This is a genomic window from Microbacterium aureliae (assembly GCF_054780155.1).
This window is the reverse complement of the sequence record NZ_BAAGWW010000002.1, coordinates 964,262-1,021,470: the sequence shown is the minus strand read 5'-3', so window position 1 is coordinate 1,021,470 and position 57,209 is coordinate 964,262. Positions and strand designations below refer to the sequence as shown.

General features: G+C 71.4%; 49 protein-coding genes and 1 riboswitch (2 of these 50 running past the window's edge). Of the genes, 27 read left to right on the top strand and 22 right to left on the bottom strand.

All coding sequences use genetic code 11. The features are described 5' to 3' along the window. The 3 genes from ACYVF4_RS10820 to ACYVF4_RS10810 all read left to right on the top strand — a co-directional run. Window positions 1–400: the 3' end of a mannitol-1-phosphate 5-dehydrogenase gene (locus ACYVF4_RS10820; protein WP_460722540.1), read on the top strand. 755 nt of this gene lie to the left of the window's left edge; only the last 400 of its 1,155 coding nucleotides appear in the window; its start codon lies off the left edge, out of view; the stop codon is at window positions 398–400. Window positions 401–637: 237 nt separating this feature from the next. Beyond that, window positions 638–1,417 carry an alpha/beta hydrolase gene (locus ACYVF4_RS10815; RefSeq protein ID WP_460722538.1) on the top strand — a complete coding sequence of 260 codons (780 nt, stop codon included), beginning with the start codon at window positions 638–640 and terminating at the stop codon, window positions 1,415–1,417. 317 nt (window positions 1,418–1,734) lie between these two features. After that, window positions 1,735–2,640, top strand: coding sequence for a hypothetical protein (locus ACYVF4_RS10810; protein ID WP_460722536.1), 906 nt, complete (start codon window positions 1,735–1,737; stop codon window positions 2,638–2,640). A gap of 85 nt (window positions 2,641–2,725) precedes the next feature. On the opposite strand, the gene ACYVF4_RS10805 is transcribed toward ACYVF4_RS10810, so the two are convergent. The 8 genes from ACYVF4_RS10805 to ACYVF4_RS10770 all read right to left on the bottom strand — a co-directional run bounded on the left by ACYVF4_RS10805 (window position 2,726) and on the right by ACYVF4_RS10770 (window position 12,274). Then, window positions 2,726–3,841: an adenosine deaminase gene (locus ACYVF4_RS10805; protein ID WP_460722534.1), complete on the bottom strand. Its 1,116-nt coding sequence runs from the start codon at window positions 3,839–3,841 to the stop codon at window positions 2,726–2,728. Between the two features lie 56 nt (window positions 3,842–3,897). Continuing rightward, window positions 3,898–5,190 (bottom strand): thymidine phosphorylase, encoded by a 1,293-nt coding sequence (locus tag ACYVF4_RS10800; protein ID WP_460722532.1) that lies wholly within the window; start codon window positions 5,188–5,190, stop codon window positions 3,898–3,900. Continuing rightward, window positions 5,187–5,588, bottom strand: a complete 402-nt coding sequence (locus ACYVF4_RS10795) for a cytidine deaminase (protein WP_460722530.1) — start codon at window positions 5,586–5,588, stop codon at window positions 5,187–5,189. The genes ACYVF4_RS10800 and ACYVF4_RS10795 overlap by 4 nt, the downstream gene beginning before the upstream one ends. A gap of 52 nt (window positions 5,589–5,640) precedes the next feature. Beyond that, window positions 5,641–6,921 carry an ABC transporter permease gene (locus ACYVF4_RS10790; protein ID WP_460722528.1) on the bottom strand — a complete coding sequence of 427 codons (1,281 nt, stop codon included), beginning with the start codon at window positions 6,919–6,921 and terminating at the stop codon, window positions 5,641–5,643. Further along, the gene (locus ACYVF4_RS10785; RefSeq protein ID WP_460722526.1) at window positions 6,918–8,243 is read right to left on the bottom strand and encodes an ABC transporter permease; all 1,326 of its coding nucleotides are present in this window, start codon (window positions 8,241–8,243) and stop codon (window positions 6,918–6,920) included. The genes ACYVF4_RS10790 and ACYVF4_RS10785 overlap by 4 nt, the downstream gene beginning before the upstream one ends. Next, the gene (locus ACYVF4_RS10780; protein WP_460722524.1) at window positions 8,240–9,751 is read right to left on the bottom strand and encodes an ABC transporter ATP-binding protein; all 1,512 of its coding nucleotides are present in this window, start codon (window positions 9,749–9,751) and stop codon (window positions 8,240–8,242) included. The genes ACYVF4_RS10785 and ACYVF4_RS10780 overlap by 4 nt, the downstream gene beginning before the upstream one ends. 89 nt (window positions 9,752–9,840) lie before the next feature. Continuing rightward, the gene (locus tag ACYVF4_RS10775) at window positions 9,841–10,989 is read right to left on the bottom strand and encodes a BMP family lipoprotein (protein ID WP_460722522.1); all 1,149 of its coding nucleotides are present in this window, start codon (window positions 10,987–10,989) and stop codon (window positions 9,841–9,843) included. Between the two features lie 169 nt (window positions 10,990–11,158). Next, a complete protein-coding gene (locus ACYVF4_RS10770; protein WP_460722520.1) occupies window positions 11,159–12,274 on the bottom strand; it encodes a mannose-1-phosphate guanylyltransferase in 1,116 nt (371 codons plus the stop codon). A gap of 192 nt (window positions 12,275–12,466) precedes the next feature. On the opposite strand from ACYVF4_RS10770, the gene sdhC reads away from it, so the two are divergent. Genes sdhC through ACYVF4_RS10740 form a run of 6 tightly spaced genes read left to right on the top strand, consistent with a single transcriptional unit; the run spans window position 12,467 to window position 18,093 of the window. Beyond that, window positions 12,467–12,901 (top strand): succinate dehydrogenase, cytochrome b556 subunit, encoded by a 435-nt coding sequence (sdhC, locus tag ACYVF4_RS10765; protein ID WP_460722518.1) that lies wholly within the window; start codon window positions 12,467–12,469, stop codon window positions 12,899–12,901. Beyond that, window positions 12,901–13,350, top strand: coding sequence for a succinate dehydrogenase hydrophobic membrane anchor subunit (locus ACYVF4_RS10760; protein WP_460722516.1), 450 nt, complete (start codon window positions 12,901–12,903; stop codon window positions 13,348–13,350). Before sdhC ends, ACYVF4_RS10760 begins: the two co-directional genes overlap by 1 nt. A 49-nt stretch (window positions 13,351–13,399) precedes the next feature. Beyond that, on the top strand, window positions 13,400–15,226 hold the full coding sequence (gene sdhA, locus ACYVF4_RS10755; protein WP_460722514.1) for a succinate dehydrogenase flavoprotein subunit: 1,827 nt from the start codon (window positions 13,400–13,402) through the stop codon (window positions 15,224–15,226). Further along, on the top strand, window positions 15,226–16,020 hold the full coding sequence (locus tag ACYVF4_RS10750; RefSeq protein WP_460722512.1) for a succinate dehydrogenase iron-sulfur subunit: 795 nt from the start codon (window positions 15,226–15,228) through the stop codon (window positions 16,018–16,020). Before sdhA ends, ACYVF4_RS10750 begins: the two co-directional genes overlap by 1 nt. A 40-nt stretch (window positions 16,021–16,060) precedes the next feature. Then, window positions 16,061–17,188: a YihY/virulence factor BrkB family protein gene (locus ACYVF4_RS10745; RefSeq protein WP_460722510.1), complete on the top strand. Its 1,128-nt coding sequence runs from the start codon at window positions 16,061–16,063 to the stop codon at window positions 17,186–17,188. 44 nt (window positions 17,189–17,232) lie between these two features. Then, window positions 17,233–18,093 carry an exodeoxyribonuclease III gene (locus ACYVF4_RS10740; RefSeq protein WP_460722508.1) on the top strand — a complete coding sequence of 287 codons (861 nt, stop codon included), beginning with the start codon at window positions 17,233–17,235 and terminating at the stop codon, window positions 18,091–18,093. On the opposite strand, the gene ppsA is transcribed toward ACYVF4_RS10740, so the two are convergent. Further along, entirely contained in the window at window positions 18,078–20,462 is a 2,385-nt protein-coding gene (gene ppsA, locus ACYVF4_RS10735; RefSeq protein WP_460722506.1) for a phosphoenolpyruvate synthase, read from the bottom strand. The genes ACYVF4_RS10740 and ppsA overlap by 16 nt on opposite strands. Before the next feature lie 19 nt (window positions 20,463–20,481). Beyond that, on the bottom strand, window positions 20,482–21,339 hold the full coding sequence (locus ACYVF4_RS10730) for a pyruvate, water dikinase regulatory protein (RefSeq protein WP_460722504.1): 858 nt from the start codon (window positions 21,337–21,339) through the stop codon (window positions 20,482–20,484). Between the two features lie 179 nt (window positions 21,340–21,518). Between ACYVF4_RS10730 and trpS the strand changes: the two genes are divergently transcribed. Together trpS and ACYVF4_RS10720 are read left to right on the top strand one after the other, a co-directional pair. Further along, window positions 21,519–22,523, top strand: a complete 1,005-nt coding sequence (gene trpS, locus ACYVF4_RS10725) for a tryptophan--tRNA ligase (RefSeq protein ID WP_460722502.1) — start codon at window positions 21,519–21,521, stop codon at window positions 22,521–22,523. Between the two features lie 261 nt (window positions 22,524–22,784). Further along, window positions 22,785–23,645, top strand: a complete 861-nt coding sequence (locus ACYVF4_RS10720) for an Fpg/Nei family DNA glycosylase (protein ID WP_460722500.1) — start codon at window positions 22,785–22,787, stop codon at window positions 23,643–23,645. 9 nt (window positions 23,646–23,654) lie between these two features. On the opposite strand, the gene glpK is transcribed toward ACYVF4_RS10720, so the two are convergent. Further along, on the bottom strand, window positions 23,655–25,196 hold the full coding sequence (glpK, locus tag ACYVF4_RS10715; RefSeq protein WP_460722498.1) for a glycerol kinase GlpK: 1,542 nt from the start codon (window positions 25,194–25,196) through the stop codon (window positions 23,655–23,657). Window positions 25,197–25,295: 99 nt separating this feature from the next. Further along, complete coding sequence (locus ACYVF4_RS10710; RefSeq protein WP_460722496.1) at window positions 25,296–27,014, bottom strand: glycerol-3-phosphate dehydrogenase/oxidase; 1,719 nt, start codon at window positions 27,012–27,014, stop codon at window positions 25,296–25,298. A 77-nt stretch (window positions 27,015–27,091) separates the two neighbouring features. Here ACYVF4_RS10710 and ACYVF4_RS10705 point away from each other — a divergent pair, with 77 nt between their 5' ends. From ACYVF4_RS10705 to ACYVF4_RS10675, 7 genes are all read left to right on the top strand, one after another. Beyond that, window positions 27,092–28,066, top strand: coding sequence for a sugar-binding transcriptional regulator (locus ACYVF4_RS10705; protein WP_460722494.1), 975 nt, complete (start codon window positions 27,092–27,094; stop codon window positions 28,064–28,066). 36 nt (window positions 28,067–28,102) lie between these two features. Then, window positions 28,103–28,266: riboswitch (FMN riboswitch) on the top strand. Window positions 28,267–28,324: 58 nt separating this feature from the next. Next, a complete protein-coding gene (ribD, locus tag ACYVF4_RS10700) occupies window positions 28,325–29,368 on the top strand; it encodes a bifunctional diaminohydroxyphosphoribosylaminopyrimidine deaminase/5-amino-6-(5-phosphoribosylamino)uracil reductase RibD (RefSeq protein WP_460722492.1) in 1,044 nt (347 codons plus the stop codon). After that, window positions 29,368–30,012: a riboflavin synthase gene (locus tag ACYVF4_RS10695; protein ID WP_460722490.1), complete on the top strand. Its 645-nt coding sequence runs from the start codon at window positions 29,368–29,370 to the stop codon at window positions 30,010–30,012. Before ribD ends, ACYVF4_RS10695 begins: the two co-directional genes overlap by 1 nt. Further along, the gene (gene ribA, locus ACYVF4_RS10690) at window positions 30,009–31,316 is read left to right on the top strand and encodes a GTP cyclohydrolase II (protein ID WP_460722488.1); all 1,308 of its coding nucleotides are present in this window, start codon (window positions 30,009–30,011) and stop codon (window positions 31,314–31,316) included. Before ACYVF4_RS10695 ends, ribA begins: the two co-directional genes overlap by 4 nt. Beyond that, on the top strand, window positions 31,313–31,789 hold the full coding sequence (gene ribH / locus ACYVF4_RS10685; protein WP_460722486.1) for a 6,7-dimethyl-8-ribityllumazine synthase: 477 nt from the start codon (window positions 31,313–31,315) through the stop codon (window positions 31,787–31,789). Before ribA ends, ribH begins: the two co-directional genes overlap by 4 nt. Before the next feature lie 27 nt (window positions 31,790–31,816). Continuing rightward, window positions 31,817–32,170, top strand: a complete 354-nt coding sequence (locus ACYVF4_RS10680) for a Fe-S protein (RefSeq protein WP_460722484.1) — start codon at window positions 31,817–31,819, stop codon at window positions 32,168–32,170. 23 nt (window positions 32,171–32,193) lie between these two features. Then, on the top strand, window positions 32,194–33,666 hold the full coding sequence (locus ACYVF4_RS10675) for an MFS transporter (protein ID WP_460722482.1): 1,473 nt from the start codon (window positions 32,194–32,196) through the stop codon (window positions 33,664–33,666). A gap of 78 nt (window positions 33,667–33,744) precedes the next feature. Here ACYVF4_RS10675 and ACYVF4_RS10670 read toward each other — a convergent pair whose 3' ends face one another. Genes ACYVF4_RS10670 through ACYVF4_RS10660 form a run of 3 tightly spaced genes read right to left on the bottom strand, consistent with a single transcriptional unit; the run spans window position 33,745 to window position 36,385 of the window. Beyond that, window positions 33,745–34,566 (bottom strand): ABC transporter permease, encoded by an 822-nt coding sequence (locus tag ACYVF4_RS10670; protein ID WP_460722480.1) that lies wholly within the window; start codon window positions 34,564–34,566, stop codon window positions 33,745–33,747. Next, on the bottom strand, window positions 34,563–35,432 hold the full coding sequence (locus tag ACYVF4_RS10665) for an ABC transporter permease (RefSeq protein ID WP_460722478.1): 870 nt from the start codon (window positions 35,430–35,432) through the stop codon (window positions 34,563–34,565). Before ACYVF4_RS10665 ends, ACYVF4_RS10670 begins: the two co-directional genes overlap by 4 nt. An 11-nt stretch (window positions 35,433–35,443) precedes the next feature. Next, window positions 35,444–36,385 (bottom strand): ABC transporter ATP-binding protein, encoded by a 942-nt coding sequence (locus ACYVF4_RS10660; RefSeq protein WP_460722476.1) that lies wholly within the window; start codon window positions 36,383–36,385, stop codon window positions 35,444–35,446. A 54-nt stretch (window positions 36,386–36,439) separates the two neighbouring features. Here ACYVF4_RS10660 and ACYVF4_RS10655 point away from each other — a divergent pair, with 54 nt between their 5' ends. Beyond that, window positions 36,440–38,497, top strand: a complete 2,058-nt coding sequence (locus ACYVF4_RS10655) for an ABC transporter ATP-binding protein (protein ID WP_460722474.1) — start codon at window positions 36,440–36,442, stop codon at window positions 38,495–38,497. A 14-nt stretch (window positions 38,498–38,511) separates the two neighbouring features. Here the strand turns inward: ACYVF4_RS10655 and ACYVF4_RS10650 are convergent, their stop codons facing one another. After that, on the bottom strand, window positions 38,512–40,392 hold the full coding sequence (locus ACYVF4_RS10650; RefSeq protein WP_460722472.1) for a phosphoenolpyruvate carboxykinase (GTP): 1,881 nt from the start codon (window positions 40,390–40,392) through the stop codon (window positions 38,512–38,514). Between the two features lie 121 nt (window positions 40,393–40,513). On the opposite strand from ACYVF4_RS10650, the gene ACYVF4_RS10645 reads away from it, so the two are divergent. Both ACYVF4_RS10645 and panC read left to right on the top strand, forming a co-directional pair. Then, entirely contained in the window at window positions 40,514–41,950 is a 1,437-nt protein-coding gene (locus ACYVF4_RS10645; protein WP_460722470.1) for a helix-turn-helix domain-containing protein, read from the top strand. Further along, entirely contained in the window at window positions 41,950–42,819 is an 870-nt protein-coding gene (gene panC, locus ACYVF4_RS10640; RefSeq protein ID WP_460722468.1) for a pantoate--beta-alanine ligase, read from the top strand. Before ACYVF4_RS10645 ends, panC begins: the two co-directional genes overlap by 1 nt. Before the next feature lie 16 nt (window positions 42,820–42,835). On the opposite strand, the gene coaA is transcribed toward panC, so the two are convergent. Continuing rightward, complete coding sequence (gene coaA, locus ACYVF4_RS10635) at window positions 42,836–43,786, bottom strand: type I pantothenate kinase (RefSeq protein WP_460722466.1); 951 nt, start codon at window positions 43,784–43,786, stop codon at window positions 42,836–42,838. A 104-nt stretch (window positions 43,787–43,890) separates the two neighbouring features. On the opposite strand from coaA, the gene coaBC reads away from it, so the two are divergent. Further along, window positions 43,891–45,111: a bifunctional phosphopantothenoylcysteine decarboxylase/phosphopantothenate--cysteine ligase CoaBC gene (gene coaBC, locus ACYVF4_RS10630; protein WP_460722464.1), complete on the top strand. Its 1,221-nt coding sequence runs from the start codon at window positions 43,891–43,893 to the stop codon at window positions 45,109–45,111. A 48-nt stretch (window positions 45,112–45,159) separates the two neighbouring features. Here the strand turns inward: coaBC and ACYVF4_RS10625 are convergent, their stop codons facing one another. The 5 genes from ACYVF4_RS10625 to ACYVF4_RS10605 all read right to left on the bottom strand — a co-directional run bounded on the left by ACYVF4_RS10625 (window position 45,160) and on the right by ACYVF4_RS10605 (window position 51,734). Beyond that, window positions 45,160–45,924, bottom strand: a complete 765-nt coding sequence (locus tag ACYVF4_RS10625; protein ID WP_460722462.1) for an SDR family NAD(P)-dependent oxidoreductase — start codon at window positions 45,922–45,924, stop codon at window positions 45,160–45,162. After that, on the bottom strand, window positions 45,921–46,754 hold the full coding sequence (gene panB, locus ACYVF4_RS10620; protein ID WP_460722460.1) for a 3-methyl-2-oxobutanoate hydroxymethyltransferase: 834 nt from the start codon (window positions 46,752–46,754) through the stop codon (window positions 45,921–45,923). Before panB ends, ACYVF4_RS10625 begins: the two co-directional genes overlap by 4 nt. Before the next feature lie 53 nt (window positions 46,755–46,807). Further along, a complete protein-coding gene (locus tag ACYVF4_RS10615; RefSeq protein ID WP_460722458.1) occupies window positions 46,808–48,295 on the bottom strand; it encodes an NAD-dependent succinate-semialdehyde dehydrogenase in 1,488 nt (495 codons plus the stop codon). A gap of 130 nt (window positions 48,296–48,425) precedes the next feature. Beyond that, the gene (locus ACYVF4_RS10610; RefSeq protein WP_460722456.1) at window positions 48,426–50,336 is read right to left on the bottom strand and encodes an FAD-dependent monooxygenase; all 1,911 of its coding nucleotides are present in this window, start codon (window positions 50,334–50,336) and stop codon (window positions 48,426–48,428) included. A gap of 9 nt (window positions 50,337–50,345) precedes the next feature. Then, entirely contained in the window at window positions 50,346–51,734 is a 1,389-nt protein-coding gene (locus ACYVF4_RS10605; RefSeq protein WP_460722454.1) for an MFS transporter, read from the bottom strand. 123 nt (window positions 51,735–51,857) lie between these two features. Between ACYVF4_RS10605 and ACYVF4_RS10600 the strand changes: the two genes are divergently transcribed. The 5 genes from ACYVF4_RS10600 to ACYVF4_RS10580 all read left to right on the top strand — a co-directional run. After that, window positions 51,858–53,399, top strand: a complete 1,542-nt coding sequence (locus ACYVF4_RS10600; RefSeq protein WP_460722452.1) for a fumarylacetoacetate hydrolase family protein — start codon at window positions 51,858–51,860, stop codon at window positions 53,397–53,399. Beyond that, on the top strand, window positions 53,396–54,097 hold the full coding sequence (locus ACYVF4_RS10595) for a GntR family transcriptional regulator (protein WP_460722450.1): 702 nt from the start codon (window positions 53,396–53,398) through the stop codon (window positions 54,095–54,097). Before ACYVF4_RS10600 ends, ACYVF4_RS10595 begins: the two co-directional genes overlap by 4 nt. Before the next feature lie 19 nt (window positions 54,098–54,116). Beyond that, on the top strand, window positions 54,117–55,655 hold the full coding sequence (gene hpaE, locus ACYVF4_RS10590; protein WP_460722448.1) for a 5-carboxymethyl-2-hydroxymuconate semialdehyde dehydrogenase: 1,539 nt from the start codon (window positions 54,117–54,119) through the stop codon (window positions 55,653–55,655). A 2-nt stretch (window positions 55,656–55,657) separates the two neighbouring features. Then, window positions 55,658–56,812 carry a 3,4-dihydroxyphenylacetate 2,3-dioxygenase gene (gene hpaD / locus ACYVF4_RS10585; protein WP_460722446.1) on the top strand — a complete coding sequence of 385 codons (1,155 nt, stop codon included), beginning with the start codon at window positions 55,658–55,660 and terminating at the stop codon, window positions 56,810–56,812. A 250-nt stretch (window positions 56,813–57,062) separates the two neighbouring features. Further along, window positions 57,063–57,209, top strand: partial view of a fumarylacetoacetate hydrolase family protein gene (locus ACYVF4_RS10580; protein WP_460722444.1) — the start only. It continues 639 nt past the right edge of the window; 147 of the gene's 786 nt are visible here — the first part of the coding sequence; it begins with the start codon at window positions 57,063–57,065; the stop codon falls past the right edge of the window.

Here is a 57,209-nt window from a genome sequence, read left to right as displayed (position 1 = left end):
GTCGGCACTGCTGGTGGCCAAGCACGGCCTGGACGCGGACGCCCAGGCCGAGTACCGCCGCACGATCCTCGGGCGCTTCCGCAACCCCGCGCTGCCGGACACCGTGTGGCGGGTCGGCAGGCAGCCGCTGCGCAAGCTGTCGCGGCACGAGCGGTTCGTCGGCCCCGCGGCCGAGGCCGCCGAGCGCGGGCTGCCGGTAGACGCCCTGGTGGACGCGATGGGTGCGGCCCTGCGCTTCGACGACCCCGAGGACGCCCAGTCCGTCGATCTGCAGCGGATGCTGCGGGAGGAGGACGCCGCGGCGATGACCACGGCCGTCACGGGGCTGGACCCGGACCACCTGCTCTTCCCCCGCGTCCTCGAAGTGGTGCGCGCGCGGCAAGCCGAGCTGAGGGCCTGAAGGGCGGTGTCCGCCGCCGGCGCCCGCGGCGGCGGCGTGCAGAAGTCCACGGATCCGGGCGTGCCAGGCGCCGGGCGGCCTGCCGGAGGCGTCAGGGCGACCGGATCTGTGGAGTCCTGAACCTCACTCGCGCCGCCGGGGCCGGGACCTCTGCCTCACTCGCGCCGCCGGGGCCGGGACCTCTGCCGGACTCGCGCCGCCGGCCCGGGACCGCCCGCCGCGGGCTACCCTCGAACCGTGCCCGAGACCTCGCCCCCGCGGCCCCGCCGCGGGCTGCCGCGCCGCGGTCGGCGGGCGCTGGCCTGGGCCGCCGGCATCCTCGGCGCCACCCTGCTCCTCGGGGTCATCGGCGTCGCGATCTGGAGCCAGGTCGGCGTCATGGCCGCCGAGCCCGCCGCGGTCGCCGCAGTGCGGGAGAACAGCGCGGTCTCGGTCACTGAGACGGATTCCGCGGTGCTGCTGGCACCGGCATCCGGGGAATCGGTCGTGGGACTCGTGTTCATCCCCGGCGCGAAGGTGGACCCGTGGGCGTATGCGGCGAAGCTGTTCGGCGTGGTCGAGCGCGGAGTGACCGTCGTCGTCACGCGGCCCTGGCTGAACCTCGCCTTCTTCGACCTGCGCCCGCTGTCGGCGTTCACCGCCGCCGCGCCAGGTGTGGAGACCTGGATCGTCGGCGGCCATTCCCTGGGCGGAGTGAAGGCGTGCCAGCACGCGGGCGATGCCGACGCGCTCGCGCTGTTCGCGTCGTACTGCGCGAACGACCTCGCGGATTCCGGACTCGCGGTGCTGAGCGTGGGCGGCAGCGAGGACCTGCTCACGACGCCGGACGACATCGCGGCCGCACGCGCGCTGCTTCCCGCGGACGCCGAGGTCGTCGAGATCGCGGGGGCGTCGCACTCGTCGTTCGGCGACTACGGGATCCAGCCCGGTGATGGACGGCCGTCGATCAGCGACCCCGCGATGACGGAGCGCCTGACCGACCTCGTCGGCGCGCTCGCGCAGGCCGTCGCCCGCTGAGCCGCAGGCCCGTTGGCAGGCTGAGCCGCACGGCCGTCGGCAGGCTGAGCCGCAGGCCGCCGGCAGGCTGAGCCGCAGGCCGCCGTGCCACCCCGGCCGCCACGCGACGCGACCCGGTGGCGGTCAGAACTCCACGGATCTGTGGGCTCAGGCGCCGTCGCGCGCCCCACGGCGACGCGCGCGCCGCGAACCCGTGGAGTTCTGAAGCCCCGCACCCGTCACGAACCTCTCCTCCCCAGGGCAGGTCACCGGCGGGGCGATCCACAGTCGCGGCCGCCGGGCCGCCGCCGCCGAGCGCGCGCGGCAGGCTGGCCCGGGTGACAACGCCTGCAGAACTGGCCGAGACGATCCTTTCCGCGACGTTCCGCACCCGCGCCTCGCTGCGGGCGGAGGGGATGACGGGCCGCGGACTCACCCTCGCGGTAGCGGCCGGCACGCTCCTGCGGCTGCGGAACGGCCGCTACGTCCCCGCGGATCTCGATGAGCGCCTCGTCGCGGCGGGTCGGCTGGGCGGCCGGCTCGACTGCGTGTCGCTGCTGCATGCGCTCGGGGTCTTCGTGCGGAAGAAGCCCGGACTGCATCTGCAGCTCGAGCCGGGGACCACGCGGCTCCCCTCCCGGCCGAAGAAGACCGTCCCGCACTGGCGGCGCACCGCGCGGGGCAGGGACAGCCTCGCGGCCGACATCGTCGGCGCACTGGCGCAGGCGTGCCGGTGCCAGGGTGTCCGGGACGCGGTCGCGACGCTCGACAGCGCCTGGCACCACGGTCTCGTCGACGAGGACGGGATCGCGGACGTCTTCGCCCTGCTCCCCCGCCGCTACCAGGTGCTGCGGGGACTGCTCGACCGGCGGAGCGAGTCAGGTTGCGAGACCCTCATGCGCCTGCTTCTGCGGGGGCTGGGCGGCGAGGTCCAGATCCAGGTCAGGATCGCGGGAGTCGGGCGGGTGGACATGGTCGTCGACGGCTGGCTCATCGTCGAGTGCGACAGCAAGGCGCATCACGAGGGATGGGATGCCCAGAAGAAGGACCGGCGGCGCGACCTGCGCGCCGCCGCACTGGGGTACACCACCGTGCGCCCGCTCGCCGAGGACATCCTCTTCCGCCGCGACGAGCTCGTTGCTCGGATGCGGGGAGTCCTGGCGCACGGGCCAGTAGCCGCTCGGGTTCAGAACTCCACGCGATCGAGCGGGCGGAGCCGGCGGCGGGCGGCCGCGGCCGCGTGACGCTCCGGATGCGTGGAGTTCTGCACCCGAGCCGGTCGCGGGCCAGCCGCGGACCTGCCCGCGACCGCGCCGCCAGCCCGCCGACCTAGCGGTCGAAGCCCTCGCCGATGAGCTCGATGAGCTCCTCGCGCTCCTCGACGGCGAGGAAGGCACCGGCAGCCGCGTTCAGCTGGAACACCTCGAGGTCGTCGAGGTCGTAGTCGAAGGCGTCGGCCAGCAGCGACAGCTCGCGGGTGAGGGACGTGCGGCTCATCGTGCGGTTGTCGACGTTCACCGTGACGGCGAAGCCCAGCTGGTACAGCAGGTCGAAGGGGTGGTCCTCGAGCGAGTCCCCCCACGCCGCGATCGCGCCGGTCTGCAGGTTCGACGACGGCGACAGCTCCAGCGGGATCTCGCGGTCGCGCACCCAGCGGGCGACATCCCCGAACTGCACGAACACGTCCTCGCCCTCGCGCGAGACGACCTCGAGGTCGGATGCGAGGCGCACGCCGTGCCCGAGCCGCAGGGCACGTCCGTCGATCAGCGCCGAGCGGATCGAGTCGAGCCCAGCGGCCTCGCCGGCGTGGACCGTGACCGGGAAGAACTCCGACGCCAGGTAGTCGAACGCCTCGCGGTGCCGCGAGGGCGGGAAGCCGTCCTCGGGACCGGCGATGTCGAAGCCGACGGCTCCGCGACGGCGCCAGCGCACGGCGAGCTCGGCGATCTCGCGCGAGCGGTCGGTGTGGCGCATGGCGGTGATGAGCTGCCCGACGCGGATGTCGCCGCCGGCGTCGGCGACGGTGTCCTCGCCCTCTTCGATGCCCTCCTGCACCGCCTCGACGACCTCGTCCAGCGTCAGCCCGCCGGCGAGGTGCTGCTCGGGCGCCCACCGGACCTCGCCGTAGACCACGCCGTCGGCGGCGAGGTCCTCGACGAACTCCCGCGCCACGCGCGTGAGGCCCGCGCGGGTCTGCATGACCGACGTCGTGAGGTCGAACGTCTTGAGGTACTCCACGAGCGAGCCCGAGTCGCTGCGGTCGGCGAACCAGTCCGCGAGGGCAGCCGCGTCGGTCTCGGGAACCTCGACCCCGGCGTCGTCGGCCAGTTCGAGGATGGTGGCCGGCCGCAGCGCGCCGTCGAGGTGGTCGTGCAGAGAGACCTTCGGCAGGCTCCGGATCGAGACTCCCTGAAGGACGGCGTCGCCGTGCTGATCGATGGCCATGGAGGTTCTCCTCGGGAAGTTCGGAAAAGGGTGGACGGACGACGAGGCGTGGCGGATCAGGCGGTGACGCGCTCGAGGACCAGCGGGACGGATGCCGGGGCCTCAGCCCCGACCCGCCACGCGCCCTCGAGCGCCTCGAGCGCGCGATCGAACCGCGTGTCATCCTCGCCGAGCAGGGTGAACAGCGGCTGACCGGCGGCCACCCGTTCGCCGGGCTTGACGTGGAGGTCGATGCCGGCGGCGTGGAGCACGGGGTCCTCCGCCCGCGCGCGGCCGGCGCCCAGGCGCCACGCGGCGATGCCGAACGGCAGGGCCTCGAGCGCGGTCACGTAGCCGGCCTCGGTCGCGGTGACGGTGTGGGTCTCGCGGGGCGCCGGCAGAGCGGCATCCGGATCACCGTCCTGCGCGCGGATCATGGCGCGCCAGACGTCCATGGCCCGCCCGTCGCGAAGGGCCTGCTCGACATCGGCGTCGGGCTGGCCGGCGAGGGCGAGCATCTCGCGCGCGAGCGCGACGGTGAGCTCGACGACGTCGGCCGGACCGCCGCCGGCGAGCACCTCGACGGATTCGCGCACCTCGTTGGCGTTGCCGATCGCGAGGCCCAGGGGCGTGTTCATGTCGGTCAGCAGCGCGGTCGTGGACACGCCCGAGTCGGTGCCGAGGGCGACCATCGTGCGGGCGAGCTCGCGTGCAGGGTCGACGTCCTTCATGAACGCGCCGGAACCGAACTTGACGTCGAGGACCAGGGCGTCGGTGCCCTCGGCGATCTTCTTGGACATGATGCTCGAGGCGATGAGCGGGATCGCCTCGACGGTGCCGGTGACGTCGCGCAGCGCGTAGAGCTTCTTGTCGGCGGGGGCGAGGCCTGATCCGGCGGCGCAGATGACGGCGCCGACGTCGCGCAGCTGGGCGAACATCTCGTCGTTGGACAGCGCGGCGCGCCAGCCCGGGATGGACTCCAGCTTGTCGAGGGTTCCGCCGGTGTGCCCGAGTCCGCGACCGGACAGCTGCGGCACCGCCACCCCGAACGCCGCGACGAGCGGCGCGAGCGGCAGCGTGATCTTGTCCCCGACCCCTCCCGTGGAGTGCTTGTCGACGGTGGGCTTGCCGAGCCCGGCGAAGCTCATGCGCTCGCCCGAGGCGATCATGGCGTCGGTGAGCACGCGGATCTCGTCGCGTTCCATGCCGTTGAGCAGCACCGCCATCGCGAACGCCGACATCTGCGCGTCGGCGACGTAGCCGCGGGTGTACGCGTCGACCATCCACCGCAGCGCGTCCTCGCCCACCGCGCCGCCGTCGCGCTTGGCGCGGATGACGTCGACGGCGTCGAACGGCTCGGGGGCGCTCATCGCGAGACCGCCTCGAGGTCGCGGGGGCCGAAGGCGTCGGGCAGCACCTCGTCGATCGTGCGGATGCCGGAGACGGTCTCGAGAAGCATCCCGGGCATCGCGAACTCGTAGAGCAGCTGTCGGCAGCGGCCGCACGGCATGATCGTCTCGCCGTTGCCGTTGACGCACACGAACGCCACGAGCTCGCCGCCGCCGGACATCTGCAGGTCCGACACCAGCCCGCATTCGGCGCAGAGCCCGACGCCGTACGAGGCGTTCTCGACGTTGCACCCGGTCACCACGCGCCCGTCCGACACGAGGGCGGCGGCGCCCACTTTGTACCGGGAGTACGGCGCGTACGCGCGGGTCATGGCCTCGGCCGCAGCCGCGCGCAGCTCGTCCCAGTCGATGTCGGTCACGGTCGGCCTTCCTCGGGTCGCGGATCAGGGGGGTGGGATGCGGACACGACCCTCATCCCTTGATGTAGGGCTTGCCGGCCGCGGCGGGACCGCGGATCTGGCCCGCGAAACCGGCGACGGCGACGATGGTGACCACGTACGGCAGCATCAGCATGAACTCGCTGGGGATCGGGGTGCGCAGCACGGTCAGCAGGTTCTGCAGGTTCGTCGCGAAGCCGAACAGCAGCGCCGCCAGGGTCGCGCGGATCGGGTCCCAGCGTCCGAAGATCACTGCGGCGAGGGCGATGAAGCCCAGGCCCGCCGTCATCTCCTTCGTGAACTGCCCCACCGAGACGAGCGTGAAGTACGCGCCGCCGACGCCGGCGATCGCGCCGGCGAGCGAGACGTTCCAGAACCGGCTGGTGTTGACCCGGATGCCGACGGTGTCGGCCGCCTGCGGATGCTCCCCCACCGCGCGAAGGCGCAGACCCCACCGCGACCGGTAGAGCCCCCACGCCACGACGGCGACGGTGATGTACATCAGGTACACGATGAAGGTCTGGTTGAACAGCACCGGGCCGATGATCGGGATGTCGCCGAGGAGCGGGATCTCGAGGCGCGTGAAGCGGATCGGGCGGTTGAGCTCCGACTCGTTGGGCACGAGCAGCGCGCCGTAGAGGAAGCCGGTCAGGCCGGTGACGAGCACGTTGAGCACGACGCCGACGATGACCTGGTCCACGAGGTACTTGATCGAGAACGCCGCCAAGACGAAGGCCACCAGCACGCCGCCGGACATCGCCGCCAGCAGGCCGATGAACGGGTTGCCGGTGATGCTGGACAGCAGCGCGGCACTGAACGCGCCGAAGAGGAACTGTCCTTCGATGGCGACGTTGACGACACCCACCCGCTCACCGATGACCCCGCCGAGGGCGCCGAATATGAGGGGCACCGACAGCGATACGGCGCCGAACAGCAGGCCGGTGACGGGCACCAGGCCGCCGGCGGCGGCCCACACCAGGAAGGCGAACACGGCGAGCACGCCGAAGACGATCGGCAGCCACAGCCGCGTCCGCGTGTAGGTCCACGCCTCCCACAGCGCCCACGCGGCGAGGGCGGCCAGCAGCGCGAGCACGATCCACGAGGTCGCCGCAGTGGGGACGCTCACGTTGGGCAGGGCGATCGTCGACGACGGATCACCCAGGCGGAAGGTGCTGACGCCGTCGCGCGGGACCAGCAGGAACAGCAGCGCCAGCAGCACCGTGACGAGTCCGAGGGTGACGGCGAGCTTGAAAGTGCGGACCTTGACCGTGGTCAGCGGCAGCGCGCCCTGGGGCGCGAGAGTTGCGGCGGTCATGCCGTCACCGCCTTCCGCGTGGACTTGGCTCTGGCCTTCGCGGCCTTCTCGGCGTCGGTCTTCGGCAGGAAGAAGATCGTTCGGATGAGGGGCGGCGCGGCGATGAACAGCACGATGAGCGACTGCACGACCAGGACGATGTCGACCGGGATGCCCTGCGAGGCCTGCATGGTGAACGATCCCGCCTTGAGGGCGCCGAACAGGATGCCGGCGGCGAAGACGCCCCATGCACGGCTGCGGCCGAGGAGGGCCACCGTGATGGCGTCGAACCCGATGCCCGCGTCGATCAGGCCGTCGAAGCCGGTGACCACCGCGCCCTGGATCTGGTTCATGCCGGCGAGGCCCGCGAGTCCCCCGGCGAACAGCATCGCGTAGATGTACATCCGCTGCACCGAGATGCCCGCGGCCCGCGCGGCGTGGGGGTTCTCACCCACGGCCCGCAGCCGGAAGCCCAGGCTCGAGCGCTCGACCAGCCACCACACGAAGACGGTGGCGGCGATGACGATCACGAAGCCCCAGTCCAGCAGCGGGAAACGCGGGCCGAGCAGTTCGGGGAACTGGGCGTTGGCGGGCGTCGGTGCAGAGATGGGCTGGTCCTCGGCGGAGCGCTGCAGCAGCCCGGGCGTGCGCACCATCCACGTGACGAAGTAGAACGCCACGTAGTTGAGCATGATCGTCAGGATGACCTCGTGCGCTCCGGTGCGGGCCTTCAGAACACCCACGATGCCGCCCCACAGCGCGCCGCCGGCGATGCCGGCGGCGAGGGTCAGCGGCAGCTGCAGGAACATCGGCAGGTCGAGGTTGAAGGTCAGGAGCGCCGCCACCGCCGCCCCGATGAGGATCTGCCCGCGGCCGCCGATGTTGAACAGCCCGACGCGGAAGGCCACGGCGACGCCGAGGCCCGCGGCAATCAGCGGCGCCGCGAACCCGAGGGTGTTGGTGAGCGGGCGGATCTGGGTGAGGAAGTCGTCGGCGCGCGCATTGAAGATCGCGCCGCGGAACATGGCCTCGTACCCGCCGTACACGGCGCTCCAGATCGCCCCGAGGGTGTCGGCCGGGCGAGCGAAGAAGTAGCCCGCCGCCGCCTGGACGTCCTCGTCGGTGATCGCCATCAGGATGCCGCCGACGATCATCGCCACCACGACGGCGAGGAGCGTGGTGACCCAGTTGCGGCGCAGCAGCTCGCGGATGAAGACGTTCTGCCGCGGCGGGGGCGGCACGTCCTGACCCTGACCGGTCAGCGGACTGGAGACGTGCGACAGCTGCTCGGGCGGAAGCCCCTTCAGGGGCTCTTCGCCCGCCCCGGGCGTCGGACCGCTCACGCTGCCTCCTCAGGCTTCTCGCCGGCCATCATGAGGCCGAGCACATCGCGGGGGGTGTCGCCGGGAACGATGCCGATGATCGTGCCCCGGTACATCACCGCGATCCGATCCGCGAGCGCGGCGACCTCGTCCAGCTCGGTCGAGACGACGATGACGGGGATGCCGGCATCCCGGGTCTCGACGATGCGCTTGTGGATGAACTCGATCGAGCCCACGTCGACGCCGCGCGTGGGCTGAGCGGCCAGCAGCATCTTGAGGTCGCGGCTCAGCTCGCGTGCGATCACGACCTTCTGCTGGTTGCCGCCCGAGAGGGTGCCCGCAGGGACGCCCGCGCCCTGCGTGCGGATGTCGTATTCGCGGATGCGCTCGCGGGCGAACTCGTCCAGCACGCCCCGGCGGATCGTGCCGGCACCGACGAAGGCCGAGTCCGAGGAGCGGTCGAGGATGAGATTCTCGGCGACGCTGAACCCGCCCACGAGGCCGTCCTCGGTGCGGTCCTCGGGGACGAACCCGACACCTTCGTCGAGGATCGCGCGGACGCTCCTGCCGACGAGCTCCACGCCGTTCAGCCGCACCGAGCCGGTCACGCGGTCGGCGAGGCCGACGATGGCCTCGACGAGCTCGGTCTGGCCGTTGCCCTGCACGCCCGCGACGGCGAGGACCTCGCCGGGGCGGACGTCGAAGCTCACGTCGTCGACGACGACGGCGCCGCCCGGGGCGATGACCCGAAGATCCCGGACCTCGAGTCCTCCGGATGCGACCTGCGCGGGATTCTTCTGGACGGTCAGCTCGACCGCGCGGCCGACCATGAGCGAGGCGAGCTCCGCGTTCGACGCGGTCGGAGAGGCCTCGCCGACGACCTTGCCGAGCCGGACGACGGTGATGCGGTCGGCGACCTCGCGGACCTCTCGCAGCTTGTGGGTGATGAAGACGATCGCCGTCCCCTCGTCGCGCAGCTGACGCATGATGGCCATCAGCTCATCGGTCTCCTGCGGCGTCAGGACGGCGGTGGGCTCGTCGAAGACGAGCACCTTGGCGTCGCGCGAGAGCGCCTTGATGATCTCGACGCGCTGCTGCACGCCCACGGGCAGGTCGCCGACGAGCGCGTCGGGGTCGACCTCGAACCCGAACCGGTCGGCGACGGCGCGCACGCGCGCCCGCGCCTGCGCGAGGTCGAGGGCCCCGAGTGCCTTGGTGTCCTCGTGGCCGAGCATGACGTTCTCGGCCACGGTGAAGACGGGGATCAGCATGAAGTGCTGGTGGACCATGCCGATGCCGGCCGCCATGGCGTCGCCGGGGCCTCGGAAGTGCTGGACGACGTCGTCCAGCAGGATCTCGCCCTCGTCGGCCTGGTACAGCCCGTAGAGGACGTTCATGAGAGTGGATTTGCCGGCGCCGTTCTCGCCCAGCAGGGCGTGGATCTCCCCGGGATTCACCACCAGATCTATGTGGTCGTTCGCGACGAGGGACCCGAAACGCTTCGTGATTCCACGGAGCTCGAGCTTCATATCTGCACCCTACCCATCGACGTCATCGGCCTGGAAGAACCGCGGCCGGGTGGAGAACCCACCCGGCCGCGGTGCGCTTGCGCGCGGAATTACGGGGAGCTGGGCGAGGTGACCTCGAGCTCACCGGCGATGATCTGCTCCTGCAGGGCCGCGAGCTCGTCGAGCAGGCCCTCGGGCAGCTCCGCCTCGAACGAGCCGAAGCCCGAGAGGCCCACGCCCTCGTTCTCGAGCGTGCCGACGTAGGGAGTGGTGTCGTACTCGCCGGATGCCGCCTCGATCGTGGCCTGGTAGACCGCCTCGTCGATGCGCTTCATGATCGACACCAGCACCAGGTCGGCCACCGACGGGTCGGCGGCGGCGAGGTCGGAGTCGACGCCGAGCATGACGGTGTCGGTGCCGCTGTCGGCGATCGCGTCACGGGCGCTCTGGTAGATCGGACCGCCCACGGGCAGGATCACGTCGGCGCCCTGGTCGAGGATGCCCTGCATGGCCTGCTTGGCGGTGTCGTTGGCCGCGAAGCCGCCGGTCATCGAGCCCTGCTGCGCGTCGACGTCCCAGCCCAGGGTCTGGACGTCGGCGCCCTTGTCCTCGTTGTACTTCGCCACGCCGTCGACGAAGCCGTCCATGAAGATCGTCACGGGCGGGATCGGGATGCCGCCGACGGTGCCGACCTTGTTGACGCCCGACTGAGCCGACCACGCCGCCGCGGCGTAGCCGCCGAGATAGGCGGCCTGCACCGTGTCGAACATGAGGGGCTTGATGTTGGGCGCGTCGGTCTTCCCGTCGCCGATGTCCTTGCCCTCGTCGTCCGTGGCGCCGGTGTTGTCGGCCCAGTCGTCGATGATCGCGTACTCGACCTCGGGGTTGGCGGTCGCCGAGGCGACGGTGTCGCTCGACAGCTTGAAGCCGACCGCGACGATGAAGGTGCAGCCCTCAGCGATGAGGTTGTCGAGGTTGGGCGCGTAGTCGTTCTGCGAGCTGGACTCGACCTCGATGGCCTCGACACCGAGCTCCTCGGCGGCGCGGTCGATGCCCTCCTTCGCCGACTGGTTGAACGACTTGTCGTTGAAGCCGCCGTCGTCCGAGACGAGGCAGGGCAGGAAGTCCGAGTCGGGCTCAGGTGCGGCGCCGCCGTCGGTCGAGCCGGCGTCGGGGGCGCTGCCGCAGCCCGAGAGGGCGACGATCAGGCCCGCGGCGGCGGTGATGCCTGCAAGCTTCTTGGTGCGTGAGATGGTCAACTCAGCCTCCCCATCGATGCCCCGAGTCCGTCACGGGGACTGCACAAAGTTACACACTGTGTCGCCGTTCTTGCACACCTGCACGCTGGGCGGCATCGAATGGTTACAAAGACGCAATCTCTTGTCACACAGGACGCGATCTCACCGGGCGCGCGCGCCCGGGCCCGCGTCAGAGGACGTCGCCGCGCCCCGTGAGCTTCAGGGCGTCCACGACGCCCTTGACCCGCTGGGCGTGCTCGCTGGTGGTCACCAGCAGCGCATCGGGAGTGTCGACGACGACGATGTCCTTGACGCCGACCAGGCTGATGACCCGCTGGGTCTGGCTCACGACGATGCCGCTGGCGGCATCCGAGAGGATGCGGGCGTTCTCGCCGAGGATCGCCAGGTCGTTCTTGCGGCCGTGCGAGTTGAGCTTGGCGAGGCTCGCGAAGTCGCCCACGTCGTCCCAGTCGAAGTGACCGGGGACCACGGCCAGGCGCCCCTTCTCGGCGGCCGGCTCGGCGACGGAGTAGTCGATGGCGATCTTCTTGAGGGTCGGCCACACGCGATCGACGACCGGTCCGCGCGCCCCGCGGTCGTCCCAGGCCTCGGCGAGGTCCATGAGCCCGGCGTAGAGCTGCGGCTCCTGCTCGGCGATCTCGCCGAGCAAGACGTCGGCGCGCGAGATGAACATGCCCGCGTTCCACAGGTACGACCGGTCGGCGAAGTACTCCTTCGCGGTCTCGAGGTCGGGCTTCTCGACGAACCGCTCGACGGTGGCGGCCTCGGGCGCGCCGTCGACGATGAGCTCGCCCGACTTCTTGATGTAGCCGAAGCCCACCGACGGCTCGGTCGGCGGGATGCCGAGGGTGCAGATGTACCCCTCGCGGGCGACGGCGATCGCCTGCCGCACCGCCCAGTCGAACAGGTGGGGCACGCGGATGACGTGGTCGGCGGCGAACGAGCCGATGATGACGTCGGGCTCGCGCTTGGACAGGATGGCCGCGGCGAGGCCGATCGCCGCGGTGGAGTCGCGGGGCTCGGACTCGAGGAAGACGTTCTTGTCCGGGATGCCGGGCAGCTCGTGCTCGACGGCCGCGCGGTGCGCGCGCCCGGTGACGACCGCGATGCGGTCGGGGCCGGCCAGCGGCTCGAGGCGGTCCCACGTGTCGCGAAGCAGCGAGTGCCCGGAGCCCGTGAGGTCGTGCAGGAACTTCGGCGCGTCCGCGCGCGAGAGCGGCCACAGCCGGCTGCCGATGCCCCCGGCGGGGATGACGGCGTAGAAGTCCTCGATCGGCTCAGGCATGGCGCCAGCCTAACCGCACGCCCGTTTGTCTCGATATCGAGACAATTCGGTCCGTCCGGGCGTCGCCCGCGTCCGAGACGGGAATAGGATGGGGGCAGCGCCCGCGTGACGCCGGCGACCGGGCCGTGTCGGCCGGGCCGCCCGAAGGGGCATCGACCCGCCCCCACCGTGATCGATCCAGGGAGGACGGCCGTGTCTGCACCAGCACGCGTCATACCGTCGGTGTCCGAGACCACGTCGAAGGTTCCGCGCGGAACCCTCTACCGCGGCAACGAAGGCATGTGGTCGTGGGTGCTTCACCGCATCACCGGCATCGCCATCTTCTTCTTCCTGCTGGTGCACATCCTCGACACGGCGCTGATCCGCGTCTCGCCCGAGGCTTACGACGCGGTGATGGCCTCGTACAAGAACCCGCTGATGGGGCTCGGCGAGGTCGTCCTGGTCGGCGCGGTCGCCTACCACGCGTACAACGGCCTGCGGATCATCCTGGTCGACTTCTGGTCGTGGGCCACCCGCCACCAGCGGCAGCTGTGGTGGGGTGTCTGGGGCCTGTGGCTGGCCACGATGGCGCCCTTCACCGTGCGTCACCTCATGAACGTCTTCGGCGACTTCGGAGGGGGTCACTGATGTCCGGCACCATCGCCGATCCGCGCGCGCCGCACGCCGCCCCGCGCCGCAAGGGCCCGAACCTCGAGAAGGCGGGCTGGATCTACATGCGCGTCTCGGGGCTGCTGCTGATCGTCCTGATCTTCGGCCACCTCTTCGTCAACCTCATGCTCGGCGAGGGCATCCACGGCATCGACTTCGCGTTCGTCGCGGGCAAGTTCGCCACTCCGTTCTGGCAGTGGTGGGACGTGCTGATGCTGTGGCTCGCGCTCATCCACGGTGCCAACGGCATGCGCACGATCGTGAACGACTACGTGTCGGGCGAGACCACGAGGCGCATCCTCGTCGGCGCGATCTGGCTGTCCGCCGCCTTCCTCATCCTGCTCGGCACGCTCGTCGTGTTCACCTTCGACCCGTGCCTGGGACTGAGCTCCACCAGCCCCGAGTGGCTCCAGGAGGTCTGCGCGTAGCGCAGGCCCGCATCCCTCCCCTTCCCGATTAACCGGAAAGCACTGCAGCGTGACCACTGACACCACCGACAGCTACGTCAAGGACGGCGTCCACTACCACCAGTTCGACATCGTCATCGTCGGTGCCGGCGGCGCCGGCATGCGAGCGGCCATCGAGGCCGGTCCCGGCGCGAAGACGGCGGTCATCAGCAAGCTGTACCCCACGCGCTCCCACACCGGGGCGGCGCAGGGCGGCATGGCGGCGGCCCTGGCCAACGTCGAAGAGGACTCGTGGGAGTGGCACACCTTCGACACGGTCAAGGGCGGCGACTACCTCGTCGACCAGGACGCCGCCGAGATCCTCGCGAAAGAGGCGATCGACGCCGTCATCGACCTCGAGAACATGGGCCTGCCGTTCAACCGTACGCCCGAGGGCAAGATCGACCAGCGTCGCTTCGGCGGCCACACCGCCGACCACGGCAAGAGCCCGGTGCGCCGCGCGTGCTACGCCGCCGACCGCACGGGGCACATGATCCTGCAGACGCTGTTCCAGAACTGCGTCAAGCTCGGCATCAACTTCTTCAACGAGTTCTACGTCCTCGACCTCATCACCACGAAGGATGCCACGGGCAAGACGGTCATCGCGGGCGTCGTCGCCTATGAGCTGGCCACCGGCGACCTGCACGTCTTCCACGCCAAGGCGGTCGTGTTCGCCACCGGCGGGTTCGGCAAGATCTTCAAGACGACCTCCAACGCCCACACCCTCACCGGCGACGGCGTCGGGATCGTCTGGCGCAAGGGCCTGCCGCTCGAGGACATGGAGTTCTTCCAGTTCCACCCGACCGGCCTCGCCGGTCTCGGCATCCTGCTGACCGAGGGCGCGCGCGGCGAGGGCGCGATCCTGCGCAACGTCTCGGGCGAGCGCTTCATGGAGCGCTACGCCCCCACCATCAAGGACCTCGCCCCCCGCGACATCGTCAGCCGATGCATGGTGCAGGAGGTCGCCGAGGGACGCGGCGCCGGCCCCCACCGCGACTACGTGCTGCTGGACTGCACGCACCTGGGCGCCGAGGTGCTCGAGACGAAGCTCCCCGACATCACCGAGTTCGCCCGCACCTACCTCGGGGTCGACCCCGTCGTCGAGCCGGTGCCGGTCATGCCGACCGCGCACTACGCGATGGGCGGCATCCCCACCAATGTCAACGCCGAGGTGCTCGCCGACAACGAGACGGTGGTCCCGGGCCTGTACGCCGCGGGCGAGTGCGCCTGCGTCTCGGTGCACGGCTCGAACCGCCTGGGCACCAACTCGCTGCTGGACATCAACGTCTTCGGCAAGCGCGCCGGCCGCAACGCCGTCGAGTACGTCAAGACCGCCGACTTCGTGCCGCTGCCCGCCGACCCCGCCAAGGAGGTCCGCGACATGATCGAGGGTCTGCGCGCGAACGCCGGCACCGAGCGCATCGCGGTACTGCGCAAGACGCTCCAGGACGAGATGGACCGCAAGGCCCAGGTGTTCCGCACCGACGAGTCCCTCGGCGAGGTGCTGGATGTCATCGAGGAGCTGCGCGAGCGCTTCAAGAACATCCACGTCGACGACAAGGGCAAGCGCTACAACACCGACCTGCTCGAGGCGGTCGAGCTCGGCTTCCTGCTCGACATCGCCGAGGTCGTCGTCGTCACCGCCCGCAACCGCAAAGAGAGCCGCGGCGGGCACATGCGCGACGACTTCCCCCAGCGCGACGACGAGAACTACATGAAGCACACCATGGCGTATCTCTCCGGGGATGCCGGGTCGTCGCACGCCGAAGACCACATCCGCCTCGACTGGAAGCCGGTGGTGTTCACCAAGAACGAAGCCGGCGAGTTGCGCTACCCGCCGCTGGAGAGGAAGTACTGATGGCCACCACGGCAACCGACGTCATCGCGCACAGCGACGCCGACGCTCCCCAGCGCGCGAGCGAGACCGCGAACGACACCGGCATCCAGTCGTTCCTCGTCACCTTCATCGTCCGGCGCTTCGATCCCGAGGTCGACGACGAGCCGCGCTGGGTCGACTACGACGTGGAGCTCTACTCCACCGACCGCGTGCTGGACGCGCTGCACAAGATCAAGTGGGAGGTCGACGGCTCGCTGTCGTTCCGCCGCTCGTGCGCCCACGGCATCTGCGGCTCGGACGCGATGCGCATCAACGGCCGCAACCGGCTCGCGTGCAAGACGCTCATCAAGGACCTCGACATCTCGCAGCCGATCTACGTCGAGGCCATCAAGGGTCTGCCGCTCGAGAAGGACCTCATCGTCGACATGGAGCCCTTCTTCGCCTCGTATCGCGAGGTGCAGCCGTTCCTGATCTCGAGCACCAAGCCGGAGCCCGGCAAGGAGCGCATCCAGTCGATCGTGGACCGCGAGGTGTTCGACGACACCACCAAGTGCATCCTGTGCGCCGCGTGCACGTCGTCGTGCCCGGTCTTCTGGACCGACGGGCAGTACTTCGGCCCGGCGGCGATCGTCAACGCGCACCGCTTCATCTTCGACTCGCGCGACGACGCCGGCGACGTGCGCCTGGACATCCTCAACGACAAGGAGGGCGTGTGGCGGTGCCGCACCACCTTCAACTGCACCGAGGCGTGCCCGCGCGGCATCGAGGTCACCAAGGCGATCGCCGAGGTCAAGCAGGCGGTGCTGCGCGGCTGAGCCGCGCGCCGCACCCGTCCCCGGTCGGTAGGGTGACCGGATGAGCGAAACCGGGGCACGAGCCCTCCGGCGCGCCACCCAGGTCACCCGGCGGACGCTGGAATGGTTCCCGATCCGGGTGTGGCGCCACTTCCTGCAGCACAACGGCTTCCTGCTCGCCGCGGGGGTCAGCTATCAGACGCTGTTCGCAGCGTTCGCGACGATCTACGTCGCCTTCGCCGCCGCGGGCGTGTGGCTCGGCGGCAGCCAGCAGGCGATCGACGGCCTCATCGGCATCATCAACAGCTACATTCCCGGCCTGATCTCGGACAGCGGCGGTCTTTTCACCCCGCTGCAGGTGACCCGCATCGCCACCACCAGCACGGGCCTGCTGAGCGTCACGGGCGCGATCGCGGCGGCGACCCTCATCTGGACCGCCATCGGGTCGATCACGTTCTCGCGGCGGGCGGTCCGCGATGTGTTCGGCATCCCGCCGGACCCGCGCCCGTACCTGCTGCTGAAGTCCACCGACCTGCTCGCGGCGATCGCCTTCGGAACCGCCCTCCTCCTCGGGTGGGCGCTGACCTCGGCCGGCACGTGGGCGACGAACGTCCTGTTCGACCTGGTCGGCTGGAGCACGCGGTCGATCTGGTTCAACGTCGCCGGGGCCGCGAGCGCTCTCGTGCTGCTGGTCGGCTTGAACACCGTGATCGTGGCGTTCCTGGTGAAGTTCCTCACCGGGACGGCGCTGGAGTGGCGGTTCGTCTGGCCTGGCGCCCTGCTCGGCGGGTCGGCCACCGGCATCCTGCAGATCGGCGCCGGCCTCGCCTTCTCGTACTCGCCGACGAACGTGCTGCTGACGACCTTCGCGGTCTTCATCGGTCTGCTGCTGTGGTTCCGGCTGGTGGGAATCGTGGTGCTGGTCGCGGCCTCGTGGATGGCGGTGTCGGCCCGCGACGCCGATATGCCGCTGGTGGCATGGAGCGAGGAGGAGCGCCGCGTCGCCGAACACCGCGCCCTCGTCGTGGCGGCGCAGGTGCGGCTGCGGACGGCACGCGAGGAGCGCGAGCACGCGCCGCGGATGCTGCGGTGGCGCGCCGACCGAGCGGTGCGCGCCGCCGAGGATCACCTCGCGCGGCTGGAGGCGTCCCCTCCCCCGGAGCCGAAGCGGGGTTCCCTCTTCGAGTGAGGGCGCACGCGGGCGTGTCGGCGTCCGCCGTTAGGCTGTCCGTCGTGCCCCGCCGAGTCCGCATCGCCTCCATCAACGTCAACGGCATCCGCGCCGCCGTCCGCAAGGGCATGCGGGAGTGGCTCGACACCGCCGATGTCGACATCATGGCGCTGCAAGAGGTGCGGGCCACCGAGGACGAGCTGAGGGCCGCCCTCCCCGGCTGGCACGTCGTCAACGACGAGGCGGCGGCGAAGGGACGCGCGGGCGTCGCGATCGCCAGTCGGATGCCGGCGGGCGAGGTGCGCCGCACGCTCGGCTACGACCACCCCGGCCTCGAACCGCTCGACGCCGCCGGACGGTGGATCGAGGCGGACTTCGACGTCGACGGCGCTCCGCTCACGGTCGTCAGCGCCTACGTCCACACCGGCGAGGCGGACACCCCGAAGCAGGACCCGAAGTGGGCTTTCCTGGACGCCATGGAGCGGCGCCTGCCGCAGCTGGCCGCGGCGACCCCCCACGCCCTGGTGATGGGCGACCTCAACGTCGGCCATCGCACGCTGGACATCCGCAATTGGAAGGGCAACGTCAAGAAGTCCGGCTTCCTCCCCCGCGAGCGCGCCTACTTCGACCGGTTCCTCGGCGAGGCCGGCGCCGATGTGGACTGCGCCGACGGCACCCGGGGCACCGGGCTCGGCTGGGTCGACGTCGGCCGCCGCGTCGCAGGCGACGTCGACGGCCCGTACACCTGGTGGTCGATGCGCGGCCGGGCGTTCGACAACGACACCGGCTGGCGCATCGACTACCACCTGGCGACGCCCGCACTGGCCGAACGCGTGCACGACTACTGCGTCCACCGGGCGACCTCGTGGGACACGCGGTGGAGCGACCACTCCCCGGTCGTCGCGGACTACGAGGTCGGCTGAAGCCTGCCCGCCAGTCTCAGCCACGTCTCCACGACGGTGTCGGGGTTCAGCGACATCGAGGCGATCCCGCGATCGACCAGCCAGTCGGCGAGATCCGGGTGGTCCGACGGACCCTGACCGCAGATCCCGATGTACTTGCCGCGGCGCGTGCACGCCTCGATCGCCATCTCGAGCACCTTGAGGACCGCGGGGTCTCGCTCGTCGAACGTCGCCGCCACGAGGGAGGAGTCGCGGTCCAGACCCAGGACCAGCTGCGTCATGTCGTTCGAGCCGATGGAGAATCCGTCGAAGTGGTCGAGGAACTCGTCCGCCAGCAGAGCGTTCGAGGGGAGCTCGCACATCATGACGACCTCGAGGCCGTTCTCACCGCGGCGCAGGCCGTTCTCGGCGAGCAGGTCCACGACGCCGGCGCCCTCGGCGACCGTCCGCACGAACGGCACCATGATCTTCACGTTCGTCAGCCCCATCTCGTCGCGGACGAAACGCAGCGCCTCGCACTCCATGTCGAAGCACGCACGGAAGTCCGGCGAGACGTACCGCGAGGCCCCGCGCCAGCCGAGCATGGGGTTCTCCTCGCGCGGCTCGTAGCGATCGCCGCCGAGCAGGTTGGCGTACTCGTTGGACTTGAAGTCGCTCATCCGCACGATCACCGGCTCGGGCGCGAACGCCGCCGCGATCATCGACACGCCCTCCGCGATCCGCTGCACGAAGAAGTCCCTCGGCGACGGGTAGGCGGCGATGCGGTCGGCCACCTGCGACTGCAGGTCGTCCGGCAGCGCCTCGAACTCCAGCAGGGCGCGGGGGTGGATGCCGATCTGCCGGTTGATGATGAACTCCAGGCGCGCGAGTCCGACGCCCGCGTTCGGCAGCTTCGAGAACGAGAAGGCCTGATCGGGGGTGCCGACGTTCATCATGAGCTTGACCGGCACCGACGGCATCCGGTCGAGTTCGGTGTGCTCCTCGGCGAAATCGAGTCGTCCACGGTAGACGAAGCCCTCGTCCCCCTCGGCGCACGACACCGTCACCTCGTCGCCCTGGGCGAGGACGCGCGTGGCGTTGCCCGTGCCCACGACGGCGGGGATCCCGAGCTCGCGCGCGATGATCGCCGCGTGGCACGTGCGACCGCCGCGGTCGGTCACGATCGCCGAGGCCTTCTTCATGATCGGCTCCCAGTCGGGGTCGGTCATGTCGGCCACGAGGACATCGCCCACGGCGAACGCGTCCATCTGCGACAGGTCGGTGAGGACGCGGACGGGACCGGCGCCGATCTTCTGGCCGATCGCCCGGCCGCTGACCGCCACCTCGCCACGGGAGCTCAGCGTGAAGCGGCGCATGACGTTGCCGTCCTCGCGCGAGACGACGGTCTCGGGGCGGGCCTGCAGGATGTAGAGCCGGCCGTCGAGCCCGTCGCGGGCCCACTCGATGTCCATCGGGCGGCCGTAGTGCTGCTCGATCGTCACGGCGTGCCGGGCGAGCTCCTCCACGTCGGCGTCGCTGATGCTGAAGCGGGCGCGGTCGGCGGGGGCGACGTCGGCGAAGACGGTGCTGCCGCCCACGTGCGTGCCGGCGGTGTAGCGCATCGCGATGGCCTTCTCGCCCACCGAGCGCTTGAGGATCGCGGGGCGCCCGGCGGCGAGCGCGGGCTTGTAGACGTAGAACTCGTCCGGGTTGACGGCGCCCTGCACGACGGCCTCGCCGAGTCCGTACGAACTGGTGATGAACACCGCGCGGTCGAAGCCGGACTCGGTGTCCACCGTGAACATCACCCCCGAGGCGCCGATGTCGGAGCGCACCATCCGCTGGATGCCGGCCGACAGCGCCACATCGTGGTGGTCGAAGCCGTTGTGCACGCGGTAGGCGATGGCACGGTCGTTGTAGAGCGAGGCGAACACGGCGTGCACGGCGTGGATGATGTTGTCCACGCCGCCGATGTTGAGGAAGGTCTCCTGCTGGCCGGCGAACGAGGCGTCGGGAAGGTCCTCGGCGGTGGCGCTGGAGCGCACCGCCCACGTGACGGCGTCGGGGTCGGGGTCCGAGGCGATCAGGGTCGCGTACGCCTCGCGGATGTCCCGGTCGAGGTCCGCCGGAAGCGGCTGCCGCTCGATCCAGGACCGCACCGAGGCACCCACGCGCGACAGCGCCGCGACGTCGTCGATGTCGATCGCCTCGACGGCGGTGCGGATGCGCGCGTCCAGGCCGTCCGCCTCGAGGAACGCGCGGTACGCGTCGGCCGTCGTGGCGAAGCCGCCGGGGACGGCGACGCCCGCGCCTGACAGGTGCGAGACCATCTCGCCGAGCGAGGCGTTCTTGCCGCCGACCTGCGGCAGGTCGGCCATCCCGATCTCGTGGAACCACAGGATGTTGGTCATGGTGCTGCCTTTCGAGAGGTCACGCACGCAGCTTCATGGTCTGCATGATGACGGCGGACATCTCCTCCACGCTCTTCGTGGCGGAGTTGAGGAAGGGGACGCGGGTGCGCCGGTAGAGGTCCTCGGCGCGCCGCAGCTCGCGCGTGCACTGCTCGAGGCTGGCATAGCGGGAGTTGGGACGCCGCTCGTGCCGCACCTGGCTGAGCCGCAGCGGCGTGGTGGTGAGCCCGAAGCAGCGGGCTGCGTAGGGCGCGACGGTGCGGGGCAGGCCCTCGGACGGGAAGTCGTCGTCGGTGAGGGGGTAGTTCGCCACCAGCAGGCCGTACTGCAGGGCCAGGTACATCGTCGTGGGGGTCTTGCCGCAGCGCGAGGGGGCGATGATGATGACGTCGGCGATGTCGAGGGCCCGCATGCTCTGGCCGTCGTCGTGCTCGATGGCGTACTCCACCGCTCGCATGCGCGCGTGGTAGCGCTCCATGTCGCCCACGCCGTGGAACTGCCCGAGCTGCTCGGAGGCATCGGTCCCGAACGCCTGCTCGAGCTCCGTCAGGTGGCCGGCGAGCAGGTCCACGATGACCGCCCGAGACTCGGCGAGGATCGCCCGCAGGCCCGCCTGCTTCACCGTGGTGAAGACCACCGGCTCCAGACCGGCCGCCGCGGCGCGGTCGATCTCGGACACCACGCGGCGAGCGCCCTCGGCGGTGTCGACGAACGGGATCGTGTGGTGGTCGAAGCGGATGGCGGGGAAGTTCACCAGCAGCGCGCTGCCCAGCGTCTCGGCGGTGATGCCCGTGCTGTCCGAGACGAAGTACGCCGCGCGGCGCGCCACCGGCACGGGCGCCGTGGTGGGCGCCACCGGGACGGAGGGGTCGATCATCGCGGGTCCGGTTCGTCGTCGATCAGGGGATGCCGGCTCCGTGGGGAACCCGGCACGCACCACGCTAAAGCGAAGGAACCGTGCGACCCAGGGACTTTGGACCCGCAAGAACCGCGGATGTTTCGCGCAGGGCAATCCGGCGGGCGGGGGCCACGGCATCCGATCTCTAGGATGGAACGATGACCAGACCGCGTCTCTATTCCGGCATGCAGCCCTCGGCCGACTCCCTCCAGGTCGGCAACTACATCGGGGCTCTCATGCAGTGGCGCGACCTGCAGGCGTCCTATGACGCGTACTTCTCGGTCGTGGACCTGCACGCCCTGACGCAGCCGAACGACCCCGCGGAGCTGCGTGAGAAGACCCGTCGCACCGCCGCGCAGTACATCGCCGCGGGCATCGAGCCCTCGCGCTCCACGCTGTACGTGCAGTCCCACGTGCCCGCCCACGCGGAGCTCGCCTGGGTGCTGTCGACCCTCACCGGCTTCGGCGAGGCAGGGCGCATGACCCAGTTCAAGGACAAGTCCCAGCGCTACGGCGCCGACGCCACCTCGGTCGGGCTCTTCACGTATCCGGTGCTGATGGCGGCGGACATCCTGCTGTACCAGACCGACATCGTGCCCGTCGGCGACGACCAGAAGCAGCACGTGGAGCTCACGCGGGATCTCGCGGAGCGGTTCAACTCGCGCTTCGGGCAGACCTTCCGCGTGCCGATGCCCGTCATCCAGCAGGAGACGGCGCGCATCTACGACCTGCAGAACCCCACGGCGAAGATGTCGAAGTCGGCAGAGACGGATGCCGGCGTGCTGTGGCTGCTGGACGACCCGGCGAAGTCGGCCAAGAAGATCATGCGGGCCGTCACCGACAGCGAGGGCTCGGTGCGCTACGACCGCGATGCCAAGCCCGGAGTGTCGAACCTGCTGGTCATCTACGCCGCGCTCACCGGCCGGCAGATCCCCTCGATCGAGGACGAGTACGTCGGGCGCGGCTACGGGGACTTCAAGAAGGGCCTCGCCGAGGTCGTCGTGAACGAGTTCGGGCCGGTGCGCCAGCGCGCCCTCGACCTGCTCGACGACCCCGCCGAGCTCGACCGGGTGCTCGCCGCCAACGCCGACCGTGCCGCGGAGGTCGCCGACCGCACCCTCGCCGACGTGTACGAGAAGGTCGGGCTGCTCCGCCGCGCCTGACCCGGGCAACCCGCCTGCGCCGCGCCTGCGCTTGCGGGTGCCTCCGCTCGCGCTGACCCGCGTTCCCCCGCCGCGCGCCCGCCCCGCGCGCCGCCGCCCGCCACTCCTCCGCCCGCCGACAGCGAAGGGAGGGGATGTCGGGCACGGGAGGGTCGATGCAGCGGTTCCGGTCCGCCGCTGCCCGACATCCCCTCCCCCGGGCGTCGGCGGGCGGAGGACGACGCAGCCCACGGCGTCGGCGGCGCGTGCCAGGATGGGCGCATGCCCGAGATGCCCGAGGTGCAGGGGCTCGTCGACTTCCTGCGGCAGCGGGTGACGGGCGTCGCGATCGAGCGCGTCACGGTGGCCAACATCGCCGCGCTCAAGACCTACGACCCGCCCACGACCGCCCTGCACGGTGCCGGGATCACCGGCACCGAGCGCCACGGCAAGTTCGTCGACCTCGCCACAAGCGCCGGGCACCTGGTCTTCCACCTCGCCAAGGCGGGGTGGCTGCGCTGGTACGACCAGCTGCCGCAGACGGTCATCCGGCCGGGCAAGACCCCCATCGCGCTGCGGGTCGCGCTGAGCGACGGCTCGGGGTTCGACCTCACCGAGGCGGGCACGAAGAAGTCCCTCGCCGTCTACGTCGCGCGCGAGCCCGCCGACGTCCCCGGGATCGCGCGGCTGGGCCCCGATCCCCTCGACCCCGCCTTCGACCGCGACACCCTCGCGTCGCTGCTGGCCGGCCGCCGCACCCAGATCAAGGGCGTCCTGCGCGACCAGTCCGTCATCGCCGGTGTCGGCAACGCCTACAGCGACGAGATCCTGCACGCCGCGAAGATGTCGCCGTACGCGCTGGCGACGAGCCTCGACGACGCCGAGATCGACCGGCTGTACGCGGCGCTGACCGAGACATTGACGGATGCCGTCGCCACGGCATCCGGAAAGCCCCCCGCCGATCTCAAAGACGCCAAGCGCCGGGGCATGCGCGTCCACGGCCGCCGGGGCGAGGCGTGCCCGGTGTGCGGGGACGAGGTGCGCAGCGTCTTCTTCGCCGACAACTCGCTGGAGTACTGCCCCACCTGCCAGACGGGCGGCAAGATCCTCGCGGACCGGCGCCTGTCGCGACTGCTCAAGTGAGCCGGGTGCTCAGCGCTCGTTCGTGCCCATGAGGGTGCGGGCGTCGTCGTCGACCCAGTCGAGGGACTTCGTGACCGCCTTCTGCCACATGCGGTACCGGCGCTCCCGATCGTCCTCGCCCATCGCCGGGGTGAAGCGCTTGTCTTCCCGCCAGTGCTCGCGCAGCTCGTCGAGGCTTCCCCACACGCCCGTCGCGAGGCCGGCGGCGTAGGCGGCGCCGAGCGCGGTCGTCTCGACGACCTTGGGCCGGACGACGTCGACGCCGAGGATGTCGGCCTGGAACTGCATGAGCAGGTCGTTGCGGGTCATGCCGCCGTCGACGCGGAGCTCGTCCAGGCGCTGCCCGCTGTCGGCCACGACCGCCTCGATGACGTCCCGCGTCTGGAACGCCGCGGACTCCAGCGCCGCCCGCGCGATGTGGGCCTTGTTGACGTAGCGGGTGAGACCGACCAGCGCGCCTCGGGCGTCGGGCCGCCAGTACGGCGCGAAGAGGCCCGAGAAGGCGGGCACGAAGTACGCGCCGCCGTTGTCGTCGACCGATCCGGCGAGGTTCTCGACGTCCTCGGAGCGCTGGATGATGCCGAGGTTGTCGCGCAGCCACTGCACGAGCGACCCGGTCACCGCGATCGAGCCCTCGAGAGCGTAGCGGGCGGGCTCGTCGCCGATCCGGTACGCGACGGTCGTGATGAGCCCGCGCCCGGAGCGGACGATCTCGGTGCCGGTGCCCACGAGCAGGAAGTTGCCCGTGCCGTAGGTGTTCTTGGACTCCCCGGCCTCGAACGCAGCCTGCCCGAACGTCGCCGCCTGCTGGTCGCCGAGGATGCCGGCGATCGGCACGCCCGCGGCCACGTTCGGCACCTGGGTCTCGCCGAGGACGGCGCTCGATGAGCGGATCTCGGGCATCATCGACCGCGGGATCCCCCATGTCGCCAGCAGCTCGTCGGCCCAGTCGAGCGTGGACAGATCCATCAGCAGGGTGCGGCTGGCGTTGGTGACGTCGGTGACGTGGATGCCGCCACGGCTGCCCCCCGTGAGGTTCCACACGACCCAGGTGTCGGGCGTGCCGAACAGCAGGTCGCCCCGCTCGGCGGCGTCTCGCGCGCCAGGTACGTGATCGAGGATCCATGCGATCTTCGAGGCCGAGAAGTAGGTGGCCAGCGGCAGGCCCGTCTGCGCGGCGAACCGGAAGGTTCCATCGGGGCCGCCCGCCAGCTCGTCGACGAGCTGCTGCGTGCGGGTGTCCTGCCAGACCAGCGCATTGTGCACCGGTCGGCCGGTGCGCCGGTCCCACACGATGGCCGTCTCGCGCTGGTTGGTGACCCCGATCCCCGCGATGTCGGCGGCGGTGAGACCCGCCCGGTCCATCGCCGCCGCCACCACCCATTCGGTGTTGGTCCAGATCTCGACCGGGTCGTGCTCCACGCGCCCGGCGCGCGGCATGATCTGCTCGTGCTCGCGCTGGGCTGTGGCGAGCGGCTCGCCACGGTCGTCGAAGACGATCGCGCGCGTCGAAGTGGTCCCCTGGTCGATGGCCAGCACGTGCCCGGGCACGGCGTCTCCTTCCCGGCCGAAGCCGCCTACGTCGTCGTCGGCGCCGCGCACACGGCGGCGGTGTGGGTCAGGCTATCGCGCGCATCGCGCGGCAGCCGTTCAGGCGAGGGCGGCCTCGGCGTCGTCCCACGTCGGGTCCGCGGCGTGGACCAGCCGCAGGCCGCGGGCGATCTCGGCGCCGCGCGCCGCAGCATCCCACCCCATCACCGGAGCGACCGCGTCGGCGACCTCGGCGACGGCGTCGGGCGTCGCCGCGCCGACGAAGGCGATACTCGTGCGCCGCAGCAGGATGTCGTCGACGTGGACGACGTCCTCCGAGGCGGCGAGGTGGCGAAGCTCGCCGGTGGAGTAGTCCGGCAGGGTCTTCAGCGGCGCGTCGGCGGCGTCGGCGGCGACGGCGGCGATGAGGGCCTCGGCGTGCGTGCCGTAGCGGTCCAGCAGCAGCGCCGCACGGGCGCGGCCGATGCCGCCGGCGTGGTCGGCGAGCCACCGCTCACGACCGCGATCGGTCGTCGGGTATCCGCGGCCGCCTCCGATCGGCAGCGACCGGGTCGACCGGCGCCGTGGCGCGGCCAGCAGGCCGAGCGCGCGGTCGGCGAGGGACTCCGCCGAGGCGCGGAAGGTCGTCCACTTGCCGCCGACGAGGCTCAGCACGGTGGCGCCGCCGCCCGACAGCGTCGCCTCTTCGATGCGGTAGTCGCGCGAGACAAAGCCGGGCGCGAGGTCGTCGTGGCCGGGAAGGGGCCGGACGCCCGAGAAGCGGTGGACGATCTGCGAGCGGTCGACGGGGATGCCCGGCAGCACGTGGCCGATCAGGTCGAGGAAGTAGTCGACCTCGGCCTCGGTGCACACGATCGGGTCGGCCATGTCGTGCGGCAGGTCGGTGGTGCCCACGAGCACCCGCCCCTTGAGCGGGTAGATGAGGACGATGCGACCGTCCTTGTGCTCGAAGAAGAGCTCCCGGCCGCCGGTCGCCGTCAGCAGCTGGGGGTGGTCCAGGACGATGTGCGAGCCCTTGGTACCCCCCATGTACCGGGTCGGCGCTCCCAGCGCGCCGTTAGTGAGGTCGGTCCACGGACCCGAGGCGTTGATGACGACGGATGCCGTGAACGACGTCCGCTCCCCCGTCTCGGTGTCCTCGATGACGACGCCGCCGTCCTGCGCGCCGACCGCGGCGGTGTAGTTGGCCGCACGGGCATTGTCGCCGCCGGCGGCGCGTCCGTCGCGGATGAGGTCCAGCGCGAGGCGCTCGGGGTCGTGGAGCGAGGCGTCCCAGTAGGTGGCGGTGTACTTCACCCCGGGGTTCAGCTGCGGGAGCTGCGCGAGCGACTTCCGCCGACCGAGGAAGGAGTGCCGCGGCACCCGGCCGCCGCCGCGCGAGAAGGAGTCGTAGATGATGAGGCCGATCTTGATCAGCACGGCGCCGCGCTCGCGGCGGGCGCCCTTGCCGTGGCGCAGGAAGCGCAGCGGAGCGCTGAGGATGCCCGAGAAGGTGGTGTAGATCGGGATCGTGGTCCGCAGGGGGCGGACGTAGTGGGCGGCGGTGCGCAGCAGGCCGTTGCGCTCGGTGACCGCCTCGTGGACGAGGCGGAACTCGCCGTTCTCGAGGTAGCGGATGCCGCCATGGATCATGTGAGACGACGCGGCCGAGGCGCCCGAGACGAAGTCGTCCCGCTCGATGAGGGCGACGTCGACGCCCTGCAGCGCGAGGTCGCGGAAGGTGGCGATCCCGTTGATGCCGCCGCCGATGATCAGCACATCGGCGTGCGGGCGGTCGAACAGGGCGCGCGAGGAGCGCGGGTGGCTCGGTATCGTCATCGGTCGTCCTTTCGCTGCCGCCATTCTGCCAGTGATGAGAGTTGTTGCAGACTGTTTGCACATACGTGCAAAATGTGATGGTGAGCGACCCCCGGGATGAGCAGCAGTTGCAGCGGGCCTTCACCGCCGCGCATCTCTACTACGTCCAGAACAGGACGATGGATGCCGTCGCCCACGAGCTCGCCACCTCGCGCTCCACGGTCTCGAGGCTGCTGTCGCTCGCGCGCTCGAGCGGCATCGTCGACATCCGCATCACGTCGCCCCGCGAGGCACCCGCTCAGCTGGAGGCGCGCCTGGGCGAGGTGTACGGCATCCGCGCGTCGGTCGTGCCCGTCCCGCCCGACATCAGCGAAGAGGAGCGGCTGGAGCGCGTGGCGATGGCCGCCGCCCACGACTTCCACGACATGGTGGCCCCGGGCATGACGGTCGGCGTCGCGTGGGGCTCCACCATCGCCGCGCTCAGCCGGCACCTCGTCCCTCGCCACGTGCCGGACACCGTGTTCGTGCAGCTGAACGGCTCGGGCAACACCCGCACGACCGGGCTCGTCTACGCCACCGAGATCCTGCATCGCTTCGGCGCCGCGTACGGCGGCGCCGTCGAGCAGTTCCCCGTTCCCACCTTCTTCGACGACCCGGCGACCAAGCGCGCGATGTGGCGCGAGCGCAGCACGCGGCGGATCCTGGACGTACAGCGGCGGATGGACCTCGTCGCCTTCAGCGTCGGCTCGGCCGGCTCCCCCGTGCCCAGCCACGTGTACTCGGGCGGATACCTCGAGCGTGCCGACCTCGAGGCCCTGCGCGCCGACCGCGTCGTCGGCGACGTCGCCACCGTGTTCTACCGGGCCGACGGCTCCAGCGACGGCATCGCCCTGAACGACCGCGCGACCGGACCCGCATTCGAGGACCTGCGACGTGCACCCCGGCGCGTGTGCGTGGTGTCGGGGGTGTCGAAGCTGGTGAGCCTGCGCGGCGCGCTGGCGGCGAGGCTCGTCACCGACCTCGTCATCGACGAGGTCGCCGCCCGGTCGCTGGTTCCGGAGGACACGGAATGAAACCGCCGAGGGCGCGTTGAGTAGACTCTGAGCATCAACGTGCTCCGGGGTCGGTGAGAATCCGAACCGGCGGTGACAGTCCGCGAGCTGTGGCACCCGCATCCGATCGGATGCCGCCCCAGCCGATCCGGTGGAATTCCGGAACCGACGGTGATGCGACGGGTCAAGCCGTCGCTAGTCCGGATGGGAGGCAGCACGAGCGGCGCTTCGCGCGCCGTCGCTTCCCGCGCCCGGACGACAGGACGGACAGGAACAGCGATGGCAGCCGGCGACATCGAGCGCGACGCCATGCGGCGTGCGCTGCGGATCGCGCGCAACGGGCCCCGCGGAGTGAACCCGCAGGTCGGCGCCGTCCTGCTGGGCGCCGACGGCGCGGTCCTCGCCGAGGGCTGGCACCGCGGAGCCGGCACGCCCCACGCCGAGGTCGACGCGCTGTCCAAGCTCGCCCCCGGCGCCGCGCGCGGGGCCACCGCCGTGGTGTCGCTCGAGCCGTGCAACCACCACGGCCGCACGGGCCCCTGCTCCGAGGCGCTCATCGCCGCAGGTGTCGCCCGCGTGGTCTACGCCATCGCCGATCCGGGCGAGGAGTCCTCGGGCGGCGCGCAGCGGTTGCGCGAGGCGGGCGTGTCGGTCGAGGGCGGCGTCTGCGCCGACGAGGCCGACGCCCTGCTGTCCTCGTGGGTCGCCGCCCACCGCCTGGGCCGACCGCACGTCACGGTCAAGTGGGCGCAGAGCCTGGACGGCCGGGCCGCCGCCGCGGACGGGACGAGCCAGTGGATCACCGGGCCCGCCGCCCGCGCCGACGTGCACCGGCGCCGCAGCCGCGCCGACGCGATCATCGCCGGCACCGGCACGATCCTCGCCGACGACCCCGCCCTGACCGCCCGCGCCGAGGACGGCGCGCTGCTCGCCGACCAGCCGGTACCGGTCGTGATCGGCATGCGCGACGTCCCCGCCGGAGCCGCTGTGCGGCGGCACCCGCACCCGATGCTGCAGTACGCCGACCCGCGGTCCGCCCTCGCCGACCTCACCGCCCGCGGCATCCACCGCGTGTTCGTCGAGGGAGGGCCGACGCTGGCCAGCGCCTTCCTGCGCGACGGGCTCGCCGACGAGGTCCTGGTCTACCTCGCCCCCGTGCTGCTGGGCGGCGACCGGCTGGCCCTCACCGACATCGGCGTGGCGACCATCGCCGACGCCCGGCGCCTGCGCACCTCGCGGGTGGACCGCCTCGGCGCGGACCTGCTCGTGATCGCCCACCCCGCCGACCCCCACCGCCCCGGCGGCGAAGAAGGAGCCCCCTGATGTTCACCGGAATCGTCGAGGAGATCGGCGAGATCACCGAGGTCACGGATGCCGGGGACGGCGTCCGCGTCATCGTCCGCGCCCCGAAGGCGGTGTCGGATGCCGGGCACGGCGACTCCATCTCGGTCAGCGGCGTGTGCCTCACCGTCGTCGATCGCGGGACGGACTGGTTCGCCGCCGACGTCATGCGCCAGACCCTCGACATGTCGACCCTCGCCGGCGCAGAGCCCGGGCGGGCCGTGAACCTGGAGCGCGCCACCGCCGTGCACGGGCGCCTCGGCGGGCACATCGTGCAGGGGCACATCGACGGCACCGGCGAGGTGCTCGAGGTGCGCCCCGGCGAGAAGTGGCGCGTCGTGCGGGTCTCGCTCCCGGCATCCCTCGCCCCCCTCGTCGTGGACAAGGGCTCGATCGCCGTCGACGGGGTCTCGCTGACCGTCAGCGCGGTGAGCCCCGCCGACGCCCCCGAGGGCTGGTTCGAGGTGTCGCTCATCCCCGAGACCCTCGAGGCCACGACCCTCGGCGCGCGCGCCGCGGGCGACCGGGTCAACCTCGAGACCGACATCCTCGCGCGGCACGTCCAACGGCTGCTCGCATTCGCTCCGACGGCGCCCGCCGTCCCGACCGAAGGAGGCTCACGGTGAGCCTTGCCACCATCCCCGAGGCCCTCGAGGCGCTGCGCGCCGGCCGGCCCGTCATCGTCGCCGACGATGAGAACCGCGAGAACGAAGGCGACGTGGTCCTCTCGGCCGCGCTCGCCACCCCCGAGTGGGTCGCCTGGACCGTCCGCTGGTCCAGCGGATTCATCTGCGCCCCGATGCCCGCCGAATGGGCCGACCGCCTGGACCTGCCGCCCATGGTCGAGGTGAACGAGGACGCCCGCGGGACGGCGTACACCGTCAGCGTGGATGCCGCGGACCGCATGAGCACCGGCATCAGCGCGGCCGACCGCGCGCACACCCTGAACGTCCTCGCCGACCCGGAGTCGGTGCCCACGAGCGTGATCCGCCCGGGCCACATCCTGCCGCTGCGGGCCGTCGAGGGCGGCGTGCGCGAGCGCGGCGGCCACACCGAGGCCGCCGTCGAGCTCATGCAGCTCGCGGGCCTGGAGCCCGTCGGTGCCATCGCCGAGGTGGTCGCCGACGACGGCTCGATGATGCGTCTGCCGGGGCTCATGGAGCTCGGCGAGCGCGACGGCGTGCCGGTCGTGACGATCGAGCAGCTGGTCGCCTATCTCGAGCAGAACCACCCGCGCGAGAGCGCCTCGCCCGCTCCGCACAAGCGCCGCGTGAGCCTGCGCGCCGAGTCGCTCGTCCCCACCTCGCACGGGTCCTTCCGGTTCCTGGCCTATAAGGACCGCGTGACGGGGACCGATCAGCTTGCCGTCGTGTCGGGGGACCTGTCGGCCGAGGCGCCGCTCGTGCGCGTGCACTCCGAGTGCCTGACGGGCGAGGCGTTCGGTTCGCTCAAGTGCGAGTGCGGCCCGCAGCTGGATGCCGCGCTGGACACCATCGCCCGCGACGGCGGCGTCGTGATCTACATGCGCGGTCACGAGGGCCGGGGCATCGGCCTCATCAACAAGCTGCGGGCGTACAGCCTGCAGGAGCGCGGCCTCGACACCGTCGACGCCAACCTCGCGCTCGGTCTTCCCGCCGACGCCCGCGAATACGCCGCGGCAGCCGGCATCCTCGCCGACCTCGGCGTCGAGAAGGTGCGGCTGCTGACCAACAACATCGACAAGGTGGCGCAGCTGCGCGAGCTCGGCCTCGAGATCGTCGAGCAGGTGCCCCTCATCGTCGGGGTCGGCCCCAACAACCACCAGTACCTGCAGACCAAGCGCGACCGCATGGGTCACGTGCTGCCGGACGAGGACTTCGCCGACGCGGTCGCCCGGATGCACGAGGGCCAGACTCACGACGGACAGACCCACGAAGGAGAGCGGGCATGAGCGGCAAGGGCGCACCCCAGACCACCGAGGCGGTCGACGGCACGGGACTGGACGTCGTGATCGTCGCGGGCATGTGGCACGAGACCATCACCGACGGCCTCATCGCCGGCGCCGAGCGCGCACTCGAGGCCGCCGGCGCCCGCTGGCGGCTGGTGCGCGTTCCGGGATCGTTCGAGCTGCCGGTGGTGAGCAAGGCGGTGCTGGATGCCGGCGCCGACGCCGTGGTCGCCCTCGGTGTCATCATCCGGGGCGGCACCCCGCACTTCGACTTCGTCTCGTCTGCGGCCACCGACGGGCTCACCCGGGTGGCGCTGGACACCGGCAAGCCCGTCGGCTTCGGCGTGCTCACGCTCGACGACGAGGCCCAGGGCCTCGCGCGGGCGGGGCTGCCGGATTCGCACGAGGACAAGGGGTTCGAAGCCGCCGACGCGGCCCTGCGCACCGCCGTCCTCCTGCGCGCCGTGCGGGGCTGAGCCGCCCTCCGGTCGTAGTCTCGAGCCATGGAGACCCTTCGCCACATCGTCGTGTTCATCCACCTCATCGGCTTCGCGGTGCTGTTCGGCGCGTGGGCGGTCGAGGCGGTCGCCCGCCGCGTGCAGATCACCCGGCTGATGAACTGGGGACTGGCGATCGCCGGTGTGGCCGGACTGATCCTCGCCGCGCCGTGGGGCGTGGAGTACGAGCTGAACTACGCCAAGATCGCCGTGAAGCTCGTCGTGCTGCTGATCATCGGCGCCCTGCTCGGGATCGGCGCCGCGCGCCAGCGCCGCAAGGCCGGCGTGCCCGCCGCGATGTTCTGGGGCATCGGCATCCTGACCGCTCTCAACGCCGCGCTCGCCGTCATCTGGCGCTGAGCCCGGTCGCCGCCCCGTCCGCTATGTCTTCCCCCTCCACGGCCACGGCCGCTCCCGCCAACCCGCGCTCGCGCGTCATCACCGCGAGCCTGGTCGGCACCACGATCGAGTTCTACGACTTCTACGTCTACGCCACCGCGGCCGTCCTCGTCTTCCCGATCCTGTTCTTCCCCACCGGCAACGACACCACGGCACTGCTGGCCTCGTTCGGCGTTTTCGGCGCCGCGATGATCGCGCGGCCGCTCGGCGCCGTGATCTTCGGCCACTTCGGCGACCGCTTCGGGCGCAAGGCGACCCTCGTCGCGTCGCTGCTGACGATGGGTGTCGCGACGTTCCTGATCGGCTGCCTGCCGACCTTCGACGACATCGGCTGGTGGGCGGCGCTGATGCTCCTGGTCCTGCGCCTGGCGCAGGGCTTCGCGCTGGGCGGCGAGTGGTCGGGGGCGGCGCTGGTGGCCACCGAGAACGCCCCCGTGGGCAAGCGCGCCTGGTACGGCACGTTCCCGCAACTGGGCGCGCCGCTGGGCTTCATCATCGCCAACTCGGTCTTCCTCGCCATCAACTACCTGCTCCCCCACCCCGACGGGGCCGGGCAGCGCTCGGCGGAGTTCCTGGCGTGGGGATGGCGCGTGCCGTTCCTGTTCTCGGCCGTCATGGTGATCATCGGCCTGTGGGTGCGGCTGCGCCTGGTCGAGTCCGAGACCTTCACGAAGGCGGAGCAGAAGGGCGCGATCCGCAGGTTCCCGCTCGGAACCGTCATCCGCCGGCACTGGTGGCACCTGATCCTCGGCACGTTCATCATGCTGGCGACGTACGTGCTGTTCTACCTGATGACGAACTTCACGCTGTCGTACGGCACCAAGGCCGCCGACCTCGAGACCGCCTCGGCCGCGGCGCAGGCGGCCGCAGAGGCCGCCGGAAAGCCCTTCGACGCCGCGGCGTTCGCCGCTCAGTTCTACCCGGGCCTCGGCTTCGCGTACACCGACTTCGTCCTGATGCAGATCATCGGCGTCGTCTTCTTCGGCATCTTCACGCTGCTGTCGGGCCCCATCGCCGACACCATCGGCCGCCGCCGCCTGCTGCTGTGGGTCACCGGGCTGATCGTGGTCTTCGGCCTGACGTTCAACCTGTTCCTGCTGCCGCAGGCCGACCCGAAGTTCACCGGCGCCCTCGCGCAGGCCTTTCTCATCTTCGGCTTCATGCTGATGGGCTCGACCTTCGGCCCGATGGGCGCCGTGCTGCCCGAGCTGTTCCCCACCAATGTGCGGTACACCGGCTCGGCCGTCGCCTACAACCTGTCCTCGATCCTGGGCGCCGCGCTCGCCCCGATCGTCGCCGTCGCCCTGTGGGCGGCCACCGGCGGCAGCCCGTGGCTGGTCGGGGCGTACCTGTCCGCGATGGGCGTCCTCACCTTCGTGGCGCTGATCCTCTCACCCGAGACCAAGGACGTCGACTACGAGGCGGACCTGGGAGTGGGAGCCACCGGCTCGCTCTGATCACGACGACGAACGGATGCCGCGGCCCCGGCCGCCGGCATCCGTTCGTCGTTTCGGGCACCGGCGGCCGGGGACGCGTCAGTCCAGGAAGAGCGCGCGCAGCCGCTTCGTGGTGAAGACGAGCCCGACGGCGATCATGACGACGTAGTAGAGCACGTGCCACAGCATGTCGGCGCTGAGGACGCCGGTGGTCAGGCCCCGCACCAGCTCGACGCCGTGCCACAGCGGGAAGGCCATGACGATCGACTGCACCCAGTCCGGGTAGACCGTGATGGGGTACAGCGTCGCCGAGAACAGGAACATCGGCAGCAGCACGAAGTTGATCCAGTCCATGTGCTGGAACGTCTTCATGTAGCTGGTGACGGCCATGCCGACGCTGGCGAACCCGAAGGCGATGAGCAGCACGGCGGGGAGGGCGAGGATCGCCGTCCAGGCGAGATTCAGGCCCAGGATCTGCATGATGAGCATGAACCCGGTGGCGTACAGCAGGCCGCGCAGCAGGGCGTACATGATCTCGCCGAGGGCGACGTCCAGCGGGCCGAGCGAGGTGGCGAGCATGCCCTCGTAGAGCTTGCCGTAGTTCAGCTTGAAGAAGACGTTCCAGGTGGAGTCGTAGATGGCGCCGTTCATCGCCGACACGGCCAGCAGGGCCGGGGCGATGAAGGCGGCGTACTCCACCTCGACGCCCTGCGAGGTCTGCACCGTGCCGATGAGCGAGCCCAGGCCGATGCCCATCGAGGCGAGGTAGAACACCGGCTCGAAGAAGCCCGACAGCACGACGATCCAGCTGGACGAGCGCGCGGCGACGAGCCCGCGCTGCACGACGGCCTGCGGGTTGCCGGCCCACAGCGCGCGGACGCCGCCGGAGCGGACGGGGGCGGGCGTGGCGGTGGCGGTCATTTCGCGAGCCGTTTCGTGAAGAGGCGGCGGCCGATCACGAGACCGACGGCGGACAGGATCAGCAGGTAGGCGATGTGGACGACGAGCATCGCCGGCTCGATCGGCTTGCCGTATGTCGCCCACCTGCCGAGCTCGGACGCGTGCCACAGCGGCGAGACCCAGCCGATCCACTGCAGCCACAGCGGCAGGTTCATGAGCGGGTAGAAGGTGCCCGAGAACAGGAACATCGGCATGAAGAGGAACCGCTGGACGAGGGCGAACTGGCCCTTGTCGTCCTCGATGCTGGCGGCGTACGCCATCAGCGGGATGCCGAAGGCGCAGCCGCCGGCGATGCCGACCAGGATCGAGATCCAGCCGGTCTCGGGATTCGGCACCGCGCCGAAGAGCCAGATGAAGACGTAGTACAGCACGACGGTCACGAGCATGCGCGCGGTCGCGCCGGCGACGACGCCGTTGGCGATCTGCCCTGCCGACAGCGGCGACGCGCTGAAGCCGAAGAAGTAGCGGCGCCACTTGAACCCCGCCATGACCGGGTAGGTGAACTCCTCGCTGGCGACCGAGATCGCCGAGGTCATCAGCAGCGCCGGCGCGACGAACACCAGGTACGACACGGTGACCCCGCCGTCGACGATGTCCTGGTCGATGAGGGCGGCGAGTCCCACGGCGAGCCCGAGCAGGTACAGCACCGGCTGCCCGAACGCCCCGACGATGATCGTCCAGCCGTAGGCGCGCATCGCGCGCACCATGTGCTCGGTCACGTACCACGTGCCCCGCGCGCGCGGCTTGCGCCCCCAGGCGAGGGCCTCGGCGCGCAGTTCGTCGAGCCCCGGCTGCTCGATCGTCGCGACCGGCGCGGGCTGCGGCATCCGTTCGTCGTTCATTCGATCAGCGACCTTCCGGTCAGGCGCAGGAAGACGTCCTCGAGGCTGGAGCGGCGGACGAGACTCGTCACCGGGTGCAGGCCGCGCTCGGTGACCTGTTCGAGGGCGTGCTCGCCGTTGTCGGCGTACACCAGGACGCGGTCGGGCAGCACCTCGACGCGGTCGCCGATGCCCTGCAGCTGCGGGGCGGTCTGCTCGTTGCGGTCGGACCCGAAGCGCACCTCGAGCACCTCGCGGCTGGAGTGCTCGCGGATGAGCGAGGCGGGGGTCCCCTCTGCCATGATCCGCCCCTTGTCGACGACGATCAGCCGGTCGCACAGCTGCTCGGCCTCGTCCATGTAGTGGGTCGTGAGGACGAGGGTCGTGCCGCGCTCCTTGAGGCGGAACAGGCGGTCCCACAGCACGTGCCGCGCCTGCGGGTCCAGGCCCGTCGTCGGCTCGTCCAGCAGCAGGATGCGGGGGTCGTTGATGAGGCCGCGCGCGATCGTGAGGCGCCGCTTCATGCCGCCCGACAGGGCGTCGACCCTGCTCTTGGACTTCTCTTCGAGCTGGGCGAACGCGAGCAGCTCGTCGGCCTTCTGGTGGCAGACCTTCGCCGGCAGGCCGAAGTAGCGGCCGTAGATGAAGAGGTTCTCGCGGGCGTTGAGCTCGCCGTCGAGGTTGTCCTGCTGCGGCACGACGCCCAGGCGCGAACGGATCTCGGGCCCGTGCCGGTCGGGATCGAGCCCCAGGATCGACAGGGTCCCGCCGGTGCGCGAGGACACCGCCCCGATCATCTTCATCGTGGTGGACTTGCCGGCGCCGTTCGGTCCCAGCAGGCCGAAGCTCTCGCCGGGGGCCACCTCGAACGACAGCCCGTCGACGGCGACGAAGTCGGGCTTGCCTTTGACCTTGTAGGCCTTCACGAGGTTGTCAGCGGCGATCACGGGTTCAGGCACCGGACAACCCTACTTGCCGCCGACGACACCGGGGCGGGCGGGTTAGGGTCGATTGTGACCGATCCCGCCTCGCCCCGGCGCACCCGGGGCCGCCGCGCGCAGGAGGGGCCCCGAGCGACCTTCCGCCAGCTCATCCCGTTCCTGCTCGAGCACCGCGGAGTGCTCGTGGTCGTCGCGATCCTGAGCATCATCGGCGCCGTCGCCACCCTCGCCCAGCCCGTCGTCGTCGGCGAGGTCATCGCGCGGGTGCAGGCCGGCGACCCGCTGGGGATGCTGGTGTGGGCGATCGTGGGCCTCGTGATCGCGGCATCCGTCATCTCGGGCTATCAGCACTACCTGCTGCAGCGGACGGGCACCGCGGTGGTGTTCTCGAGCCGCCGGCAGCTGATCCGCCGCATCCTGCACCTGCCGATCAGCGAGTTCGACGCGCGCCGCACCGGCGACCTGGTCTCACGCGTGGGCACGGACACGACCCTGCTGTACGCGGTGCTCACGCAGGGGCTGGCGGACGCCGTCGGCAACAGTCTCATCTTCCTCGGCGCCATCGTCGCGATGGCCGTCATCGACCCGCTGCTGCTGGTGTCGATCGTGGCGGTGCTCGGCGCTTCGATCACCGTCGTCGCCGTCCTGAGCGGACGCATCCGCAAGGCCACCACTGCCCAGCAGCAGAAGGTCGGCGAGCTGGCGTCGGGCGTCGAGCGCGCGATCGGCTCGATCCGCACGATCCGCGCCGCCGGAGCGAGCGATCGCGAGGAGCAGGCGGTCACCGACGTCGCACGCGAGGCCTACGGCATCGGCGTCCGCATCGCCAAGGTGTCGGCGCTCGTGGTCCCCGTGGCCGGGATCGCCCTGCAGGTGTCGCTGCTGGTCGTGCTCGGGTTCGGCGGCTACCGCGTCGCGTCGGGCGCGATCGAGATCGCGGCGCTGGTGACGTTCGTGATGTTCCTGTTCCTGCTGATCGGGCCGCTGACGACCTTCTTCGGCGCGATCACCTCGGTCAACCAGGCCCTCGGCGCGCTCGGGCGGATTCAGGAGATCCTCGACCTGCCCACCGAGACCGCCGCGGACCGGGTCTCGCCGGAGGCCGAGGGGCGTTTCGTCTCGGTCGCTGCGCTCCCTCGCTCAACGTCCGATACCTCGCTCCCTACAGCCCCGGTCGCTGAGCGAGCGGGATACCCTGCCCCGGACGCTGAGCGAGCGCAGCGAGACGAAGCGCCCGAAGCCGGGGAACGTTTCGTCTCGGTCGCTGCGCTCCCTCGCTCAACGTCCGGTCCCTCGCACCCCGCCGTCGAGTTCCGCGACGTGCGGTTCGCCTATCCCGAGAACGTCGTCGAGGCCCGCCGGCGCGCCACGACCGAAGCACGCGCCCTGCTCGAGAGCGCGCACGTCGAGCCGGTGCGGGATGCCGGTGACGCGGCGTCCGCTCGAGACGGCGACGTGCTGCGAGGGGTGTCGTTCACCGTCCCGCGGGGCGCGCGCGTCGCGCTCGTGGGGCCGTCGGGTGCGGGCAAGAGCACGATGCTCGCCCTCATCGAGCGGTTCTACGACCCCACCGGCGGGGCCGTGCTCGTGGACGGGACGGACATCCGGGAGCTGGAGCGGACGGCGCTGCGCGCCCGACTCGGCTACGTCGAGCAGGACGCTCCGACGCTCGCCGGCACCCTGGGCGAGAATCTGCGGCTGGCCTCGCCCGACGCCACCGAGGCGGAGTGCGAAGAGGTCCTGCGCGCGGTGAATCTCGGAGACGTGCTCGATCGGAGTCCTCTCGGGCTGGACGCGCCGGTCGGCGAGGCCGGCGTCATGCTCTCGGGCGGCGAGCGTCAGCGGCTCGCGATCGCGCGGGCGCTGCTGGCGGCGCCGCCGATCCTGCTCCTGGACGAGTCGACGTCGTCGCTGGACGGCCTCAACGAGCAGCGCATGCGCGAGGCGATCGACGCCGTCGCCGCCGGGCGCACGCTCATCGTCATCGCGCACCGGCTGTCGACCGTGGTCGACAGCGACCACATCGTGGTGCTCGACCGCGGCGAGGTCGTCGGGCAGGGGACGCACTCCGAACTCGTGGCGTCCACCCCGCTGTACCGGGACCTGGCGAAGCACCAGCTCCTCGTCTGACCGACCGGACCCGATCAGGCGCGCTGCAGGCGGTAGCGCAGCGCGGCGAGCTCCGCCCACAGCGCTGCGGGCACGCGGCCGTCGAAGGTCCGGTAGAACTCCTCGGTGAGGTCGGCCTCCTGCATCCAGGACTGCGGGTCGACCGCGAACAGCTCCGCGAGGTCCGCCTCGGGCACCTCGATGCCGTCGAGGTTCAGGTCCTCGGTGCGCGGCAGGCGGCCGATGGGGCTGTCCACGGCGGGCACCGAGCCGTCCACGCGGCGGATGATCCAGTCGATGACCCGGGCGTTGTCGCCGAAGCCCGGCCACAGGAAGCGGCCGTCGGCGCTCTTGCGGAACCAGTTGACCTGGAACACCCGCGGAGCGCGATCGAAGCGCAGCTTCTGCCCGACCTTCAGCCAGTGGGCGAAGTAGTCGGCCATGTTGTAGCCGCAGAAGGGCAGCATCGCGAAGGGGTCGCGGCGGAGCTCCCCGACGGTGCCCTCGGCGGCGGCGGTGCGCTCGGACGAGATGTTCGAGCCCATGAACACCCCGTGCGCCCAGTCGGTCGCCTCGACCACCAGCGGCACGTTCGTCGCGCGCCGGCCGCCGAAGAGGATCGCGTCCAGCGGCACGCCCTCGGGGGCGTCCCAGTCCTCGGCGATCTGGGGGCACTGCGCGGCGGCGACGGTGAAGCGCGAGTTCGGGTGGGCGGCGGGGCGGCCGGATGCCGGGGTCCAGGGCTTGCCCTCCCAGTCGGTCAGCTCGGCGGGCGGGGTGTCGGTGAGACCCTCCCACCACACGTCGCCGTCGGGGCGCAGCGCGACGTTGGTGAAGATCGTGTTGCCCCACAGCGTCTCGACCGCGGTGACGTTGGTCGACTCGCCGGTGCCGGGCGCGACGCCGAAGAACCCGGCCTCGGGATTGATCGCCCACAGCCGGCCGTCCTGCCCGGGTCGCAGCCACGCGATGTCGTCGCCGAGGGTCTCGACCCGCCACCCGGGGATGGTGGGCCGCAGCATCGCCAGGTTGGTCTTGCCGCACGCCGACGGGAACGCCGCGGCCACGTGGTAGGCGCGGCCTTCGGGCGAGATGACGCGGATGAGCAGCATGTGCTCGGCCAGCCATCCCTCGTCGCGGCCGATGACCGAGGCGATCCGCAGCGCGAAGCACTTCTTGGCCAGGATCGCGTTGCCGCCGTAGCCCGATCCGAACGACCACACCTCGAGGGTGTCGGGGAAGTGGACGATGTACTTCTCGTCGTTGCAGGGCCACGCGTCGTCCTGCTGGCCGGGCTCGAGCGGAGCGCCGACGGAGTGGACGGCCTTGACCCAGGGCGCGCCGCCGGCGATCTCGCGCAGCACGTCGGCGCCGACGCGGGTCATGATGCCGATGGAGGTCACCGCGTAGGCGCTGTCGGTGAGCTGCACGCCGATGTGCGACAGGGGCCCGCCCACGGCTCCCATCGAGAAGGGGACGACGTACATCGTGCGGCCGCGCATCGACCCCTCGAACAGCGGCTGGATCGTCGAGCGGATCTCGGCGGGCGCGATCCAGTTGTTCGTGGGACCGGCATCCTCTTCACGCTCCGAGGCGATGAAGGTGCGCGCCTCGGTGCGGGCGACGTCGCTCGGGTGCGAGCGGGCGAGGTACGAACCCGGCCGCCACTCGGGGTTGAGCTTGATGAGCTTGCCCTCGTCGACGAGCTCGCGCAGCAGCGCGTCGTTCTCGGCGCGCGAGCCGTCGACCCAGTGGATGCGGTCGGGCTGGGTGAGCGCGGCGACCTGGTCGACCCACGCCACGAGGGCCGCCATACCCTCGCCCTGCACGGCGGGCATCGCGCCGTACGTGCGCATGCTCTTGGCGGCACCGCCGGTCGCGTCGGCGGGACGGGTGAAGATATCGGCCAGAGCCATGTCGGTGCTCCTTCGCAAGCTACGTGCAGTTCTGAGGTCTGTTTCCACTTTCCCCGTGTCACCCCGCTCTTGTGACCGCAACGAGCGTCAAGAAGTCGAATTCTTTCGCTATGCTCAAACAATGTCCTCCACTCCGCTGCAGCTGTCCACCCTCGGGCACCGCATCCGACATCAGCGCCTCGCCCACGGGTTCACGCTGGATGAGCTCGGCGAGCGCGTCGGCGTCGCGGGCAGTCAGCTGAGCCTGATCGAGAACGGCAAGCGCGAGCCGAAGCTGTCCCTGCTGCAGGCGATCGCGGCGGCCACCGGGGTCGAGGTCACCGACCTGCTCTCGAACGAGCCCCCCAACCGTCGCGCCGCCCTCGAGATCGAACTGGCCAGGGCGCAGTCGAGCTCCGTGTTCCGCCAGCTCGGCATCGCGCCGGTGAAAGTCACCAAGGGGATGCCGGACGAGACGATCGAGTCGATCCTGGGCCTTCATCGCGAGCTGCAGCGCCGCGAGCGAGAGGCGATCGCGACCCCCGAAGAGGCCCGGCGCGCGAACACCGAGCTCCGGCTGCGGATGCGCGAGAACGACAACCACCTGCCCGAGATCGAGAAGCTCGCCGAGAAGCAGCTCAAGGCCGCCGGCCACGTCTCGGGCGCGCTGACGCACCGCACCGTCAGCATCATGGCCGAGCAGCTGGGCTTCGAGCTGCTCTACGTCAACGACCTGCCGCCGTCGACGCGCTCGATCACCGACCTCGAGCACGGCCGGATCTACCTGCCCCCGGCATCCATCCCGGGCGGTCACGGCCTGCGCTCGATGGCCCTGCAGGCGATGGCCCACCGGCTGCTCGGCCACGAGCGCCCCACCGACTACGCCGACTTCCTGCAGCAGCGGCTCGAGATCAACTACTACGCCGCGTGCTGCCTGATGCCCGAGACGGCGTCCGTGGCGTTCCTGCAGCAGGCGAAGAAGGACCGCAACCTCGCCGTCGAGGACTTCCGGGACGCGTTCGGCGTCACGCACGAGGCCGCCGCGATGCGCCTCACCAATCTCGCCACCACGCACCTCGGCATCCGTCTGCACTTCCTGCGGGTCGACGGCTCGGGCGCGATCAACCGCGTCTACGAGAACGACGACCTGCCGCTGCCCATGGACGTCACCGGCGCCGTCGACGGCCAGATCGCGTGCCGCAAGTTCTCGGCCCGGGCGGCCTTCTCGGAGCAGAACCGCACGACCGAGCACTACCAGTACACCGACACGCCGGCGGGCACCTACTGGTGCTCGACGCAGACCGGCACGACGTCGGCGGGCGAGTTCTCGATCACGATCGGCGTGCCCTTCGACGACGCACGGTGGTTCCGCGGCCGCGAGACGCAGAAGCGCGCGGTGTCGACGTGCCCCGACGAGGCCTGCTGCCGGCGGGCGCCCGCCGAGGCCACCGCCCGCTGGCAGGGCAAGGCGTGGCCGAGCGCGCGCGTGCACATGCAGATGTTCTCGCCGCTCCCCCGCGGAGCGTTCCCCGGCGTCGACGACAGCGAGGTCTACGCCTTCCTGGATCGGCACGTCTGATGGCGGCCGGGATCGCGACGCCGCGGGTCGTCGACACCGTCGCCGCGCTGCGGGAGCTGCTGGCCCCCGTCCGGCGGGACGGGCGCCGCATCGGCCTCGTCCCCACGATGGGCGCCCTGCACGCCGGGCACGCCACGCTCATCCGGGCGGCAGCCGCCGAGAGCGACGTCGTGGTGGTGTCGGTGTTCGTCAACCCCGCGCAGTTCGACGAGGCCGCCGATCTCGCGGCGTACCCGCGCACCCTCGACGCCGACGTCGCGACCGCCGCCGCGGCGGGCGCCGCCGTGGTGTTCGCGCCGCCGCCCGCCGAGGTGTACCCGGCCGGCTTCGCCACCTCGGTCCACATCGGCGGTCTCACCGAGCGGTGGGAGGGCACCTCGCGCGGCGCCTCGCACTTCGACGGCGTGGCCCTGGTCGTCACGAAGCTCTTCGGCATGGTCGGCGCCGACGCCGCCTGGTTCGGCCGCAAGGACGCGCAGCAGCTGGCGGTCGTCCGCCGGCTGGCCGCCGACCTCGACCTCGTCACCGAGGTGCGGTCGGTGGACACGGTGCGCGACGCCGACGGGCTGGCGCTGTCCAGCCGCAACACGCGGCTGTCCGCCGACGAGCGTGTGCGGGCGCTCGCGCTGTCGCGCAGCCTGTTCGACGCGCGCGACGCCGTGCGAAGGGGCGAGACGGATGCCGCTGTGCTCGCCGGCCGGGCACGGCAGACGTTGGCGTCGGCGGGGGCGACCGTGGAGTACTGGGCGGTCGTCGACCCCGCGACCTTCGAGTCCCGGGACGTCGCGACCCCCTCGTCGCTGGCCATCGTCGCGGCGCGCGTGGGCGCGGTGCGACTCATCGACAACCTGCCGCTCGGCGCGGACTGACCGGGCGCCGGCGCGCTCACAGCTTGCGCAGCAGCACCTCGCCCGCGGTGTGATCGGCGCGCTTGTCGATGATGAGCCGCGCGCGGTGCTGGGTGGGGAGGATGTTCTCGCGCAGGTTCGGCAGATTTATCGTGCGCCACAGGTCCCGCGCGCGCTCGACCGCGGCCTCGTCGCTCAGCGTCGCATAACGGTGGAAGTACGACGTCGGATCCGCGAACGCGGTGTCGCGGAGCGCCAGCCACCGCTCGACGTACCAGCGTTCGAGATCGTGCGGTTCGGCGTGGACGTACACCGAGAAGTCGAACAGGTCGCTGATGGCGCGCTCGTCGACCCGGGGCGACGGCTGCAGCACGTTCAGCCCCTCGAGGATGACGATGTCGGGATGCCGGATCACCCGCTCCTGGCCCGGCACCCGGTCGTAGACGAGGTGGGAGTACACCGGCGCGCGCACCTCGGACGCACCGGCCTTGATCGCGGTCGCGAACGCCAGCAGCGCCCGCCGGTCGTAGGACTCGGGGAAGCCCTTGCGGTGCATGATGCCGCGGCGTTCGAGTTCGGCGTTCGGATGCAGGAACCCGTCGGTCGAGACGAGCTCGACGCGCGGGGATCCGGGCCAGCGGCGGGCGAGCTCGGTGAGGACGCGCGCGACCGTCGACTTGCCCGCCGCCACCGATCCGGCGATCCCGACCAGGTACGGCGTGGCGCTGCGCTCCCGGCCGAGGAAGCCGGCGCTGGCCGCGTCAAGCTCCCGCACCGCGCCGGCGTTGACGCTGAGCAGCCGGCTGATCGGCAGATACACCTCGGCGACCTCCGCGAGGTCCAGGCGGTCGCCCAGGCCCCGCACGCGCGCGATCTCGGCCGGGGTCAGCGGCGACGGCATCCGCGGTGCACGTGCCGCCCAGTCCGCACGGCCGAACCGCCGGTACAGCGACGGCGCGAGCCGGAGCGCTGCGGTGTCGGTGTCCACTCGCGAGAGCGTACCCTCCGCCGGGCGGCGGACCCGCGCGCGCACGCTGCGCGCGTGGGCGGCAGTAGGCTGGCGGGGTCCGCCGGCGTGACGTGGAGGTGCTGATGGCTCCGGGACTCACCATCGTCGTCGGTGTCAGCGGCGGGATCGCCGCGTACAAGGCCGTGCAGGTCGTGCGCTCCCTCGTCCTCGCCGGGCACGACGTCCACGTGCTGCCCACCCAGGCGGCGCTGCGCTTCGTCGGCCTGCCCACGTGGGAGGCGATCAGCCGCAACCCCGTCCGCACCGACGTGTGGGAGGACGTCTCGACGGTCGCCCACGTCGACCTCGGGCGGCGCGCCGACGTCATCGTGGTGGCGCCGGCGACGGCGAACACCCTCTCGCGGCTGGCCGCCGGCGCCGCCGACGACCCGCTGACGGTCACCGCCCTCGCCTCGACCGCGCCGCTGGTGGTGGCCCCGGCCATGCACCCGGCGATGTGGACGCACCCCGCCACCCGGGCCGGCATCGCTCTGCTGCGAGAGCGCGGGGCGACGGTCGTCGGGCCCGACGACGGTCCCCTCACCGGCGACGACAGCGGCCCCGGGCGGATGAGCGAACCCGACGCGATCGTCGCCGCGGTGCTCGCCGCAGCCGGCTCCCGCCCCCGCGACCTCGAGGGCCTGCGCGTCGTCGTCACCGCGGGCGGCACCCGCGAGCCCCTGGATCCCGTCCGCTACCTCGGCAATCGCTCCAGCGGCAAGCAGGGCGTCGCGCTCGCGCGGGCGGCCCTCGCCCGGGGCGCGCGGGTGACCCTCATCGCCGCCCACCTCGAGACCGAGCCGCCGGCGGCCACCGACGGCCTCGAGCTCGTCCGGGTCGGAACCGCGGACGAGCTGGCCACGGCCGCGGTGGCCGCGGCATCCGGCGCCGATGTGGTGGTGATGGCCGCCGCGGTCGCCGACTTCCGCGCCGAGCGCCCGGCGGACCAGAAGATCAAGAAGGATGCCGTCGGCCACGGCCTGCGGCTGGACCTCGTCCCCGCGCGGGACGCCCTCGCCGAGGTACTCGCCGCCCCGCGCCCGGGCCGGGTCGTCGTCGGGTTCGCCGCCGAGACCGCCGAGGACCGTGACGGCCTGCTCGCCGCGGGGCGCGCCAAGCTCGCGCGCAAGCCCGCCGACCTGCTGGCGGTCAACCGCGTCGGCTGGAACGAGACGTTCGGCGCCGAGGCCAACACCGTGGTGGTGCTGGGGACGGACGGCGAGGTGCGCGCCGAGGCGTCGGGCACCAAGCGCGAGGTCGCCGACGCGATCCTCGACGCGGTGATCGCCGCCCGCGGCGAGTGACCGCGGCGCCAGACTGCGGCGGTCAGCGCGGCCGGCCTCCGCACCCGGTCAGAACAGCGTCGACAGCCCGCCGTCCACGGCGATCGTCTGGCCCGTGATGTACGAGGACTCGTCCGCGCACAGGAAGGCGACGAGCGCGGCGACCTCCGCGGTCGTCCCCCACCGGCCGAGCGCCGTCCGCGTGCGGACCACCTCGCTCATGCGCGCATCGACCTTGAGATCGGCGTTGGACTCGGTGTCGATCGTGCCCGGGGCGACCGAGTTGACCCGGTAGCCCGCCGGGCCGAGCTCGGCGGCGAGCGAGCGGGTCATGCCGTCGACGCCGGCCTTGGCCGCCGGGTAGGCGACGTCCCCGGCCCGTCCCCGCAGCGAGGCGAGCGACGAGACGTTGACGATCGCGCCGCCGGGTTCGGAGTGCGCGGCGAGGAACGCGCGGATCACGTCGTACACCGCCACGAGGTCCGCTCGGACGAGGGCGTCGAAGGCGGCGGTGTCCATGTCCCGCACACCGCGGCGGTCACGCGCGCCGACGTTGTTGACCAGGATCCGGGGCACGTGCCCGGCCGCGGCGGCGCGACCGAGGGCCGCGCGCACGGCGTCCGGGTCGGTCACATCGGCGACGAACGCCTCGGCCGACTGGCCGCGACCCGCGAACTCCTCGACGACGGGCGCCAGCGTCGCCGCTTCGCGTCCGCCCAGCAGCACGTGGGCGCCCTCGGCGGCCAGGCGGCGCGCGACCGCCACGCCGATGCCCGTGCGGGCTCCGGTGACGAGGGCCGTGCGTCCGTCGAAGCGTCCGGCGCGCGGTGTCACCGAGGGTCCTCGAGGGCCCGCGCGAGGTCGTCGGCGGACATCGACGAGGAGTTCTCGGCGCCTGGGAACGAGCCCTCCCGCACCGCGGCGGCGTACTCGTCGAGCGCGGCGCGCACCTCGGCGCCGAGGTCGCGGAACCGGCGGGCGTGGCGGGGACGGAAGTCCTCGTAGAGTCCGAGCAGGTCGTGCCACACCTGCACCTGGCCGCTGCAGCCGGAGCCGGCGCCGATCCCGATCGTGGGGATGCGGAGCCGTTCGGTGACCGCCGCCGCCAGTTCTGCGGGGACGAGTTCGAGCACGACCGCCCAGGCACCGGCATCCTGAACCGCTCTCGCGTCATCGAGGACGCGCCGGGCGTCCTCGACGCTGCGGCCCTGCACGCGGGTGCCGGTGACGTTGACCGACTGCGGGGTGAAGCCGACATGACCCATGACCGGGATGCCGGCGGCGACGAGCCGGCGGATGGTCGGCGCGGCCCCGACTCCGCCCTCGATCTTGACCGACTGGCAGCCGCCTTCGGCCATGATCCGCACGGCGGCCCGGACGGTGTCGTCGGCGGTGGCGGTCGCGGTGAACGGCACGTCGGCGATGACGAGGGGACGCGAGGCTCCGCGCACGACGCTGCGGGTGTGCCCGATGACGTCGTCGACGGTGACCGGCAGCGTCGTGTCGTGGCCCTGCATGACCATCCCCAGCGAGTCGCCGACGAGGATGAGCGGCACCTCGGTGCGTTCGATCAGCCGGGCGCTGGTGTAGTCATAGGCGGTCACCATGGTGAACCGCTCGCCGGACGCGCGCCACGCCGCGACGGTGTCGATCGAGATGCGCACGGCTCTAGCCTGACAGATGCCCGGCCCGCGTGCGCGGGGCCGGGCATCCGGCGTCACGCGAACGGGTTCGGCGTGAGCGTGTACTTCGTCTGCAGGTACTCGTGGATGCCCTCGGCGCCGCCCTCGCGGCCGAGGCCCGACATCTTCCAGCCACCGAAGGGCGCCGCGGCGTTGGAGACCACGCCGACGTTGAGGCCCATCATCCCGGTCTCGAGGCGCTCGATCATGCGCTGCCCGCGGGCGAGGTTCTCGGTGAAGACGTACGAGACGAGCCCGTACTCGGTGTCGTTGGCGATGCGGACCGCATCGTCCTCGTCGTCGAAGGGGATGATCGCCAGCACGGGGCCGAAGATCTCTTCGCGCAGGATGTCGGAGCCGGGCTGGACGTCGGTGACGACGGTGGGCTCGTAGAACGTCCCGGGGCCGTCGACGGCGCTGCCGCCGGTGCGGACCTGGGCGCCGCGCGAGACGGCGTCGTCGACGAGGGATGCCGCCTTGTCGACGGCGTCGGAGTTGATGAGCGGTCCGATCGTGACGCCCTCCTCGGTGCCGCGGCCAATGCGCATCGCCTGCACGCGCTCGGTGACCCGGCGGGCGAACTCGTCGGCCACGGACCGCTGGACGATGAAGCGGTTGGCGGCGGTGCAGGCCTGGCCGATGTTGCGGAACTTCGCGAGCAGGGCCCCCTCGACCGCCTTGTCGAGATCCGCGTCCTCGAACACCACGAACGGCGCGTTGCCGCCGAGCTCCATCGAGGTGCGCAGGACCCCCTGCGCGGCCTGCTCGAGCAGGCGCTGGCCGACGCCCGTCGAGCCCGTGAACGACAGCTTCCGCAGCCGCGGGTCGCGGATGATCGGCTCGGAGACCTTGCCCGACGTCGACGTGGTGAAGACGTTGACGACGCCCTTGGGAAGGCCGGCGTCCTCGAGCAGCTTCGCGAAGTAGAGCGTCGTCAAGGGCGTGAGCTCGGCGGGCTTGATGACGACGGTGCAGCCTGCGGCGAGCGCGGGCGCGACCTTGCGGGTGGCCATCGCCAGGGGGAAGTTCCACGGCGTGATCAGGAAGCAGGGACCCACGGGGTGCTGCGAGACGATCATGCGACCGGTGCCCTCGGGGTTCGCGCCGTAGCGGCCCTGGATGCGGGCCGCCTCTTCGCTGAACCAGCGCAGGAACTCCCCGCCGTAGGCCACCTCGCCGCGCGCCTCGGCGAGCGGCTTGCCCATCTCGATCGTCATCAGCAGCGCGAAGTCCTCCTTGCGCTCCTGGAGCAGGTCGAAGGCGCGGCGCAGGATCTCGGCGCGCTCGCGGGCGGGGGTCGCCGCCCAGGCGGGGAACGCCGCGGAGGCGGCGTCGAGGGCGGCCGCGCCGTCCTCGGGCGAGGCGTCGGCGATGGTCTTCACGACGCCGCCGGTGGCGGGATCCGAGACGTCGAGCGTCCGCTCCCCCGCCGCCTTGCGCCAGGTGCCGCCGATGAACAGCCCGTCGGGCACGCGTGCCAGCAGCTCGGTCTCACGGTTGTCGGTCACGCCGATTCTCCTCATCCGACGGATGCCGGCGGCATCCGTCCATCGATCACATCCGGGCCATTGTGCCCCGGTGCCGCGCGCGCGGCAGATATACGCGGTGTACATCCGCCGGGCGGTGCTCGCCCGCCCGGCGGATGGTCGACGGTCAGCCGACCGGCGCCCCGACCCGCTGCGGGCGGAGGGCGCCGGCGAAGAAGTCCGCCAGCTCCGAGGTGGCCGAAAGCGGCAGCACGGCGGCGACGTACTGGTCGGGGCGCACCACGACCACGACGCCGTCGCGAGACAGCTCGCGCTCGTCGAAGATGTCCACGTCGTTCCACGCGCTCGGCGCGGCGGCGAAGACCTTCTCCCAGTCGGTGAGGCCGAGCGGTCCCGACTTCGGCAGGAAGACCTCGGGGACGGCCGTCACATCGACGTCCTCGAACGCCTGCTGGTAGACGACCTTGACGTCGAAGACCGCATCGGCGTCGGCACCCTCGGGGGTGTGGCGGGCCAGCGGCCCGTCGGCGGACTGCAGGAACGACGCCCACTCCGCCAGCGCCGAGGCCTCGCCCGGGCGGGCGGCGTCGGCGAAGGCGTAGATCCGCCACCGTCCGTCGGCCCGGGCGTGGTGGCCCAGGTGCACGGGGTTGCCGTCGCACGCGCGCGTCACCGGCGCGGACTTCAAGCGCTTGCCGATGGGGAACCCCGCCGCCAGGTGCTGGTGCTCGTCGCCGCCGATGATCGTCGACGCCCCGTACTGGGTCATGAACCCCGACGGGAACTCGGCGGTGCCGAGGTAGTAGTTCGCCAGCTCGGTGGGGTCCGAGATCTCCTCGGGCTTGCGGGCCATGAGCGACGACCACTCGCGGTCGAAGTCGATCAGCTGCTGGGCGACGGGCTGCCGCTCGGCCGAGTACGTGCGCAGCAGCGACTCCGGTGCGAGGCCGGTGACGACGTGCCCGAGCTTCCAGCCCAGGTTGAAGCCATCCTGCATCGACACGTTCATGCCCTGCCCGGCCTTGGCGCTGTGCGTGTGGCACGCGTCGCCGGTCAGGAACACGTGCGGGTCGTGGTCGGCATCCACGTCGACGTCGTCGAACTTGTCGGTCACGCGGTGGCCGACCTCGTAGACGCTGTGCCACGCCACCTGCTTCACGTCGATCGAGTACGGATGCAGGATCTCGTTGGCCTTCTCGATGATCCGCTCGATCGGGGTCTGGCGGACGCGGTGGTCGTCGTCGGCGGCCACCTCGCCCAGGTCGATGTACATGCGGCTGAGGTAGCCGCCCTCGCGCGGGATGTGGAGGATGTTGCCGGCGGCGGAGTTGATCGCGCACTTGGTGCGCCAGTCCGGGAAGTCGGTGTTGACGAGCACGTCCATGACGCCCCACGCGTGCGCGGCGAAGGCGCCCACGTGCTTGCGCCCGATCGCCTCGCGGACGCCGCTGCGGGCGCCGTCGCAGCCCACGACGTAGCGCGCGCGGACGACCTGATCCTCGCCCGCGCGGGGGCCCGCCGTGTGGCGGACCCGCACCTCGACGGGGTGGTCGCCGTCGCCGTGGACGGTGAGGCCGGTGAACTCCACGCCGTAGTCCGGCACGATGCGCCCAGGGCCGTGGGCGGCGGCCTCGGCGAAGTAGTCCAGCACCCTCGCCTGGTTGACGATGAGGTGCGGGAACTCGCTGATCTTCAGGCCGTAGTCCTCGGTGCGGGCGGTGCGCACGATGCTGCCGGGGTTCTCAGGATCGGGACCCCAGAAGTTCATGTACGCGATGTTGTAGGCCTCGGCGATGATGCGCTCGGCGAACCCGAAGGCCTGGAAGGTCTCGACGCTGCGCGGCTGGATGCCGTCGGCCTGGCCGAGCACGAGCCGGCCGTCGCGCTTCTCGATGATCCGGGCGGTGACCGCCGGGAACTGCGACAGCTGCGCGGCCAGCAGCATGCCCGCCGGCCCCGACCCGACGATGAGCACATCGACGGTGTCGGGCAGGTCGGCCGGGCGGTCGATCCCGGTGCCCGCCGCGGGCAGGACCGTGGGGTCGCCCGAGACGTAGCCGTGGTGGTGGAACTGCATGAGGACTCCTCAGGCCTTGGCGAGCCCGCGGACGGGGCTGACGGACTGCTCGGCCTCGTGGTCCGGGCCGAGCGGGATGCCGCTGCGGTCGCGCAGCAGGAGGGTGGCGATGAGGCCCAGCGTCGTCATGCCGGCCAAGTACCAGGTCACCGCGACGGTGGAGCCGGTGGCCTGGACGAGCGCCTGGGCGATCGTGGGGGCGAAGGCGCCGCCGAGGATCGCGCCGAGGGCGTATGAGATGGACACGCCTGAGAAGCGGATCGAGGCGGGGAACAGCTCGGAGTACAGCGCCGCCTGCGGGCCGTAGGTGAATCCGAGGCCGACGGTGAGGATCACCAGGCCCACCGTCAGCAGGGCGAGGCTGCCGGTGTTGACGAGCGGGAAGAGCAGGAAGACGCCCACGAGCTGCAGGACCCAGCCGATGAGGTAGGTCGAGCGGCGCCCGATGCGGTCCGAGAGCCAGCCGGCGATCCAGGTGAAGACCAGCCACGACACCGCCGAGACGGTGACCGCGCCCAGGACGTCGGCGGTGGCGAAGCCCAGGGGGCCCGCGGGGTCGGTGGCGTAGCGCTGGATGTAGCCACCCGTGGTCATGTAGCCCACGGCGTTGTTGCCCGCGAAGACGAGCGCGGCGATGAGCACCAGCAGGGCGTGGTGACGGAACAGCTGCACGATCGGCATCCGGGTCTGCTCCTTGCGCTCGGCGAGCTCGGCGAACACCGGGCTCTCTTCGACGCGGCGGCGGACGTAGTAGCCGACGAGGATCAGCACGACGCTCAGCAGGAACGGCACCCGCCAGCCCCACTCGAGGAACGCCTCACCGGGGGCGACGAGGGCCATGAGACCCATGACGCCCGAGGCGAGCAGCAGTCCGAGCGGGACGCCGATCTGCGGCGACGCGCCGAACAGGCCGCGCTTGGCCTTGGGCGCGTGCTCGACGGCCATCAGGACCGCGCCGCCCCACTCGCCGCCGGCCGAGATCCCCTGCAGGATGCGCAGGAAGATCAGCAGGGTCGGGGCGGCGATGCCGATGGCGGCGTAGGTGGGCAGCAGGCCCACGAGGGTCGTCGCGACACCCATGAGGATGAGGGTCAGCATCAGGACGAGGCGGCGGCCGTACTTGTCGCCGAAGTGCCCGGCGAGGAAGGCGCCGAGGGGCCGGAACAGGAAGCTGATGCCGACGGTGATGAAGGCGAGGATCTGGGCGAATCCCTCGCCGGCCGGCGCGAAGAACAGCTGGCCGAAGACGAGGCCGGCCGCTGCGGCGTAGATGAAGAAGTCGTACCACTCCACCGTGGTGCCGACCACCGTGGCGAAGACCACGCGGCGGCGATCGGTACTGGCGGCGATCGTGCCGGTGGGGGTGAATCCCGCGTTCGCGGAGGGGGATGTGCTCATCGTCGTGCTCCCGTTGTGTGACGTCTGTGTCTGCGGCGGCAGAGGAACCCGGGCGGTTCGACGGTTGCCGTCTCGTCGACGATCATATACGATTTCGGATACGACGCAAGAGCGAGGGAGCTCATGACCACCGAAACCGTTACGCAGGACGCCGCCGACCCGCGGTTCGCGGCCCTCCCCTGCCGACCCGGCAAGATCATCGCCGTGCATCTCAGCTACGCCTCCCGGGCGGATCAGCGAGGCCGCCGCCCGGCGCACCCCTCGTACTTCCTGAAGCCGTCCAGCTCGGTCGCCGCCTCGGGGTCCGACATCGAGCGGCCCGCCGGCACCGAGCTGCTGGCATTCGAGGGCGAGATCGCCGTGGTCATCGGCACCCCCGCGCACCGTGTGGGGATCGACGAGGCCTGGAGCCACGTCGGCTGGGTGACCGCCGCCAACGACTTCGGCGTCTACGACCTGCGCCCCAACGACAAGGGGTCGAACGTCCGCTCCAAGGGCCGCGACGGGTTCACGCCCCTCGGGCCTTCGCTGCTGGATGCCGCAGCCCTCGACCCCGAGGACATCCGCGTGCGGACGTGGGTGAACGGCGAGCTTGCTCAGGACGACTCCACCGCGGACCTGATCTTCCCGCTCGCCCAGATCGTCGCCGACCTGTCGCAGCACGCCACGCTCGAGCGCGGCGACGTGATCCTGGCCGGAACCCCCGCCGGCTCGTCGGTCGTGGTGCCGGGCGACGTCGTCGAGGTCGAGGTCGACGTGCCCGGCGGCCCGACGACCGGACGCCTCGTGACCCGCGTGGTGCAGGGCGAGGGCGACTTCGATCCGAGCCTCGGGTCGCTGCCCGCGACCGACGACACCCAGCGGGCCGAGGCCTGGGGATCCCGCGAGGCCGCGGGGCTTCCCGGGCAGGCCGAGACCGCGCGGCTGGACCCCGCCCTCCGCGCCAAGCTCGAACGCGTGCCCGTCGCGGGCCTCTCGCAGCAGCTTCGCAAGCGCGGCCTGAACAACGTCACGATCGACGGCGTGCGCCCCCTGCATCCGGAGCAGAAGCTCGTCGGCACAGCGCGCACGCTGCGCTTCGTGCCGAACCGCGAGGATCTCTTCGCGTCGCACGGCGGCGGCTACAACGCCCAGAAGCGAGCCTTCGACGCCGTCGGCGAGGGCGAGGTCATCGTGATCGAGGCGCGCGGCGAGGCCGGATCGGGCACGCTCGGCGACATCCTCGCCATCCGCGCCCACGCCCGCGGCGCCGCCGGCATCGTCACCGACGGCGGCGTGCGCGACCGGGACGCCGTGGCCGCCGTGGGCCTTCCGGTATACACCGTCGGCGCTCACCCGGCCGTCCTCGGCCGCAAGCACGTGCCATGGGACGTGGACCTCACGATCGCGTGCGGCGGCGCCACCGTTCAGCCCGGGGATGTCATCGTCGGCGACGCCGACGGAGTCATCGTCATCCCGCTGGGGCTCGCCGAGGACGTGGCCGATGCCGCGCTCGCGCAGGAGGAGGAGGACGCCTGGATCGCCGCGCGCGTGGCCGAGGGCCACCCCGTCGACGGGCTCTTCCCCATGGACGCCGCATGGCGCGCACGCTACGACGCCGAGCGCGGCGGGGATGCGGACGGCGCGGCGGACGGCTCAGCGAACGAGGGCGAGGCCACGCGATGAGCCCCCAGACCGACGACGCGCGGACCGAGGACCGCAGCAAGTCGCAGCAGGCCTACCACTGGATCAAGGAGCGGATCGCGTCGCAGCAGTTCACGCCCGGCTACCGCCTGGTGCTCGGCTCGATCGCCGGAGACCTCGACATGAGCGTCGTGCCGGTGCGCGAGGCGATCCGCCAGCTCGAGGCCGAGGGGCTCGTGACGTTCGAGCGCAACGTCGGCGCCCGCGTGTCGATGGTCGACGACACGCAGTACCGCTACTCGATGCAGGCGCTGTCGATCCTCGAGGGAACCGCGACGGCGCTGTCGGCGAGGCGGCTGACCACCGAGGACATCCGCCGCGCGCGGGCGATCAACGAGCAGATGATCGAGACGCTGGAGCACTTCGACCCGCGCTCGTTCACGCGGCTCAACCACGAGTTCCACGCCGCGCTGTTCGCCAAGTGCGCGAACCCCCGCATGCTCGAGCTCGTCGAAGCCGAATGGGCGCGCCTGGGCAACCTGCGCGACTCGACCTTCAGCTTCGTCCCCGGCCGTGCGCAGGAGTCCGTCCACGAGCACGAGAACATCCTCGTGCTCATCGAGAACGGCGCCCCGCTCGGCGAGATCGAGAAGGCCGCCCGGCGCCACCGCTCGGCCACCCTCGATGCCTACATGATCCACGAACACCCCGACGAGGCCCTCGGCCTCCCCGCCTTCTGAGCCTTCGAAGGAGAACCTCATGACCGACACCGCAACCACTCCCGCCGCCGCGGCGGCGACCAGCGCGCGCCACGTGCCCGCCGACCTGCCCGACCGCATCCAGCACTACATCGACGGCGCCTTCGTCGACTCCGTCGACGGCGACACCTTCGAGGTGCTCGACCCGGTCTCGAACGAGACCTACCTGCGCGCCGCCGCCGGCAAGAAGGCGGATGTCGACCGCGCCGTCGCCGCCGCGCGCCGCGCGTTCGCCGACGGCCCGTGGCCGCGCATGCTGCCCCGCGAGCGCAGCCGGGTGCTGCACAAGATCGCCGACATCGTGGAGTCCCGCGACGCGCGGCTCGCCGAGCTCGAGAGCTTCGACTCGGGGCTGCCGATCACCCAGGCCCTCGGCCAGGCGCGCCGCGCCGCCGAGAACTTCCGGTTCTTCGCGGACCTGATCGTCGCGCAGGCCGACGACACCTACAAGGTGCCGGGCCGCCAGATCAACTACGTCAACCGCAAGCCGATCGGGGTCGCGGGGCTCATCACCCCCTGGAACACCCCCTTCATGCTCGAGTCGTGGAAGCTCGCTCCCGCGCTGGCGACCGGCAACACCGTGGTCCTCAAGCCCGCCGAGTTCACGCCGCTGTCGGCCTCGCTGTGGGCGGGCATCTTCGAAGAGGCGGGGCTGCCGCAGGGCGTCTTCAACCTGGTCAACGGTCTCGGCGAGGACGCCGGCGACGCGCTGGTGAAGCATCCGGACGTGCCCCTCATCTCGTTCACCGGCGAGAGCCGGACCGGGCAGATCATCTTCGGCAACGCGGCGCCCTACCTCAAGGGTCTCTCGATGGAGCTCGGCGGCAAGAGCCCCGCCGTGGTCTTCGCCGACGCGGACCTCGACGCGGCGATCGACGCCACGATCTTCGGCGTCTTCTCGCTGAACGGCGAGCGCTGCACCGCGGGTTCGCGCATCCTCGTCGAGCGGTCCGTCTATGACGAGTTCGTCGAGCGCTACGCCGCCCAGGCCGACCGCGTCGTGGTGGGCTACCCCCATGACCCGAAGACCGAGGTCGGGGCCCTCGTGCACCCCGAGCACTTCGAGAAGGTCATGAGCTACGTCGAGATCGGCAAGTCCGAGGGGCGCCTGGTCGCCGGCGGCGGCCGGCCGGAGGGCTTCGAGACCGGCAACTTCGTCCGCCCGACGGTGTTCGCCGACGTGGCGCCGGACGCCCGGATCTTCCAGGAGGAGATCTTCGGCCCGGTCGTCGCCATCACGCCCTTCGACACCGACGAAGAGGCGCTCGAGCTCGCCAACGGCGTGAAGTACGGTCTGGCCGCGTACATCTGGACGAACGACCTCAAGCGCGCCCACAACTTCTCGCAGGCCGTCGAGGCCGGGATGGTGTGGCTCAACTCCAACAACGTGCGGGATCTCCGCACCCCGTTCGGCGGCGTCAAGGCCTCGGGGCTCGGCCACGAGGGCGGCTACCGCTCGATCGACTTCTACACCGACCAGCAGGCCGTGCACATCACGCTCGGCGCGGTCCACAACCCCACCTTCGGCAAGGGAGCCTGAACATGACCCACGAAAAGACCCGCACCTCCTCCGGCTTCTACGTCAGCCAGGAGGCGCCGATCCACACCGACAACCCGATCCCCAGCCCCACGAGCCCCGCGCCCGACATCCTGCGGTGCGCGTACATGGAACTGGTCGTGACCGACCTCGCGGCATCCCGTGAGTTCTACGTCGACGTGCTGGGCCTGTACGTCACCGAAGAAGACGACCAGGCGGTCTACCTGCGCTCGACCGAGGAGTTCATCCACCACAACCTCGTGCTGCGCCAGGGACCCGTCGCCGCCGTCGCGGCGTTCTCGTACCGCGTGCGCACGCCCGAGGACCTCGACAAGGCGGTCGCCTTCTACGACGAGCTCGGATGCCGGGTGGAGCGTCGCCCGGACGGCTTCACCAAGGGGATCGGCGACTCGGTGCGCGTGACCGACCCGCTCGGCTTCCCGTACGAGTTCTTCTACCAGACCGAGCACGTCGAGCGGCTGTCGTGGCGGTACGACCTGCACACGCCCGGTGAGCTGGTCCGGCTGGACCACTTCAACCAGGTCACCCCCGATGTGCCGCGCGCGGTGGCGTTCATGCAGGACCTCGGCTTCCGCGTCACCGAGGACATCCAGGACGACGCCGGAACCGTGTACGCCGCGTGGATGCGCCGCAAGCCCACCGTGCACGACACCGCCATGACCGGTGGCGACGGACCCCGCATGCACCACGTCGCGTTCGCCACGCACGAGAAGCACAACATCCTCGCCATCTGCGACAAGCTCGGGGCGCTGCGCCGCTCGGACGCCATCGAGCGCGGCCCCGGTCGCCACGGCGTCTCGAACGCGTTCTACCTGTACCTGCGCGACCCCGACGGCCACCGCGTCGAGATCTACACGCAGGACTACTACACCGGCGACCCCGACAACCCGGTCGTCACGTGGGACGTCCACGACAACCAGCGCCGCGACTGGTGGGGCAACCCCGTCGTGCCGTCCTGGTACACCGAGGCCTCGCTCGTCCTCGACCTCGACGGCAACCCGCAGCCGGTCGTGGCCCGCACCGACGACTCCGAGATGGCGGTGACGATAGGCGCCGACGGATTCTCGTACACGCGGCCGGGCGAGGACTCGATGCCGGAGTACAAGCAGGGCGAGTACAAGCTCGGCCACCAGCTGTAGGCGCGCCTCGTCTCGTCGCTGCGCTCCTCGCTCAGCGGCCGGTGCCCCGGTCGCTGAGCGAGCGCCCGACACCCGGACGCTGAGCGAGCGAAGCGAGACGAAGCGCCCCGGTGCCCCCGGTCGCTGAGCGAGCGCCCGACACCCGGACGCTGAGCGAGCGAAGCGAGACGAAGCGCCCGCCGCCACCCGAACACCCGGACGCTGAGCGAGCGAAGCGAGACGAAGCGCCCCACGAACCCCAGGAGGACGGATGCTGACACCCGACCAGATCGAGCAGATCGCCGCCGAGCTCGCCGAGGCCGATCGCACGCACGGCGTGGTCCCGCGGATCACGGCGCGCTACCCCGAGGCCACCGTCGAGGACTCCTACGCGATCCAGGGCGTGTGGCGCGACAAG

Excerpts from the sequence above, each read along its gene's own strand:
- ACYVF4_RS10805 (WP_460722534.1), bottom strand. The coding sequence starts at position 3,841 with ATGGCCATCGATCAGCACGGCGACGCCGTCCTTCAGGGAGTCTCGATC.
- ACYVF4_RS10800 (WP_460722532.1), bottom strand. The coding sequence starts at position 5,190 with ATGAGCGCCCCCGAGCCGTTCGACGCCGTCGACGTCATCCGCGCCAAG.
- ACYVF4_RS10790 (WP_460722528.1), bottom strand. The coding sequence starts at position 6,921 with ATGACCGCCGCAACTCTCGCGCCCCAGGGCGCGCTGCCGCTGACCACG.
- ACYVF4_RS10780 (WP_460722524.1), bottom strand. The coding sequence starts at position 9,751 with ATGAAGCTCGAGCTCCGTGGAATCACGAAGCGTTTCGGGTCCCTCGTC.
- ACYVF4_RS10770 (WP_460722520.1), bottom strand. The coding sequence starts at position 12,274 with ATGCCTGAGCCGATCGAGGACTTCTACGCCGTCATCCCCGCCGGGGGC.
- ACYVF4_RS10760 (WP_460722516.1), top strand. The coding sequence starts at position 12,901 with ATGTCCGGCACCATCGCCGATCCGCGCGCGCCGCACGCCGCCCCGCGC.
- ACYVF4_RS10750 (WP_460722512.1), top strand. The coding sequence starts at position 15,226 with ATGGCCACCACGGCAACCGACGTCATCGCGCACAGCGACGCCGACGCT.
- ACYVF4_RS10745 (WP_460722510.1), top strand. The coding sequence starts at position 16,061 with ATGAGCGAAACCGGGGCACGAGCCCTCCGGCGCGCCACCCAGGTCACC.
- ppsA (WP_460722506.1), bottom strand. The coding sequence starts at position 20,462 with ATGACCAACATCCTGTGGTTCCACGAGATCGGGATGGCCGACCTGCCG.
- ACYVF4_RS10730 (WP_460722504.1), bottom strand. The coding sequence starts at position 21,339 with ATGATCGACCCCTCCGTCCCGGTGGCGCCCACCACGGCGCCCGTGCCG.
- trpS (WP_460722502.1), top strand. The coding sequence starts at position 21,519 with ATGACCAGACCGCGTCTCTATTCCGGCATGCAGCCCTCGGCCGACTCC.
- ACYVF4_RS10720 (WP_460722500.1), top strand. The coding sequence starts at position 22,785 with ATGCCCGAGATGCCCGAGGTGCAGGGGCTCGTCGACTTCCTGCGGCAG.
- ACYVF4_RS10710 (WP_460722496.1), bottom strand. The coding sequence starts at position 27,014 with ATGACGATACCGAGCCACCCGCGCTCCTCGCGCGCCCTGTTCGACCGC.
- ACYVF4_RS10705 (WP_460722494.1), top strand. The coding sequence starts at position 27,092 with ATGGTGAGCGACCCCCGGGATGAGCAGCAGTTGCAGCGGGCCTTCACC.
- ribD (WP_460722492.1), top strand. The coding sequence starts at position 28,325 with ATGGCAGCCGGCGACATCGAGCGCGACGCCATGCGGCGTGCGCTGCGG.
- ACYVF4_RS10695 (WP_460722490.1), top strand. The coding sequence starts at position 29,368 with ATGTTCACCGGAATCGTCGAGGAGATCGGCGAGATCACCGAGGTCACG.
- ribH (WP_460722486.1), top strand. The coding sequence starts at position 31,313 with ATGAGCGGCAAGGGCGCACCCCAGACCACCGAGGCGGTCGACGGCACG.
- ACYVF4_RS10680 (WP_460722484.1), top strand. The coding sequence starts at position 31,817 with ATGGAGACCCTTCGCCACATCGTCGTGTTCATCCACCTCATCGGCTTC.
- ACYVF4_RS10675 (WP_460722482.1), top strand. The coding sequence starts at position 32,194 with ATGTCTTCCCCCTCCACGGCCACGGCCGCTCCCGCCAACCCGCGCTCG.
- ACYVF4_RS10670 (WP_460722480.1), bottom strand. The coding sequence starts at position 34,566 with ATGACCGCCACCGCCACGCCCGCCCCCGTCCGCTCCGGCGGCGTCCGC.
- ACYVF4_RS10665 (WP_460722478.1), bottom strand. The coding sequence starts at position 35,432 with ATGCCGCAGCCCGCGCCGGTCGCGACGATCGAGCAGCCGGGGCTCGAC.
- ACYVF4_RS10650 (WP_460722472.1), bottom strand. The coding sequence starts at position 40,392 with ATGGCTCTGGCCGATATCTTCACCCGTCCCGCCGACGCGACCGGCGGT.
- ACYVF4_RS10645 (WP_460722470.1), top strand. The coding sequence starts at position 40,514 with ATGTCCTCCACTCCGCTGCAGCTGTCCACCCTCGGGCACCGCATCCGA.
- panC (WP_460722468.1), top strand. The coding sequence starts at position 41,950 with ATGGCGGCCGGGATCGCGACGCCGCGGGTCGTCGACACCGTCGCCGCG.
- coaBC (WP_460722464.1), top strand. The coding sequence starts at position 43,891 with ATGGCTCCGGGACTCACCATCGTCGTCGGTGTCAGCGGCGGGATCGCC.
- ACYVF4_RS10615 (WP_460722458.1), bottom strand. The coding sequence starts at position 48,295 with ATGAGGAGAATCGGCGTGACCGACAACCGTGAGACCGAGCTGCTGGCA.
- ACYVF4_RS10610 (WP_460722456.1), bottom strand. The coding sequence starts at position 50,336 with ATGCAGTTCCACCACCACGGCTACGTCTCGGGCGACCCCACGGTCCTG.
- ACYVF4_RS10605 (WP_460722454.1), bottom strand. The coding sequence starts at position 51,734 with ATGAGCACATCCCCCTCCGCGAACGCGGGATTCACCCCCACCGGCACG.
- ACYVF4_RS10600 (WP_460722452.1), top strand. The coding sequence starts at position 51,858 with ATGACCACCGAAACCGTTACGCAGGACGCCGCCGACCCGCGGTTCGCG.
- ACYVF4_RS10595 (WP_460722450.1), top strand. The coding sequence starts at position 53,396 with ATGAGCCCCCAGACCGACGACGCGCGGACCGAGGACCGCAGCAAGTCG.
- hpaE (WP_460722448.1), top strand. The coding sequence starts at position 54,117 with ATGACCGACACCGCAACCACTCCCGCCGCCGCGGCGGCGACCAGCGCG.
- hpaD (WP_460722446.1), top strand. The coding sequence starts at position 55,658 with ATGACCCACGAAAAGACCCGCACCTCCTCCGGCTTCTACGTCAGCCAG.